Here is a 43,094-nt window from a genome sequence, read left to right as displayed (position 1 = left end):
CCCGCCCTACCGACGGACCGAAGGGGAGACGGTCATGCTCAGCTACATTCTGCGCCGCATCGGGCTGGCGCTTGTGATCACCGTTCTGGCGGTGACGACCCTGTTCGTCATCATCCACGCCATTCCGGGCGATCCGGTCTCGACCATGCTGGGGCCGCGCGCCTCCGAGGACATGCGCGCCGCGCTGGAACAGCGGATGGGGCTGGACCGGCCGCTGCCGGTGCAGATCGCGCTGTTTTTCGGCAACATGCTACGCGGCGACCTTGGCACCGACGTCTTTTCCAACCGCGCCGTGACCGAGATCGTTCTGGGTCAGATCCCCTATACGCTGGTCCTGATCCTCGCCTCCATCGCCTGGTCGGCGGTTCTGGGCATCGCGCTCGGCTGCTATTCGGCGGTGCGGCGCAATTCGCTAGGCGACCGGCTGACCGGCATCCTGTCGGTCTCGGTCATCGCGGTGCCGGCCTTCGTCGTTTCGCTCTATTCGCTGCTGATCTTCGCGGTGCGCCTGCAATGGTTCCCCGCCATCGGCGCAGGCGATTCCGGCGACATCCTCGATCAGCTGCACCACCTTGTCCTGCCGAGCCTCGCCATCGGGCTGAGCTGGGTGGGCTATATCGCGAGGCTTGTGCGCGCCTCGATGCTGGAGGTTCTGGGGGAAGGCCATATCCGCACCGCCCGCGCCTTCGGCCTGCCGGAACGGCGGGTGATCTTCGGCTACGCCCTCAGGCTCGCCATCCTGCCCACGGTCACGGTGATCGGCGTCGGCATGGGCTTCCTGCTGTCGGCGGCTGTCTTCATCGAGATCGTCTTCTCGCGGCCGGGCCTCGGGTCGCTGGTGATCGACAGCATCATGCAACGCAACTACCCGGTGGTGATGGGGTCTGTCCTGTTCTCCACCCTCATCTTCGTGGCCTCCACCACGCTGGCCGACATCGTCAACGCCATCCTTGACCCGCGCATCCGGTCCGGAAAGTAGGAGCCCGCCCATGTCCGATACATCGCTGCCGAAACCCCGCTCCGAGATGGGAGAGATCCTGCACCACCTGCTGCGCGACCCGCTTGGGCTGGTCGGGCTGGTCATCGTGACGCTGATCGTGGGCTCGGCCCTGCTGGCCCCGTGGATCGCGCCCTACGATCCCATTGCCATGAACATCCCCGACCGGCTGCAAGGGCCAAGTGCCGCGCACCTTCTGGGCACCGACCAGATCGGGCGCGACACGTTTTCGCGCGTGATCTGGGGCGGGCGCGTGGCGTTGCAGGTGGCGCTGCCCACCATCGGCGGGGCGGTGGCCATCGGGCTGATCCTGGGCATGGCGGCGGGCTATGGGCCGAAATGGCTCGACACGCTGATCGTGCTCTTCTTTGACACGCTGCGATCCTTCCCCACGGTGATGTTCGCGCTGGCGGTGGTGGCGCTGGTGGGGCCGAGCCTGAACACGGTGATCTTCGTCATCATGGCGACCTCGATCCCTACCTATGGCCGGGTCGTGCGCACCTTGACGCTGAGCTTGAAGGAGGCGGAGTTCATCACCGCCGAACGCGCGCTTGGTGCCTCGACCCTGCGCATCATGGGCGTGCACCTGCTGCCCAATGTGCTGGGGCCACTGGCGGTTCTGGCAGCGATGGATATTCCGACCGTTGTGGGGCTGGAGGCGGGGCTGAGCTTCCTCGGAATGGGGGTGCGCCCGCCGACGCCCTCCTGGGGATCGCTTCTGAACGACGGCTACAGCCTGATCCGCAACACGCCCTGGCTTATCATCGCGGGGGGCATCCCGCTGATCCTGACGACGATCGGCTTCACTTTCCTGGGCGAGGCATTGCGCGACGTGGTCGACCCGAAACTGCGCGGCAAGGGGGGCAAGTGATGACCGTTCTCGACATTCAGGGCCTGTCGGTCAGCTATGGGACTCCGCGTGGCGAATTGCGGGCGCTGCGCGATGTGTCCCTGTCCGTGCCGGAGCGCAAGATCGTCGGCATCGTGGGCGAATCCGGCTGTGGCAAGTCCACGCTGATTTCCGCGATCATCCGGCTGATGGCGCCCAATGCGCGGGTGCGGTCGGGTACGGTGCGCTTCAACGGGGAGGACCTGCTGGCGCTGCCCGAGGCGCGGATGCGCGGCTTGCGGGGGACAGAGATCTCGATGGTCTTTCAGGACCCGATGCAGACCCACAACCCCGTTTTGACCGTCGGGCGGCAAATGATCGACATCCAGTATCGTGACAAGCGGTCAAAGGCGGACAAGCTGAAGCGCGCGGCCGAGATGCTGGCGCTGGTCGGCATCCCCGACGCCAGTGCGCGGCTGAACCAGTACCCGTTCGAATTTTCCGGCGGCATGCGTCAGCGGATCGCTATTGCCATGGCGCTGATGGCCAGACCGTCGCTGCTGATCGCGGACGAGCCGACAACAGCGCTCGATGCAACGCTTGAGGTGCAGATTATCAAGCGCCTGCGCGAATTGCAGGACGAGATCGGCTGTTCGATCCTGTTCATCTCGCATCACCTCGGGGTCATTGCCGAACTGTGTGACGAGGTCGTGGTGATGTATGCGGGCGAGGTTGTCGAGGCCGGATCGGTGCGCGACGTCTTTCACAACCCGGCCCATCCCTATACCCGCGCGCTGCTGGAATGCGATCCGGGGCACATCAAGGAAAAGACCCGAAACCTGCCGACCATTCCGGGCAATATCCCCGATCTGGTCAGCCTGCCGGGTGGCTGCATCTTTGCCGACCGCTGCCCGCAGCGCCATGACGCGTGCACCGAACACCCCGTCCTGTCCGAGGCATCCGCCGGACACAGGGCGGCCTGTCATCTGATCAAGGCGGGGGCCCCGGCATGAGCGCGCTTCTGGATATCAAGGACGTCGTAGTCCGCTTTGCAGTCCGCGGCGGGGTCTTCAGCAGCGCCGGCAGCATCGACGCGGTCTCGGGCGTCAGCCTGTCCATCGAGGAGGGCAAGACCTACGGCATTGTCGGGGAAAGCGGGTCGGGCAAGACCACGCTGGCGCGCGCGGTAGCGGGGCTGCATCATGCTTCCGAAGGGTCGATCCTCTATCGGGGACAGGAACTGCGCGACCTGCCCGAGGCACAGTTCCGCAAGCTGCGCCGCGAAATCGTGATGATGTTTCAGGATCCGATCGGGTCGCTGTCGCCGCGCTTGTCAGTCAAGTCGCTGATCACCGAACCGTTCCGCATTCAGGGCATGAAGGGCCGCGACCTCGACGCCGAGGCAAGGCGGCTTCTGGCCATGGTCGGCCTGCCGCCGGAATTCGCCGCCCGCTACCCCTACCAGATCTCCGGCGGTCAGGCGCGGCGGGTGGGGGTCGCGCGGGCGCTGGCGCTCGATCCGAAGCTTCTGATCGCGGATGAACCGACGGCGGGGCTCGACGTGTCCATTCAGGGCGAGATGCTGAACCTTCTGGCGCGGCTTCAGGACGAGCTTGGGCTCGCGATCATGATCATCACCCATAACCTGAACGTGGTGCGCCACATCACCGACCGGGTGGGCATCATGTATCTGGGCAAATTGGTCGAGGAGGGCGAGACCGACACGGTTTTCTCTGCGCCCCGGCATCCCTATACGCTGGCCCTGCTGGCTGCGAACCCGGAACCGGACCCGGACGCGCAGCTGATGCGGATCGAATTGCAGGGGGAACCCCCTAGTATTCTGAACCGCCCCACGGGCTGCGAGTTTCACACCCGCTGTCCCTTCGCGCAGGCGCGCTGTTCAACGGATGTGCCAAGCTGGCAGGTTGCAGGTCCCGCAGCGCATCGGTGCCATCTCCCGGCGTCGTGGGAGCAGGACAAGGTTTGTCCCGCATGACCGGTCTCATCTTTTCCGGCGGGCCGATCCTGAGCATGGATGCGGATGACAGCCGCCCCGAGGCCATCGGCATCGAGGGGGATCGGATCGTGGCGGTCGGCGCGCTGTCGGATGTCAGACGCGCTGTGCCCGATGCTCCGCTGCACGATCTTGACGGGCGCACGCTGATCCCGGCCTTCATCGACCCGCATGGGCATTTTCCCGACAGCGCGATTGTCTCGCTGCTGCGGGCAGATTTGTCGGCCCGGTCCGGCTGTCGCAATCTGGCGGATGTGTTTGCAAGGCTGGCCGCGAAAGCCGCCGAAACCCCGCAGGGCAACTGGGTGATGGGGGCAGCGCTCGACGAGTGCCAGTTGGCCGAACGGCGCCTTCCAACGCGCGACGAACTGGACGCGGTGTCCACCGATCACCCGATCTGGGTCATTCACTCCTCGGGTCATTGCGGGGTTGCCAATTCGCGGGCCTTGGCGCGGCAGGGCATCGCCGAGGACAGTGCCGATCCCGAGGGGGGGCGCTATCTGCGCGACGGCGCCGGGCGTCTGACTGGCGGGATCGAGGGGCTGTCCGCCATGGGTGAGATGGGCGATACCCATTTCCTGCTGGATGATGCCTCTTTCGCGCGCTGCTTTGCGGCGGCGCGCAGCGAATATCTTGCCCAAGGGGTGACGCTGGCGCAGAACTCCTGGACGGCGCAACCGCTGCTCGACCTGTTTCAGGGGATCGCGGCGCAGGGCGATCCGGGCATTGACCTGATCCTGTTGCCCGTGGCCGAAATCGAGCCTGCGTTTTCGCAAACCGGGTCGGGGCGCGACTGGCCGAACGGCGCGATTGCCCTGGGGCCGCGCAAACTGCTGACCGATGGCTCTTTCCTGATGCGCACCGCCTTTCTGACCGCGCCTTATCTTGGCTCGGACGATCTGGGGCTGGCTTATTTGGCGCGCGACACCTTGTTTTCTGAGGTCAGGAAACTGCATCGCCTCGGGTTCCAGATCCATTGTCATTGCAACGGCGACGCGGCGTCGGACATGTTCCTCGATGCCGTGGCAGGCGCGCAGAAGCACCACCCGCGCGACGACCATCGGCACACGATCATTCATGGGCAGGTCATGCGCCGCGACCAGGTGAGGCGCTGTGCCGATCTGGGGGTGACCATCAGCTTCTTTCCGGCCCATATCTGGTATTGGGGCGATCTGCATCATGACGAGATCCTCGGTCCCGACCGCGCGCAAGATATCTCGCCCACGGGATGGGCCGAGGCTGAGGGATTGCGCTTCACCATCCATAACGACGCTTCGGTCACGCCGACGCGGCCCTTGCAGCTGATCCAGACAACCGTCACACGCCGCACCCAAAGCGGGCGGGTGCTTGGCCCGGATCAGTGCCTTTCGCCGCTATCGGCCTTGCGGGCGCATACGATCGACGCCGCATGGCAGGTCTTCCGAGAGGCGGAACGCGGATCGCTGGAACCCGGCAAGCTTGCGGATCTGGCGATCCTCGACGACAATCCGCTGACGCGGCCTGAAACCATCGACACGATCAAGGTCAGCGAAACCTGGCGGCATGGTCGACAGGTCTACGCTCGAAACACAAAAAGGGTCGGTGAACCGGCATGAGCTACGCAATCTATGTCGGCAGGAACCACAGCCGCACCGGTCATGCCTGGCTGGCCGGATATGGCGATGAGCCGTCCTCGCACTGGCTGGAAATCCTGCCCGCTGCGGACCACCCGGAGGGGGCGGTGATCGACGTGGGCGTCGGCCCCGAGGCGGACATGCCCGGACAGCGGATCACCGTGCCGCAGGTCGCGCATGCGCTGCGCCACATGCGGGTCAGCTATTCCTATTACCTTGGGGTTCCCGCGCCGATCACCAATGGCGGCGTGAACGAGGCCGGCGTTGCCGTGCGCGACGTCTGGTCGACTTCGCGGCCCGAGTTGCGAGAGATGACGCCGAAGGACCAGCGGGGATTCAACTACAGCGATCTGGCCCGCGCTGTGTTGGAGCGGGCCACGAGTGCCCGAGGCGCGGTAGAGCTGTGCGCCCGACTGATCGCGGACCATGGCGAGGCGAGCTATGGCGGCAACTCCCATCTCTTTGCCGATGCGGACGAAGCCTGGGTGATGATCCAGTTCGCGGGCGGGCAGGGGCTTTGGGTGGCTGAACGGCTTGGCCCCGACAGCATCCGCGCCTCGCGTCCCGGCTATGTGCTGGAGGTGCCAGTGCATGACCCGGATCACCCCGATTTCCTGTGGTCCCCGAATTTCGTCAGCTTCGCGCGAGATCAGGGCTGGTACGAGTCAGGGCCCTTCGATGCCAATGCCATCTATGGTGACGGCAAGGGCCGTTGGGACGGCATCCAGTGGATCGAGGCCGAGATGCAGGCGCGCGCGGCGCGGCCGGAAAAGATCGGGCTGGACGACATGATCTGGGCGGTGCGCACCGAGAAACTGACCGGAGATACGGCAGGTTACGGACAGGTCGTTCCACTGGTTCGCAGCCCTGATCCGGCCCTTCAGATGATGTGGCATGCGGCCTGCGGCGCGCTGGCCGCGCCCTTTTCGCCGGTGTTTCTGGGGCAAGATTCGGTGTCGCCGGAATATGGTCTGCATCGCTACCTGACCTCCGGGGAATCCCACAGGTTTCAGGACATGCGCAAGGCGGTCAGCGGGGGCAGCGATACGGTGTCGCTCGTGCCGCAGGTCAATGAAACCACGGTTGGGGCCTTTCAGGAATGCAAACGCCTGATGTACCTGATGCAGTTGCTGGGAGAGCAGACCCTCGCCCCGGTGCACGCGGCGTTTTCCGCACGCGAAGCGCGGCTGTCGGATCTGACCGATGCCCATCTTCGCGTGGCAGAGTCGGCCATTCGCTCGGGACACAAGGCCGAAGCGGTCGCGGTTCTGTCGGCGTTCTCGAATGCCGAGCTGACCTCCGCGCTCGCCCTTGTGCGCGACCTCGCCAGCGGGCTTTCCGCTCAGGCATCCGCGATCTCGGTCCCGGACCCGTCGGACCTGCCGAAAGGGTTTCGGCAGCTTTGGTAGGCTTGTTTCGGCCCCTGATGATTGCGCCCTAAAGCCGAGAGAGTTCAGAACCGCCGCTATCGCCCAGAAAGCTGCGAAGACGACGCCCACATGTCGCCCGGACGCCGACGAACGCCCTGCTGTCCGGTGGTTGCCTCTGACCACGTACCCGCCGCGCCGGGGCCAGAGGTCGGCCCCGGTCACAGCGAAAACACAGGCCGCTAAGTGCCGATCTGGTTGACCGCCACCGCGACAGAGCTGCCATAGCCGACCTCGATAAGAAGCACCTCGACCAGAATTGGGATGCCGTAGAGCGGCTCTTGCATATCGGGCGTGGCAAGGAAGCGGCAAAGCTGGCCCGGAACGATGTTGAACAGCGACCGCATCAGGTTTTCGGGGTTCCTGTCCGCGGAATCCGTCGCAACGTAGTTCCAGATGACCATTGTCGCGTTTACGGCCCCCCAGACAGAAACCGTGACCTCTGCCGTGTAGACCTTGGCCTTTCCGGCGCTGGCGGGCATGGCATAGGCAATCAACAGACCGCGGGTTGGTCCGAAGACCAGCTGAGAGAACCAGATATTGGCGGAAAACCCCTTGGTGCCCGCGCCACAGGTCGGGGGGCCCATATTGACATTGAGCAGCCATGGCGTGGTTGCCGCCGTGGTGATGTAGCGCAAGACGATGCTGGCATAGCTGAGCTGCTTGATGGGCGTGTTAAGCGCGCTGGCCGTGGCGGTGATCGGGTCGACAATCATGCGTCCGTACATGCCCGCAGAATAGATGCTGAGCGAGATCCCCCTGATCCAGACCTCGGCCGATGCGTCGATCCTGACCTCGGTGGATGGTGTCCCGATGCCGGACTGGGCCTTGAGCCAGTCGACCGTGTAATAGGCCCTGTAATCGTCCAGCGCGGCTTGATCCGGGAACGGGGCCTTGCCGGTCGCCAGCTTGTAGATCAGCGTTGTCGGCACCGCGATGATGTAGGCCGGGATGTCGATCAGCCGAATACCCAGCTTCTTGCCGGTAAAGAACTTGTAAAGCTGCGAGAAGATCGGGATTTCCCACTCGTTGAACAGGAAGTCGCGGAAGGACTGGATGACCTCGGCAATCAGGTCCATCAGCGTCGCAATGACCCCGCGGGCGAAGTCGAGCGCGAAGAGGGCCACACTCTCCATCACCTTCACCACACCCGAGAGCAGCAGGTTCATCGCGTTGGCCGGGTCGTCTCCGATTGCGGTGAAGTAGTTCACCGCCTCGTCGAAGGCTTCCTTTCCATCACCGAACTGGAAGTTGTCCGCAAGGTTCGACAGCATTTCGACCAGGCTGTCGAGCGAGCTGGACAATGCCGTGGACGAGGCCATGCTGACAACACTCTGGCCTTGCTCCTGCGCGTTTTCATAGTTTTCGGTATAGGTGTTGATGAAGGGGTTGTGCTCCATCTGGTGGCTGTCTTCGTCGCTCAGTTCATTCTCGTCCGCCGCCGTTCGATAGCTGGGATCTCCCTTTTCATTGAGGTCGTCAACGAAACTGTCGATCGTGTCCTTCAGACTGTCCTTCATCGTGTCGATGCCCGCCAGAATGGTCTGTTTGACGGACTCCACCCCGTCGACGGTAAAGGCCAGTGTCACGTCGATGGAATGGCGAATGGCCTCTGCCGTGCGCACGATATCGGGAAGGTTGAACAGGAAGGCGAGCCATTGGTAGAGCTCATCGAGCTTGACCTTCAGCCAGTTCCATATGCCCTGCACGAAATCGAACGCCTGTTGGGCGAACTCGATCACCGCTTCGAACACCTTCTCACCGATGTGGAACAGGACCCGTCCGATGCCGTCGACCACCTCCACGACGATCTTCTTGATGCCTTCGACGATCCATTCCGCCCCTTCCTTGATGCCGTTCCAGAACGTGCCCCAGGCAGATTTGAGCCACCCGTCACCAAGCCCGGCAGCGGCCATGTCTGCCCGCCGGCCGGATTTCCATTCGGCAAGGCTGTCGGCTGTCATAACCTCGTAGGTCGGGAATCCGCTGGTGAAGTCGATTGCCCATGTCTGTCCCTCCATCGCGGCAAGGTTCAGCGCCGGACGGAAGCCCCGGCCCGCTGCCCGGAGGGATGCAAAATGGTAATTGACCTTGCCGCTGCCGTTTTCATCCGCATCGGCAATACTCATCGAGGCCCGGGTTATGGCCTGAAGATTGGCGGCATATTCATCCGTGCGGTATTCTGCGGGCAGCAGGAAATTACCCTCCGCATCCTTCGCATCCTTGATTTCGTCGACGGTCAGCCCGGTCAATTTTTCCTGAAGTTGCAGGTTTGGCTGCACCACGATCGGAGAGCCCGGCGTTGTCTGCGGGGTCTCGATATACAGCGTCGCCGCCGCAAGCGCGTTGGCCTGCTGCTGAATGATCACCTTGCCATCGGGACCGGCCTTTATGCTGACCCAATCCGCCTGGCTGGCCCGGTAGGACAGACCGTTCACGAACAGCGTCACAAGCGACGATGCCTTGATCCCGATCTGTGCGTTTGGCAGGGGCAGGCCCGATCCGTCCAGCACGGTCAGTTCCAGCGAATGGGTCGGGACCTGGGTCATGTCATCATCGGTGCGTTCCAGCTCGATATGCTGCTGGAACCATTGTTGCGTCGTGGGTGACTGCCAGAACCGCGTGACATTGCCTGCGGCCGATACCGTGAAGGCCTCGCTATAACGGTTGCTGTCGCGGCCAACGGCGAAGATCGAGGCGGAATCCGCCGGATTAGACGGAATCTCGTTTCCGAGCGCCAGGATCGGTTGCCATTCAGCTGTGGCGCTGCGGCCTTCACCAGGCAGTTGGCCGGTCCAGTACAGGCGGCCATCATCACCGATCCCGAATACCTGAAGCAGGTTGTCATATTGCTGCGCGGCAAAGATGCTGGTCAGACGCACGTCCTGGCCGGGATCGACAACAATCCAATCGTCCCATTGGGTTGTCGATCCGGTCTGGTACTTCTTTTCTTTCTTGAACAGCAATCTGCCTGTGTCACGCTCGATGGCGAAGACGTTCAGCCGGTCGGAATTGTTCTGACCCGACGCATCAGTGACCACCGACAAATGCGAAACCTTGTAGGTTCCGAGCGAGACAAGCTTGGCCGTCCGGTCGCTGCTTTTCGCGTAGAGCGGGTCATCATCCTCGCCGATGGCAAACAGGGCCGACTGGATAGGGTTGTTCGCGGTGCTGACGACCGATTTTGCACGGACAGGATCCCCGTTCGCATCCTCATGCGCCACCCAGACAGGCCCGGCCCAACTGTCTTCGCCCGGCAGGTAAAAGTTGTTTGCCAGAATGCCGGGACGGGTGCTGTTGTCTTCGAGGATGACATTGAAATAGATATTTCCCGTCAAGCCTCTGGCCCCGGTGAACTGCCGAATTGTTTCGGTCGCGTCGGCTGGCTTGGTCTCTCTCTGGAAATAGGTATCGGTCTGGGATCGGAAGGTTGCAAGATGCAGCTGCCCATTGGCACCGAGGGTCATCAGGTTGGGCGTATTCGATGAAACGCCGTCATTGGTATAGGCAAAGATCTGACGCCCGGTGATGGCCAAATTCTTCTGCTCGTAGGGGGCAAGGCTGCCTTCGCCCTGGCGCAGGCGGTAGATCTGGTTGTCGGTCCCGACCGTGTAGAGATCCAACGAACCAGCGGCATTCGGAAAGGTCTTGATATCCGTGCCGCCAAGCGCCGGGCGTGTCGGCTGGAACATTTCCATATACTTGGTGCTTGCGCGGGCGACCGGCGTGTCATCGGTGGCAGCGGCCTCAAGAACAGATTGCGGCATCCTGGGCATTGGCTATCTCCTTGGATTGAATGAGGGCACGCTGCAAGTGACGCGCGCGGTGCAGGGCCGGTGCTCTCCAGAGCGGGCGGCCATGGCTGTTGCAATAAAGGGGTTGGTCTTCGGATTGGGCTTGCGGCGGTGGCGACCAGGATGACCCGCCGATTGCACCGGCCCGCTCGGCCCGGGCCATGGCAAAGCCGATCTCATCGGGATGCGCGTAGTAGGGTGCAAGCCCCCGCACGCTTGCTGGCGAGACCTGCCACCGCTGCAGTGCGGATGACAGCGTTTCGGAAAGCTCCGGGTCAGCAGGCAGCCCCGCCATCGCGCGGCAGGCAAGGATGTTGGCGTTGACGCAGATATCTGCCGGGTTGATCGCAAGGGACGTATCAAGCCAGGTCCGATAGACCCCGGCGCGAACCCACGGCGCATCGCCCCTTGCCCGCGCCCTGACCCGGACCCCGTCGAACAGCGAAGCAAGAACCGCAGCGGCATGCGATTGCGGTCTGGCACCGGAGCGGATCAAAGCCATCCATGCCAATGCCGTATCGTCGGCATCGGGCGGCAGGTCTTTCCGAACCCGGTAGGTTTCGGCATCCCGCGGGTAGAAACGGAACGCTCCCGCAAGATCGGGGTCGGCACAGCGCTCGATAAAGGCCACGCCCCGTTCGATGGCCCGCACAAGGCAAGGGCTTGCGTCGCTCAGTTGGCACATTTCCGTCAAAAGCAGGACGACGCTTGCCGTGACAAAACAGGTTTCATCCACCTGCTGCCCGTCGCGCGTGTCCACGGTCGAGGGGAAGGCCCCCGAAGGGGTTTGCATCGAAACAAGCTGGTCCATCAGCTGCGAGACCTTCATTCGCGGCCTCCCGCATCAACCGACCAAAGCAGCAAAGCCTCTGGCGTGGTGGCGATCGTCGCGGTGATTGCGGGCGGTTGCTGGCCCGCCTGTGCAGCGCCGATCAACACATGGCGGGGCGGCTGGCCCGATGTCAGATCGCGGTAGACGGACATGTCCCATCCGCGCGTGGCACCGGCGGATAACAGCGCCGCGCGTACCCTGTCGTCGGGGCCAAGCAAACCGACCGTTGTCGAATACCAGGTGAAGGCCGTGCCAGCGCCGTCGTCAGCAAAGGCATTGCTGAAACCCATGTCAAAGGACGGCAGCGCAAAGCGCACACTGCGTCGGGTCAGATCCTGAACAAGCGCTGGCACAACCGCGTCAGACAGGTTGATGCCAATGCGGCGCGCCAGTGCGGGGAGGTCGGCAGGATGGAGCCTGCCCGCGCTGAAATAGACTTCTGTCCCGCCGGTCAACGGGTCCAGACCGACCATGGTCGCAACCGCCCCTCGCGACGACCTGATCTGCGCCGTTCCCGCAAGCTTTGCTTCCCATGCGGCCCATGGGGCGTGCTCGGGGATGTCGAGATAGAGCTTATGCGCCAAGCCCCCCCGGCGCAGGCGAAGACCCAACCACGCGCCAAAGCGCGCTCCATAGGTCTGCTGCCATTCGGATATCTTCGCCAAAGTGGCCAGTTGCGCCGAAGACAGGGCAGGGGCCACGACGCGCGCGCAAAGGGCCAAGCGCGTCTCTGGCGACGCACCCGGACACGGATCGAGCGAAATCCTGTAGTCCGCATCGGGCCACAGAAAGGCCAGCTCGGCCGGCTGTCCCGACGGGGTAAGCCGGCTTTGCGCGGCTGCGCCGACCTGCGACCGTGGACCGATCAGCGCCTGCGCTGCGCTGGCCAGTTGCCGGATTGCGGCGCGGTGATCGCAATCCGGTCTGTGGACCGTTTCTGGTGCGAGAGTGGACATGGCCGGAACCGCCCCTGTCAGGCCCTTCTCAGCCATCCTCTTTTTCGAGGGCCTTCAGCGTATCGGCGTCGACGGTGTGGCGCACGAAGCCCGGTTCGTTGCTGCCTGCCGGGGGCACATCGGGCAAGGTTACGGTCAGCACACCCTCGACATGTTGATCCTTGAGCCAGCGGCGTTCGGAATCTGCGGCCATGATGTATTCGGCGGTGTAGTAGAACTCCACATTGGGCTGATCATGGGGGCGCTTGAGCGCATAGAAACGGTCGAGATTGTCCACCGGCTGACCATCGGTCGCTTTCATCAGGGAGTAGGCATAGAGATCGGCCTGAGAGCCTTCTGCAATGGCCAGTTGTTCCGTGGTCATGCTTACCCGTGGCATCGCGAAAAAGGCGGGCGGCTTGCCGGCCAGTTTGTCCGCTCCGGTCCCTTCCAGACGGAAGAAGGTCAGATTGACACCGGCCACCTGATCCCAGTCGATTTCGCTGGTGATGATCCGAACGCCATAGGGCTGACTGTCGGTGCGGATGAGGAAGGTGCGATTGCCGCTTGGCTGCTGGTAACTGGTGCCGAGATTAACCTCCGTGCCATCGCTGAAATAGATATTTCCGGCCAGCTTGAAATACGCCGAATTGGTATTGTCCACCGCCGCGAATGTCCAGGGATCGGCAGAGACAATCGCAGGCGACGTGCCCGGTTCCCAGTTGGGCCAGGCATTATGGAACAGCGCGCGGCCAGGGCTGTTTTCCTGATCGAAATACTGGGCGGAAATGTCGGCCAGTAGAACGCTCGGGGCGTTGCTCACGTTGAAAACGCGAAGGTTGAACTGGGTGGTGAAATTGGCCGGGTCGATCACATAGACAATATCGGCATTTCCGGAATTGGTGTTTTCCGGTGCCGAACTGATTGTGATCGGCGTGCCCGAACTGATGACCGACCCGTCATTCATCATATAGCGAAGCGTGTAGTGATACGTACCGCCGATTGGCTGTTTGTAGTAGCTGTTGAATTGAACCGGATCGCCCTCGGCATCGCCATTCGCGGTCAGATCTTTTGTTTGCACAATGGCGGTCTTACCGAAGGGGGGCGTAAAGAAGAGGTCGATGACGACACGATCCACATCTTTCTGATCATCGCCGAACGGCACGCCCTGACCTACAAAGGTAACCTGCCGGGTTCCAAAGTCGCTCGGGGCAATATTCACCACCGTATCTCTGGTGCTGATCTTCGCCGAGGTGTATTCCGTGCCATCGGAATAACGGATCACGAAGCTGAACTTGAAGTCCGGCACGAACTCTCCGGTTGGCGTGAATTCGCCCGGCGCCTCATAGATTAATGTCGACTTGTCACCATCGGCGGGAATGAGTTCAAACGTATTGTCGGTCTGTCGGGTCGGGTAATCGACCGTGACAGTCACCCGTTCCGCAATCGCCAACCCGGTTTCCGATGACGTTAATTGGCCGACCAGCGAGAAGATGACCGACAATTTGCGATTGTCGACCTTTTGCAGAACCTTGTTTTCCCACGTTTCCGAGGTGAAGACCGGCACCGCGCTGGACACGGGTGTCGACCAGTCGACGACGGTGTCCTCTGTATAGCTTTTGGTAAACGAGGTCGTCGCCGACACCGGGTTGTTCCCCGGCGCTGTCGCCATGGTTGCGGCTGCGGCAACGGTGCTGGCGACCTGATCTTCCAGCGTGGTCCACGCCCAATCCCGGACGCGCTGTTCCAGTTCGGGGGTGCCGCCTGCGCCGATCTCGACACGCACATCGCCGGCGCCCGATTGTTGTAGCACCTGCTTGACCTCTTCCAGAACCCGCTTTTGCCGACCCCAGGTGTCTTTCTCCGTGCGATACCTTTCCTCGTAGGTGATTGCCGCCTGCGAATTATAGGAAACAGTCGCCTTCGCCCCGAGCAGCTTGGTCAGGACCTGCATGTCATATTCGATGCTGAACGGGGAATTGCCACCACCCTGAGAGAGCGCGGTCTTGAACTCGTTCAACTGCTCCGCCGTGTCCAGTTCGACCTGAAAAGACACCACGTTGGTTCCATAAAGCGAAGGTTCCGCAACCAGAATCTCCGGCGCGCCGTCCCGCAGAAAGTGAAAATAGGCATTCCCGCCAACCCAGGTGAACCCGCCCCAGGTGACGGTTTTTCCAAGCTCCGCCTCCAGCGCTGCCTTTGCCGTCTCCGGCTGCACAAGATCCGCCTCGAAGGTGCAGGCACCAGAAACGCCACCACCGTTTTCGGTATATTCGATGACGGAGAAAACCGGATCTCCGCCCATGGTCCGAATTCGAGGTGATGGCACGAGATACCAAGTGTCCGGATCATCATGGTCCTGGTAAGCGTAGGTGACTTGCCCATCCCCATACACAACTTCGCGCGCAGTAGTGATATCGAACATGATCGTGCCTTTCAAAAGACTGAATTTGGAATCATATGGCGTTTTCATTTGTATTACATAGTCCAGTGGGGTCGAAATATTGCAACAGATATGTTGCCTGACCTTTCATATATACTTCTTGATGAATGTGGGCTGATTTGGTAATTAGGGAAGAATCAATTATTAATAGATAGCGCCAACAGTTGCGGTCATTTTCGCCGGTATTTGATTGTCATTACTGACTGTTTTGATGTTTGATTTTTTAAGGGGGTGGGTGATTTTTGCATGGAGATATAGGGTTCTATTATGGAAAAATTCATCTTGGACCCGCAACTTCTTGTGTCACCAAGAATGCTTGTTTAAGCCAATTTTTGTGCGAAGGCCTCCGGGTCATTCGCTGAATGCTGAACAAGTGTCGATCTTTCGAAATGAATGTCGGATAAGCATTATCCGGCGATGGAAGGCGACCGAACCGGGCCTTGATCCGGAAGGCTGTCTGACCAAACACTTGCCGATTGCCTGACTTCGCCGGGGCAGGGTGGCGCAGCGCATGCCGTGTGCGTATGGTCCGCACAGTAAGGCCGTTCCGAAGCGGGATGGCTCCGAGGAGATCGCCGAATGCCCCCGAACGCAGCTACCAAGGCCGCACGCCTGTCCGTTGCCCCGATGATGGATTGGACGGATCGCCATTGCCGGTATGTCCACCGGCTGATGTCGTCTCATGCGTTGCTCTATACCGAGATGGTCACGGCCCCTGCGGTTATCCACGGGGACCGGGACCGGTTGCTGGGGTTCAGCACGCCGGAACATCCCGTTGCGCTTCAGCTTGGCGGCTCCGATCCCGCGCAACTGGCAGACGCTACGCGGATCGCAGGCGATTACGGCTATGACGAGGTCAACCTCAATGTCGGCTGTCCCTCGGATCGGGTGCAGTCCGGCAGTTTCGGGGCGATTCTCATGGAACAGCCCAGGCTGGTGGCCGATTGCGTGGCGGCGATGATCGCGGCCAGCCCGGTGGAGGTCACGGTGAAATGCCGGATCGGGGTGGATGAACAGGTGCCGGAGCAGGTGCTGCCGGACTTCCTGCGCATCGTGTCCGACGCCGGGGTCAACCGCTTCACGATCCACGCGCGAAAGGCCTGGTTGCAGGGGCTCAGCCCCAAGGAAAACCGCGATATCCCGCCGCTCGACTATCCGCTGGTGCACCGGATGAAGGCGGATTTTCCGCATCTGCACCTGTCTATCAATGGCGGCATCACCACGCTGGACGAGGCCGAAGAGCATCTGGCCACGGGCATGGATGGGGTCATGATCGGCCGCGCCGCCTATCACACCCCTGCCGACGTGCTGCTGGAGGCCGACCAGCGGATTTTCGGCGCCACGACCCCGCCCAAAACCGCCCATCAGGTGGCAGAGGAGATGCTGCCCTATATCGAGGCGCATCTGGCGGCGGGCGGGCGGCTCAACCAGATCACCCGGCATATGCTGGGGCTCTTTGCAGGCCGTCCCGGTGCGCGGCACTGGAAACGCATCCTGTCGGAACAGGCGCATCGCGACGGGGCGGGGCCGGAGGTTGTTCAGGCCGCGCTGGACGCCGTCAGCCAATTCGCCGCCTGAGCCCGCTTTCCATTCCCCGCCCGCTCTGCTTAAGTCGCGCCAAATCGCGAAAGGACACGCCATGGCCGAGTTCACCCAATACCTGCCGCTTTTGGGGCTGATCCTGCTGATCGGCGGCTTTGCGGGCATCGTGGCGGGGCTGTTGGGCGTGGGCGGCGGCATCGTTCTGGTCCCGGCCTTCTTCTTTGCCTTCTCCTCGCTCGGCTACACCACGCCAGAGCTCATGCAGATCTGTCTTGCGACCTCGCTGGCGACCATCGTCGTGACCTCTGTGCGCTCGGTCATGGCCCATAACCGCAAAGGCGCGGTCGATTGGGAGATCCTGAAAGCCTGGGGTCCGGGCATCGCCATCGGCGCGGCGCTTGGGGTTGCGGCGGCGTCCGGTCTCAGGAACGAAGTGCTGATGGGCATTTTCGGGGTGCTGGGGCTGTGCGTCGGGCTCTACCTGGCGTTTGGCAAGCCCGATTGGCGGCTTGGCGACGAGATGCCGGGCGGCGCGGCGCGGGCGGTGGTTTCGCCTGCGCTTGGCTTCCTGTCGGTCCTGATGGGGATCGGCGGCGGCAGCTTCGGGGTGCCGCTGATGACGCTCTACGGACGGCCGATTCACCGGGCGGTGGCAACGGCGGCAGGCTTTGGCGTGATTATCGCGGTGCCCTCGGTTCTGGGCTTTCTGTTCATCGGAGGCGGCACCGAAGGGCGCCCGCCCTACACGGTCGGTCAGGTCAACCTGATTGCCTTCGTCGTGATCGTGGCGATGACGATGATCACCACGCCCTGGGGTGTGAAGCTGGCCCACGCGATGGACCCCAAGCCGCTGAAGCGGGTCTTTGCGGTGTTCATCATGATCATGGCGGTGAACATGCTGCGAAAGGCGCTAGGGTTTTGAGCTGGCTGTCCGACGGGTATCAGGTCTTCGGGCCGGACCCGGAGGTTTTGCATTGGCTTCAAAGCGCTGGCCCTGCCGCGCTGGCGGCGGCACGCGACCCAGGGCATCGGGCTGACTGGCTGCGCCATGGTGGCACGTGGTTTGCCGGTGTGAATGTGCTGGACAATGATGGGGAAGGGCGGGTGGCCGATGGTGTGCCGCTACGCGGCGCGGCGCTCCGTGCGGCAGAGGCGGTGACCGGCGCGTTGCCGCTTGATCCGGGCCAGGTCTCGGTCACCTATCCCGGCTATCCTCGGCAGGACGAAAACGAGAGCGACGCCAATCACCGCTACCGCAGAACCCGCGCTGCGGCGCATCTGGATGGGCTGCTTCCGGTGGGGCCGGACCGTCGTCGGATGCTGAAGGAACCGCATGCCTGGATTCTCGGCCTGCCCGTGACCGATTGCGGGGCAGGGGCCGCGCCGCTGGTGGTCTGGAAGGGCAGCCACGAGGTAATGCGCACCCGATTGGAAGCGGTATTCGCGCAGCACCCTAAGGAGGAGTGGTCCGATTTGGACCTGACCGACGCCTATCACGCCGCGCGGCGTGAGGTGTTCGAGACCTGCCCGCGTGTCGAACTGCCCGCGAAACCGGGCGAGGCAACCTTGCTGCACCGGCTGGTCCTTCACGGGGTCGCCCCGTGGCACGAGGGGGCGGAGGCCCCGGCAGAGGGCCGCGCCATCGTCTATTTCCGTCCGCATCTGCCGGGTGGTATGCCCGATTGGCTGCACCTGCCCTGACCACCGGCGCGGGGAAGGCGCTTCGAAGCGCCTTGAAAGGGCCTTCGAAGGCCCTTCCACCGCCCGGCATCAGCGTTCGGGGATCAGCCCCCGCGGATTGAAGCGCAGCATCAGCAGCAGGAACAGCCCCATGGTCAGCAACCGCATATGCGCGGCGGAGTCGATCAGGTGCTGACGCAGCCCGCTATCTTCCGCCATGCCCATGGTGACCGTCTGCATCAGCCATAGGCCAATGGGTTCCACCATGATCCACAGCCACCAGATCAGGAAGCCGCCCAGAACCGCACCCCAGTTGTTCCCCGATCCGCCCACGATCACCATCACCCAGATCAGGAAGGTGAAGCGCAGCGGGTTATAGGTGCCGGGCACCAGCTGGCCATCCAGCGTGGTCATCATCGCGCCCGCAATGCCGCAGACGGCAGAGCCGATGATGAAGATCTGCAGATGCCGCTTGGTCACGTCCTTGCCCATGGCCTCGGACGACACTTCATTGTCACGGATCGCGCGCATCATCCGGCCCCAGGGCGATTTCAGCGCCATTTCAGACATCCAGATGAGCAGCAGCAGCACGGCGGCAAAGAGCCCCGCATAGCAGAGCTTCACCACCACGGAAGACGCGGTCACCGGGTCGGCCCCGAAGCGTTCCGTCAGCGACAGGAACCACTCGGCGGCCTGCAATTCGACCTCGTATGGCACGGGCCGGGGCAGGCCGGTCACATTCTTGACGCCACGCGCCAGCCAGTCCTCGTTTTTCAGCACCGCGAGGATGATCTCGGCAATCCCGAGCGTCGCAATCGCCAGGTAATCAGACCGCAGACCAAGCGCGGTCTTGCCGACGATCCAGGCCGCCCCCGCCGCGAACAGCCCGCCCACGGGCCAGGCAAGGATCACCGGCAGGCCAAGTCCGCCCAGATAGCCGGTCAGGGCCGGATCGACCGCCTCGATGGCGTCACGCGCCGGGTCGAAAATGGCGCGGTAGAGCATGAAGCCCGCGATCAGCACCGCCAGCATCACCACCACGCGCAACAGCCCCGCTGGCATCTTCTTGTAGATCATCACGGCGGCAAAGATCGACGCGGCTCCGGCGGCCAGTGCCAGCAGGATGCGCGGCCCGCCCGCCGCCCAGGCCTCGGGCACCGGGGGCATCGACACCAGCACGGCGGCCAGCCCGCCAAGCGCGGTGAAGCCCAGGATACCGACGTTGAACAGCCCGGCGTAGCCCCATTGCATATTCACCCCAAGCGCCATGATGGCCGAAATCAGCCCCATGTTGAGGATCGTCAGCGTGGTGTTCCACGACTGCATGAACCCGGTCAGGATGAACAGCAGCGCCACCAGACCGAACAGCAGGATATTCTTGGTGTTGATCTGCGTCATACCGATTTCCCCTTGAAGAGGCCCGTGGGCTTGAACAGCAGCACGATCAGCAGGATCGCGAAGCTGACAGCGAATTTATAGTCGGTGGACAGAAGCTGCAGCAGCCCCTCCGGCTCCCAGCCTTCCGGCACCAGATGGTTGACCACGCGGCGGAAGGCATAGGTCACGGTGATTTCCGAAAACGCGATCACGAAGCCGCCCGCGATGGCACCAAGCGGGTTGCCAAGCCCGCCGACGATGGCAGACGCAAAGATCGGCAGCAGCAGCTGGAAATAGGTAAAGGGCTTGAAGCTCTTGTCGAGCCCGTAAAGCACCCCGGCCGTGGTCGCCAGAGCGGCGACGATGATCCAGGTCACCAGCACCACCTTTTCGGGGTTGATGCCCGACAGCAGCGCCAGATCCTCATTGTCGGAAAAGGCGCGCATGGATTTGCCGGTACGGGTCTTGTTGAGGAACCAGAACAGCAGGATCACGCAGATCAGCGCCACCACGACCGTGATCCCCTGGCTGGTGCGGATGGCCAGACCCTCATCAAGACCCGTCAGGGTGCGGAAATTGCGGGCGGAGATGATGAAGCGTTCGCCATCGGCAAACCGCTGGTCATCCACCCCGATGATGAAGCGCACCAGCCCGTTCATGATGAACATGACCCCGAGCGAGGCGATCACGTAGATCACCGGCTTGGCTTTCTGCTGGCGATAGAACTTGTAGACCACCTTGTCGGTGCCAATCAGCAGCAGGGACGTGGCCGCGATGCCAATGGGCAGCGCCAGCAGCGCCGTGGGCAGCGGCCCGAGCGAGACGCCCGCGCCCTGCAAGGCCCAGGTCACAAGGATCGTCACCATGGCCCCGAAGGCCATCGTATCGCCATGGGCGAAGTTCGAGAACCGAAGGATCCCATAAATAAGCGTCACGCCAAGCGCGCCAAGCGCCAGCTGCGCGCCATAGGCGGTGGCTGGTACGATGACGAAATTGGCCAGGACGACAATGGCGTTCAGGAAGTCCAAGTCATGTCTCCTCGCAGATGCCGAAATAGGTGATGGCGGGGCTGCCGGGGTTGGCCGGGTGACGGCTGCGCAGGGCAGTGCCATCGGCATGGATGGTGATCAGGTCGCTTTCCGCGCCGGGCACGGCGGTGGCGATTGAAAACGGAGAGCTGTCCGCGTCCGACAGGCTCAGGGCGGGCAGGGCGTCGGCATCGGCCTCCAGAAAGGCCATCGCGCCCTCTTCGCCCATCCCGATCTCGATCTCTATCTCGGCTGGCACGCAGTCCCCCGCAGCCTCGCAGGCCACGGTGAACGTGCAGCTATAGCCGGTTTCGGCCATGGCAGGGGCCGCCAGAAGGCACAGGGATATGAGCGGCAGGTGCCTCACTCAGCCGCCTCCGCACGGTCCACGTCTTCGCAAAGGCCAAAGCCGGTGACCGAGCGGGGCCGCGCCTGCGGCTGGTGCAGGGTCACGACCACATGGCCGCTATCGGCGATGCTGACCATCTGCACCGCCTGCGTTTCGTGATTGGCGAAGATCAGACTGCGCAGGCGGGTGGGTTCCAGCGATCCTTCCGGCGCAAGAATATCGGCGGCCAGCTCGTAATCCGAGGGCAGGTCCTCTTCCCACAGAACCCGCCAACTGCCATCTTCCTGCTCGGTGATATGAATCTCCTGCCCCCAGTCCTGGCACGGGTTCGACTCGATGCAGATCACCGCCATGTTGCAGACACGCTCGATGGCGACATGCTGCGCCATGGCGGGCAGGGGGATCAGGAAAGGCAGGGCGGCTGCAAGGCCACGGCGGATCATCATCTATTGAACCTCACATTGTCCGTAGGCGGTCTGCTGACGCGGGCCTTGGCCGGGCTGATAGTCCTGGTAGACATGCAGCGCCTCGCCGGTGGGAAAGATCGTCAGCGTCAGGTTGTCCTCATAGCCGGGCGAGATGAACATCGCCATCGGCGTGTCAGAGGGCGTGGCATCGTCGACCGCACGGTGCCGCCCTTCATAGATCAGCCACAGCCCGTTGCCATGATCGGCCATGCCAATCTCGACCGTGAAGGTGTCGGGGGTGCAATCCTCGGTGTCACAGCGCGTGCTGAACAGGCAGTAATAACTGCCCGTCTGCGCCGCTGCCGCGACGGGCAGCGCCGTTGCCAGCGCCAGCCCCCCGATGATCCCCCGGACCCGTGTCACTTGCCGTCGCCACCCGCGCTGCCGGTGGTCTCGGTGCAGGTGCCGTTCAGCCGGTAGTGGATCAGGTTATCGCCAAGCGCCATGTTGCCGGTGTAGATGATCCGGCCCGCATCGGTGATGGTGCCCAGTTCGACACCGGCCGAATTGGAAAAGAAGAAATGCATGGCGCCATCGCTTTCATAGACGGTGCCGTCGAAGAAATTGCCTTCGCGCTGCTCCATCTCGCCCACGCCGGTGGTGGCGTTGAGGGTGAAGTTGTAGGGGATGTCCTCCGCCACGCAGCCGCCGCCATTTTGCCGGCAGGCCTCGTTCATCGTGCATTGAAAGGTGCGGTCCTGCGCCAGCGCGGGGGTCGCGAGAAGAGTGGCCAGAGTGGCCGTTGTCAGAATGTGTTTCATAATCAACCTCCTAGGAAAGACTTGCGAACCTCCGGGTCGGCCAAAAGTGCCTTGCCGGTATCAGTATAGGCGTTTCGGCCCTGAACGAGCACATAGCCTTTATCTGCAATTTCAAGCGCTTGCCGGGCGTTCTGTTCCACCATCAGAATGGAAATCCCGGTGCGCGCGACCTCGATAATGCGGTCGAAAAGTTCGTCCATCACGATAGGCGAAACGCCCGCAGTCGGTTCATCCAGCATCAGAAGCTTGGGCTTCGTCATCAGCGCCCGGCCCACGGCCACCTGCTGACGCTGACCGCCGGAAAGCTCGCCCGCCGGTTGCAGGCGTTTTTCCTTCAGGATCGGGAAGAGGTCATAGACCTGCTCCATCGTGCCCCGGAAATCGTCGGTGCGGATGAAGGCGCCCATTTCAAGGTTTTCCTCGACCGTCATCGAGGTGAAGATGTTCGAGGTCTGGGGGACAAACCCCATCCCCTTGGCCACGCGCGCCTGTGGCGTCAGCTTGGTGATATCCTCGCCATCCAGCACCACCCGGCCCTGACGCAGGTTCAGCATGCCGAAGACGGCCTTCATCCCGGTCGATTTGCCCGCCCCGTTTGGGCCGACAATGACGGCAATCTCACCCTTTTCCACGGCAATCGTGCAGTCGTGTAGGATGTCCGCGCCCTTGCCATAGCCGCCGGTCATGTTCTCGCCAATGAGGAAGGGCTGTCCCGCCGCCGGGCTGGTTTTCGAGCCAAGCCCCTCTGCCGGGGTCAGCGTGCCGATCCCGTCCGGGTTGCCAATCGAGCGGTCCTTGTTGCCGCGATCGTCCTGATAGGGGTTGCCGCTCATGCCTCTACCTTGTCCTTGTTCTTCAGGCCGGTGCCCAAGTAAGCCTCGATCACCTGCTCATTGGCCTTGATCTCATCCAGCGTGCCTTCCGCCAGAACCTTGCCCTCGGCCATGCAGATGACCGGGTTGCAGATCTTGCCGATGAAATCCATGTCGTGCTCGATGACGACGAAGGTATAGCCGCGTTCCTCGTTCAGCCGTTTGATGGCGTCGGCGATGGTATAAAGCAGCGTCCGGTTCACGCCCGCGCCGACCTCGTCCAGAAAGACGATCTTGGCATCGACCATCATCGTGCGGCCAAGTTCCAGCAGCTTTTTCTGCCCGCCGGACACCTCGCCCGCTTTCAGGTCGGCGATATGGGAAATCGTCAGGAATTCAAGCACTTCGTCGGCCTTGGCTCGCAGCGCGCGTTCCTCATCCGCGATCCTTTTGCGCCCGAACCACGTGTTCCACAGGCTTTCGCCCGACTGCCCGCCCGGCACCATCATCAGGTTTTCCCGGCAGGTCATCGAGCTGAATTCATGCGCGATCTGGAAGGTGCGCAGGAGCCCCTTGTGAAACAGCTCATGCGGGGCGAGGCCGGTGATATCCTCACCATCCATTTCCACCCGGCCCGATGTGGGCTCCAGTACCCCCGCGATCACGTTAAACAGCGTGGTCTTGCCCGCACCGTTGGGGCCGATCAGCCCGGTGATGGAGCCCGGCGCGATGGACAGACTGGCCCCGTCCACGGCGTGAAAGCCGCCGAAATGCTTGTGCAGGTCATGAACGGTGATCATGCGTGAAGGCTCACTTTCCCCAATGTCTTAAACGAACAGCCCGGCGATGACCGGGCTGTCCTGTGTCATGCAATCGCGATCGGATCAGCGATACTGCGCGGTGACGATCTCACCGCCCTGGATCTCGATTTCACGGTAGTTGCCTGCCGATTCACCGGGTCCGATCAGCTCCACTGCGGTGGCACCTTCATAGTCCACGTCACCGCCAGCGGCGATGATTTCCAGCGCGCGGCCCAGTTCACCCGGCTGGATGACTTCACCGGGGGCGTTGGCGATGTCCATGATGTGACCGGCATAATCGCCCGGCGCAGAAGAGCCCGCCGCCGCCATCGCCATCATCATCAGCGCGGCTGCGTCATAGGATTCCGCCGCGAAGGGCGAGGTGCCGTCAAAGCCCGCTTCCGAGGCCATGCCCTGGAAGATCGCCGCACCATCGGAATCGGTGCCCGGATGCTGGCCGAAGGACCCGTCGATGTCGGACCCGAAATTGTCGACCAGCGCCTGGCTGACCATCCCGTCGGGGAACACGAAGGTGTCGAACGCACCGGAATCGAGCGCCGCCTGAATGATGCCGGACCCACCTTGGTCCACATAACCCGCCACGACCAGCGCAGCGCCACCGGCAGATGCCAGTGCGCCGACTTCAGCGGCATAGTCCGCGCGGCCATCTTCATGGGCGGCCACCAGCGTCACGGTGCCACCGGCTTCGGCAAAGGCAGCGGCAAAGCTGTCCGCCAGGCCCAGGCCGTAGTCGTTGTTGGTATAGGTCACGGCAACCTCGTCGATGCCGCGATCCATCAGCACTTCGGCCATCACCACACCCTGACGCGCATCAGAGGGGGCGGTGCGGAAGAACAGCCCGTTATCTTCCACGGCAGACAGTGCCGGGGAGGTGGCCGAGGGCGAGATCATCACCATGCCATTGGCCAGGGCCACGTTCGACAGGATCGAGGTGGTCACACCGGAACAGTCCGCGCCGACGATGCCCGACACGCCATCGGCGGTGATCAGACGTTCGGCAGCGGCCTGCGCGGCGGCGGAGTCGATACAGGTGGAATCCGCGCGCACCGACACGAAGGTGCTGCCATCCATGATACCGCCCGCGGCGTTCACTTCGGCCATCGCCAGTTCCGCGCCGGCCGCCATGTTGGGGGTCAGCGATTCGATGGGGCCGGTGAAGCCCAGAATGACGCCGATGCTGATTTCGTCGGCAGCGGCCGCACCAGCAAGAACTGCGGTGGCCGCAGAGGCCAGCAGAAGCTTCTTCATGATTGTCTCCCTATTGGACAAATTATTCTTGTGAGGGCAGGTTATGACGGGTTCCGCAAATTGAAAAGGGCCGAAATGGACCCTTTCAGCCTGCCAACCGATATTTTCTGTCAGAAAAGGCAATGGGTCTGAAACCGGCTTTCATATCGGGTGTTTTTCCTACAGGTTCGCCGCATACAGCCTTTCAGACCAAGGACCATGCCCATGCCCGCCCCCAGGAACAGGTTGAAATCGGATCTCGCCGCCGGGCGGCTTTGCAAGGGAATCTGGCTGAACTTCGGGTCACCGCTGGTGGCGGAACTTGCGGGCAATAGCGGTTTCGACTGGTGCCTCATAGACGGAGAGCATGGTCCATGGGACCCGACCGCGATCCGCGCGCAGCTCATGTCGCTGGCGGCGACGCCCGCGCAGGCCGTCGTCCGGGTGCCGGTGGCCGAGGACTGGGTGATCAAACAAGCGCTCGATCTGGGGGTGCAGACGCTGCTGGTGCCCATGATCGACAGCGCCGAGGAGGCCGCCGCCGTGGTCCGCGCCTGCCGCTACCCGCCTCAGGGCGTGCGCGGGCAGGGGGCCCTCGTGGCCCGTGCCAGCGGCTTCAACGCGATTGCCGATTACACCACCAATGCCAATGACGAAATCTGCATTCTGGTGCAGGCCGAAAGCCGCGCCGCGCTGGCTGATCTTACCCAGATCGCGGGTGTGGAGGGCGTTGACGGCGTCTTCATCGGCCCCGCCGATCTCGCCGCCGATATGGGGCATCGCGACGATCCCGGCCATCCAGATGTGCAGGCCGCCATTGCCGACGCCATCCCGCGCATCCGTGCCGCGGGCAAGGCCGCAGGCATCATCCTCGGCACATCCGAGGCGCGTGCGACGGCGGTGGCGCAAGGTATCAATTTCCTCGGAATGGGCAGCGAGGCGACACTGCTCGCCGATGCGCTCCGCGCGCTGGCCGCGGAATGATTCTCGTCGATGCCGATGCCTGCCCGGTCAAGCAGGAGGCCATTCGCGTGGCGCTGCGCCATGGCGAGGTGATCGTATTCATCGCCAATCAGGGCCTGCGCCTGCCGGACCATCCGCTGATCAAACAGTTCACCGTGTCCGACGGGTTCGATGCCGCCGATGATGCGATTGCTGAAACGGCTGGCCCCGGCCACCTGGTGATCACCGCCGATATCCTGCTGGCCGAACGCTGCCTGAAAGCCGGGGCCGAGGTGATGGACCCAAAGGGCCGCGCCTTCACCATGGACAGCATCGGCAGCCAGATCGCCACACGCGCCATCATGGCCGACCTGCGCGCCGGGCTGGAGGGCCAGGGGATCGGCGGTCAGAAACCCTTCTCGAAGACCGACCGCAGCCGCTTCCTCGACGCGATGGAAACCACGCTGAGACGGCTCAAAGCCTGACCTCTTTCATCTTGGCAAAAATACCTCCGCCGGAGGCATCCTGTCCCCGCCACACGGACAGTCGTCCTATCTGCAAATTCCCCTTCCCACAGGTCCGTGGCAACGCGGGCCGACGAGGCCTCCCGCGCAAGCGGGAGGTTGAGGAGGGCCGCTCCCGGGTCGACGCCGTCAGGCGGCGAAATCGCCGTTTCGTATGCACGGGGGGTGTACAGGGGGTGTACGGGGGGTGCACGCATGGCGACGGGCCGAAATCGGGGTCAAAGCCCCGCCGCCTTCGCCGCGTCCCACAGCCCGTCCATCTCCTCCAGATCACTTTCGTGGGGGCGTTTCCCCCGCGCCTCCAGCTCCCGTTCGATGAAGTGAAAGCGGCGCACGAATTTCGCATTCGCATTGCGCAGGGCGGTTTCGGGATCGACCTTCAGATGCCGCGCCAGATTGGCCATGACGAACAGAAGATCGCCCATCTCCTCGGCGATCTTTTCCTGCGGCAACGCCTCCCGCGCTTCTGCCAGTTCGCGGGCTTCTTCTGCAATCTTGTCAACCACATGCGCGATATGCGGCCAGTCGAACCCGACCCGCGCGGCGCGTTTTTGCAGCTTCTCGGCGCGCATCAGCGCGGGCAGCCCGATGGCCACGTCATCCAGCACACCGCCCCGCGCCTTGGCTGCCCGTTCGGCGGCCTTGATCGTTTCCCAATCCTGCGTCTGCTGTTCCGCCGATTTCTCCCGCGACTGGTCGCCAAACACATGCGGATGGCGGGCAACCATCTTGTCCGACATCGTGTCGGCCACCTCCTGAAATGAAAATAACCCTTTCTCTTCCGCCATTTGCGCGTGAAAGACCGATTGGAACAACAGGTCGCCCAACTCGCCTTTCAACTCGTCCCAGGCCTCGCGCTCGATGGCGTCGGCGACCTCATAGGCCTCCTCGATCGTGTAGGGCGCGATGCTGGCGAAATCCTGCTCGATATCCCAGGGACAGCCGCTATCGGGGTCGCGCAACCGGCGCATGATTTCCAGCAGGCGGGGCATGCCGCCCTTGGGGTCGTTGATCAGCGCGTCATCCATTGCCGGGCCTCCGGTTTTCGGTCAGGGTGCCCCCGACTAACACCCATGAGCCCCGGAGAGTCCACCCATGCCCGTCCTCAACCGCATCGCCGGATTCGCCGACGAGATGACCGGCTGGCGCCGCCACCTGCATGCCCACCCCGAGCTTGGCTTCGCCTGCCATGAGACCGCCGCCTTCGTGGTCGAGCGGCTGAGGGACTTCGGGATCACCGAGATTCACACCGGCATCGCCGAATCGGGGGTCGTGGCGATCATCGAGGGGCAGGGAGAGGGGCCGACCATCGGGCTGCGCGCCGACATGGACGCGCTGCCGATCGAGGAGGAGACGGGGCTCGATTATGCCTCTGAAAACAAGGGCGTGATGCATGCCTGCGGCCATGACGGGCATACCACGATGTTGCTGGGGGCCGCGAAATATCTAAGCGAGACCAGGAACTTCCGGGGGCGCGTGGCGCTGATCTTCCAGCCTGCCGAGGAGGATGGCGGCGGGGCGGGCATCATGTGCCGCGAGGGCATTATGGACCGGTTCGGCATCAATGAGGTCTACGCGATCCACACCACGCCGGCGCTGCCCGTGGGCCATTTTCAGACGACGCCGGGGCCGATAATGGCCGCCGTCGACAGTTTCGACGTGCATATCAAGGGCAAGGGCGGGCACGGGGCCTATCCGCATGAATGCGTCGATCCCGTGATCGCGGCGGTGCATATCGCGCAGGCGCTGCAAAGCATCGTCGCGCGCAACCATTACGCGCTGCAGGATCTGGTGGTGTCGGTCACCATGATCCACACCGGCACGGCGGAAAACATCATCCCTGACACCGCTTATCTGGGCGGCACGGTGCGCAGCTTCGACCCCGATGTGCGCGATATGGTCGAGGCGCGCATGGGCGAGATCGTGGCCGGGCAGGGGGCAAGCTTCGGGGTGGAGGCGGTGCTCGACTACAAGCGCAGTTATCCGGCGACGGTGAACGATCCGGCGAAGACTGAATTTGCCGTAGGCGTGGCTGAGGAGATCGCGGGAAAGGACGCCGTGGACGGGGCCCAGTGGCGCGAGATGGGGGCAGAGGATTTCAGCTACATGCTGGAGGAGCGGCCCGGTGCTTACCTGTTCCTCGGCCAGGGGGAGGCAGCGGGGCTGCATCATCCGCGGTTCAATTTCAACGATGAGGCTGCGCCTTATGGCGCGAGTTTCTTCGCAAGGCTGGTGGAACAAGCGCAGCCGCTCGGCTAACAGGTCTCAGTGCTTTTCAGCCCTCAGATAGCTGCGCATTCCATAGAGAAGGGGTGAGCCATCGGGGGCGACGCGCACCTCTCGCACGGCGCCGATGCAGATATGGTGGGTGCCGATCTTGTCGGCCGAAACCAGTTCGCAATCGAAGCTGACAAGGGCGCTGTCCATCATCGGCGCACCTGTGGGGCCGGGGGTGAAGGGCGCGGCGTTGAAGCGGTCGCCATCGGGTGCGGGCAGCCGGCCCGAGAACGTATCGGAAATCGCCTGCTGGTCGATCCGAAGCACATTGATGCAGAAGCAGCCGTTCGCCAGCAGCGGCGGCAGCGCGGATGACGCCGCATTCAGGCAGACCAGCATGGTGGGGGCCTCGCCATCGGCGCTGACCGAGGTCATGGCGCTGACAGTGATCCCGTGACGACCCGCAGGCCCGTCGGTGGTAACCACGCTGACCGAGGCGGCGGCGCGGCTCATGCCTTCGAGAAACTGCTGTCGAAGCGGGCTGTCGGGCATGTCTGGGCTCCTGTCGGCGGGACTGATCCCTTGATGTAGCGCAGGCAGACGGGATGCAAGGTGGCATTGCCTTTTTCCGCCGGAGAGGATTTGCATGGGGCTGGATGCAAAACGGGAAAGGGCCGGCTATGGCGCTGGAAGACGCGAAGAAGGATATCGACGGGGCATTCACGCGGGCCGAGTTGAAGGGCCGCGCCTTCGAGAACACGTTTGGCGGTGCGGTCAGTTTCCTCAGGCGGCGTTATACCAAGGACCTGGCGGGCGTCGATATTGCGGTGACGGGTGTGCCTTTCGATCAGGCGGTGACGAACCGGCCCGGCACCCGGCTTGGGCCCCGTGCCATCCGCGAGGCGAGCGCGTTGCAGGTCTATGACCCGCCCTATGGCTGGGGCGGCTATGACCCGATGAGCGATCTGGCGATTGCCGATTATGGCGATCTGGCCTTCGACTATGCCAATCCGGGCGAATTCCCCAAGGTGCTGGAGGCCCATGCCGACGGCATTCTGTCCCAGGGCGCGGCGATGGTGACGCTCGGGGGCGATCATTCGATCACCCTGCCGCTGTTGCGGGCGCATGTGAAGAAGCATGGGGCCGTGGCGCTGCTGCAGTTCGACGCCCATACCGACACCTGGCCCGATGACGACCCGGCCCGTGTCGATCACGGCACCTTTGCCTATAAGGCGGTGAAGGAGGGGCTGATCGACGTGGCCCGCTCTGTCCACGTGGGTATCCGCACGGTGGTGGAGGACAATCTTGGCATCAAGATCCTCGACGCGCGTGCCGTGCATGAGCAGGGGCCGCAAGCCATCGCCGCGCGAATCAAGGAGATCGTGGGCGATGCGCCCGCCTATCTCAGCTTCGATATCGACTGCCTCGATCCGGCCTATGCGCCGGGCACCGGTACCCCGGTCTGGGGCGGGCTGACCTCTGCTCAGGCGGCGATCATTCTGCGCGATATTGCCGGGATCAACCTGGTCGGGGGCGATGTGGTCGAGGTGTCCCCGCCCTTCGACACGGCCCAGATCACCGCCGTGGCGGGGGCGCATGTGGCGATGGAGCTTTTGTGCCTCCGGGGATGGGCGCGGCGCGGGATGTCATGAAACTGTGACGTGCTTTCGCTAGCGGGAATCGCCCAAGGGGCGTATCCAGCATCAACGGCAGCGGTGTGTATCAGGACCATGGCACGCAAGCGACATTCCAAAGAAGACAGGCAGATCGCGCGCGAGATCTCTTACGCGCATTCCGCCCGGACCAAGGGCGGGCGGGCGATGATCCGCGCGATGGAGAATACCACCGGGCGGCTGAAGCTGATCAAGCAGGCACAGGGCTACGAGACCGAGGTCGCGGCGGGCCGGGATTTCTGGCAAGTGATGGTGGACCGCTACGGGCTGACGCTGGAGATCATGGGCGGAAGCCTGGACAATATCCCGCGCGAAGGGCCGGTCATCGCCATCGCCAACCACCCTTATGGCATTCTCGACGGGCTGATGCTGGGGCATATCCTGTCGGTTGCGCGCGGGGATTTCCGCATTCTGGCGCATCGGATTTTCCGCAAGGCCGAGGATCTGGACAAGGTCATCCTGCCTATCTCTTTCGATGAGACGAAAGAGGCGGTGGCGCTGAATATCCAGACCCGCAAGACGGCGCTGCGCTACCTGTCCGAAGGCGGGGCGATCGGGATTTTTCCGGGCGGTACGGTGTCGACGGCGCAAAAACCCTTCGGGCGGCCCATGGACCCTTACTGGCGCGGCTTCACCGCGCGGATGATCACCAAGTCAGCAGCCACCGTTGTGCCGATCTACTTCGACGGGCACACCAGCCGACTCTTTCAACTCGCCAGCCATCTGCACAACACGCTGCGCATGGGGCTCTTGATCAAGGAGTTCAAGAAACGGGTGAACACACCTGTGCGCGTGGTCATCGGCGACCCGATCCCACGGGCCGAGCTTGACCGTTTCGCCGGTGATACACGGGCGATGATGGACTTCCTGCGGCAATCGACCTACGAATTGTCGCCAACACCCATAAACCCGGCTGAAATCGGGTTCGAATTCGAGGAAAAGCACAAGCGAAATGGCGGTCGGGATCTTTGACAGTGGCTTGGGCGGGTTGACGGTGCTGGATGCCGTCAGCAAGCGCCTGCCGGACGTGCCCTTTGTCTATTACGGCGACAATGCCCATGCGCCCTATGGCGTGCGCGATGCCGATGACGTCTATGAGCTGACGACGGCGGGGGTTCAGCGTCTGTTCGATGCGGGCTGCGATCTGGTGATCCTTGCCTGCAACACCGCAAGCGCCGCGGCCCTGCGCCGGATGCAGGAGGCGTGGGTTCCGGCGGACAAACGGGTTCTGGGCGTGTTCGTGCCGCTCATTGAGGCGCTGACCGAACGGCAATGGGGCGACAATTCCCCGCCGCGCGAGGTGGCGGTGAAACATGTGGCCTTGTTCGCGACGCCAGCGACGGTCAGCAGCCGGGCGTTCCAACGCGAACTGGCCTTCCGCGCCATCGGTGTCGACGTGGAGGCGCAGCCCTGTGGCGGCGTGGTCGATGCCATCGAGGATGGCGACATGATTCTTGCGGAAGCCCTTGTGCGCAGCCATGTAGAGGCGCTGCAACGACGGATGCCGAAGCCCGAGGCAGCGATCCTGGGCTGCACCCACTACCCGCTGATGGAAGACGTCTTTCAGGACGCGCTTGGGGAGGGGGTTGCGGTCTATAGCCAGGCCAATCTCGTGGCAGAGAGCCTTGCCGACTATCTGACCCGTCATCCCGACAAGCTGGGGGAGGGGACGGAATCCGCTTTCCTGACGACCGGCGATCCGGCGCGGGTATCGAACAAGGCCACCCAGTTCCTGCGGCGCAAGATCGCTTTCGTCAAAGCCTGAGGCAACCTGTCAAGGTGGCGCCTCTCGACGCGGGGCTGGTCGTTGCCTATCTGTGGGTCTGGTGGACGTGGAGGACAACCATGCGCGGATTGAAGAAACAACGCCGGATCCAGGTGATCATCGTCGCGATGGTAGCGCTGGCGGTGTCTGCGGGGCTGATCGGCTACGGGTTGCGTGACGGCATCAATTTCTTCCGCACCCCGACTGAAGTGGCGGAAACCCCGCCACCGCCCGATGAGGTCTTCCGTATCGGCGGGTTGGTTTTGGAGGGCACGCTGGTTCAGGATGAGGGGCTGGATTTCACCTTCACCGTGACCGATGGCGGTGCCGATATTCCGGTGCGCTATATAGGGACCGACGCGCCGCCAGATCTGTTTGGGGAAGGCCAGGGGACTGTGGCCACCGGCACCTATGAGGACGGGGTGTTTCTGGCGACAGAACTGCTGGCCCGCCATGACGAGACCTACATGCCCGCCGAGGTGATAGACGCGCTGGAAGCGCAAGGGGTCTACCGACACGCGGAAGATGAGGACCCGGCGCCGAGCTATTGACGGCGGGCGCTTCTCCTCAAGCCCCCTTCGGGAGCCTTCGTCGAAGCGCACTGCCGCGGATGCTTGGCCGGGTTGAGTGAAGATTGATCCGTAAGCGCCTGTTTTTTATGTCAGGATCGAGGGCTCTGCCCTCGAGCTCCCGAGGTATTTTTGCCAAGATGAAGGGGCTTTAGCGAAATCTTAATCCTCGTGTGATTGGCTTATGCGCATCTTGAACCTTGAGCATGGGAGGGCTGAACCATGCTGTCGGTTCGCCAGATTGCGTCTGAAATCGTCGATCGAGAGGGAGGCTATGTAAACGACCCCAATGACCCCGGGGGCGCGACGAGTTACGGGGTGACAATCCATACGATGCGGCGTCTCGGGCTGGACCTGGATGGCGATGGCGATGTGGACGAGGCTGATGTGCGCGCCCTGCCGCGGGAACGGGCGGTCGAGATCTTCATCGAGCATTATTACCATGCCCCCCGGATAGGCCAGTTGCCGGAACCATTGCAGCCCACGGTCTTCGACATGCAGGTCAATGCCGGGTCGAACGCGGTGCGCATTCTGCAGCGGCTGATCCGCGATATGGGGCTGGAGATTGCCGTCGACGGGGTGATCGGGCCGCAGACCGTTGCCGCCGCAACTGCGGCCCATGACAGTGCAGGGCAGAGCATGGTGGATGCCTACGGCATTGCCCGGCGCAATTTCTACTACCGGATCGGGGACCGACGCCCGGCCTCTCGCCGCTATGCCACGCGGCGCGACGGGGGCAAGGGGGGCTGGATCCTCCGGGCGGAGGAGTTCATTTCGCCTGAGTTTCATCTTACGGACGCGGAACACCGCGCGCGGGTGGCGGCATGGGGTTGATGCAGCGCATTCTGGGCGGTCCGCAGACCATTGCCGTCGCCGGTGAGGCCGTCAGCGATGTGGCCGAGATCTTTCACGCCAATGAAACAAGGGCGATGGAGCTGTCGGCTGAGGCGCATCGGGCGGCGCTTGATGCCCATGGTGATGAGTTTCAATACGCCAGACGGGGGTTGTTCGACCGCGTGATCAACGGCATCAACCGGATGCCACGCCCGATGCTGGCGCTTGGCACCATCGGGCTATTCATCTTCGCCATGGTCGATCCGGAGGCCTTTGCCTCGCGGATGGTGGGGCTGAACGAGGTGCCGGAACCGCTTTGGTGGCTATTGGGCGCCATCGTCAGCTTCTATTTCGGGGCGCGGGAGATGCACTATTTCCGCACGCCCAATGGCGGCAGGCTGCCCCGGATGCGACCCCGAGACCTGACGGAGGACGCAACCGAAACGGCAGAAGATCCCAACCCGGCGCTGGAACGGTGGTTCCGCGAGCAGCGGGACAGCGAAGAGGGCGGGGCTTGACCCCGCCCTGATCGTGTCAGCCGCGCATACGCTCGAAATTGGCGTCGAAGAGCGGTGTGTGCTGGGGCTTTGCATCCAGCATCTGGCCGAGCAACTCAATGGCCCAGGGGCCCTCGCTGTCGGCGACCTCTTTCGCGACATAGCCCATAGCCACGGATTGGCCCGCGTTATGGGCATAGCCGCCGGAGGTGACCCAGCCCACGACTTCGCCATCGTGCCAGATCGGTTCATCCCCGATCACATCGGCATCAATCGCGGCAACGGTGAAGGCGCGCAGGCGCAGTTTGCCGCCGCTGTCCCGTTCCGCCACGGCTGCGGATTTCCCTATGAAATCAGCATCTTTTCCATAAGCGATGAAGCGGTCGAGACCAGCCTCCAAAGGCCCGTAGACGGGACGGAATTCGCGCGCCCATCCGCCGAAGTTCTTTTCGAGCCGCATCGCGTTCAGTGCGCGCAGGCCGAAGGGTTTGAGGCCGAGCTCCGCGCCCTCTGCCAGAAGCCGGTCGAAGACATGGCGTTGGTATTCGGGCTTCATCCAGATCTCGTAGCCCAGATCGCCGGTAAAGCTCACGCGGCCCACGAGACAGGGGGCAAAGCCCACATCCATGCGCTGGATGTCCATAAAGCGGAACCCGGCGTTGGACACATCCGCAGGGGTCAGGCGCTGCAATAGGTCACGAGATTTGGGGCCTGCGATGGACAGGCCGACCATGCCAAGGCCCACGACCTCCAGCGATACCGACCCGTCCTGCGGCATATGGCTTTCCAGCCAGCGGGCATAAAAGACTTCCGCCATGCCGGAGCCTGCTAGGAAATACTCGGTCTCGGACAGGCAGGCGACGGTCAGATCGCCTTGAAGCTTACCGTTTTCCTTCAGCATCGGGGCAAGCGTCATGCGGCCTGGCTTGGGCAGTTTGCAGGCCAGCACCTTGTCGAGGAAGGCCGTGGCCCCTGCGCCCCGGACGTAGAACTTGGAGAAGCCGGAGATTTCCATCACCCCAACGTCTTCGCGGCAGGCGCGGACCTCTTCCTTCACATGCTCGAAATCGGTGGAGCGGCGCCAGCTGAATTCATCCTTTGTGCCATCGGGTGAGAACCAGAGCGGTGCCTCAAGACCCCAGCTATCCCCCATCTGCGCGCCGAGCGACAGCATGCGGTCATAGATCGGCGTGGTCTTGTAGGGGCGGGCGGCCTGCAATTCCTCGTTCGGGAACTTGATCGAGAAGCGGCGGGAATAGTTTTCCTGCACCTTGGGGTTGGTGTAGCTCATCGTCGCCCAATCGCCGTAGCGCGCGATATCCATGGCCCAGACATCGAAACCGGGATCGCCTTGGGTGATCCAGTTGGCCAGCGCCAGACCCACGCCGCCACCCTGAGAAAAGCCCGCCATGACGCCGCAGGCCGACCACATGCCCGGCATGCCACGGATGGGGCCGATCAGCGGGTTGCCGTCGGGGGCGAAGGTGAAGGGGCCGTTGATGATCTGCTTGATGCCGGCATTGGCGAAGGCGGGGAAATGCTCGAAGCCCACTTCCAGCGACGGCGCGATGCGGTCGATATCGGGTTGCAGCAGCTCGTGGCCGAATTCCCACGGGGTCGTGCGTTCGGACCAGGGCACGCAGGCTTTCTCATAGGTGCCCATGAGCATGCCGCCGCGTTCCTGACGCAGGTAGAGCTCGCCATCGAAATCGACCGCGTGGATCACTTCCTTGCCGGTTGTCTTATTGATTTCAGCGACTTCCGGCATGTCCTCGGTGATGAGGTACATATGTTCCATCGCCAGAACCGGCAGTTCCAGCCCCACCATGCGGCCCACTTCACGCGCCCAGAGGCCACCGGCATTGACCACATGGTCACAGGCGACATCGCCCTTGTTGGTCTTGACGATCCAGCCGCCATCACGGGCGCGCAGGATCTCTTCGACCTTGCAATGCTGTTCATAGCTCGCGCCCAGTTTCTTCGCCGATTTCGCATAGGCCCAGGTCACGCCGGAGGGATCGAGATGGCCATCGACCACGGTTTCCAGCCCGCCCACGAATTGCGCGGGGTCGATCAGCGGCATCAGCTCATGCGCCTCTTCGGGCGTGATCACGCGCGATTGGATGTCCTGATAGCGGCCCTTGGCCATGGTGGATTTCAGCCAGTCGAACCGTTCAGGGGTCGAGGCCAGCATGACACCGCCGGTCATGTGAAAGCCGGTGGACTGGCCCGACAGTTCCTCGATCTCCCGATAGAGCTCGATCGTGTATTTCTGCAACTTGGCGACATTGGGATCGCCGTTGATCGTGTGGCAGCCCCCCGCCGCGTGCCATGTGGAGCCCGAGGTCAGTTCGGACCGCTCCAACAGCAGGCTGTCGGTCCAGCCCGCCTTGGCCAGATGATAGAGCACCGAGCAACCGACGACGCCGCCGCCGATCACCACAACACGTGCCTGGGTCTGCATGAAAATCTCCTGTTTCGCAGTCCTGATTTCCGGAAAGGGTAGCGTGGCGGTCGGGTTTCGGATCGCACGTTTTCGACAAAGACAGGGGGCGATTTGGCGGGAACGGGCGTTGTCATGGGCAATCGTGAACAGCGCCAGCGGACGAACTGTGATAGGGTGCCCCACATTAGAGGCCCCTCGGGGCCAGCAATCATTCAACGGGAGGATCTCATGTTTGTACGGATCGTGGCCTTTGCGGCCTTCTTGTTCGGGGTGATACCTGCAGGACCGGCAGCAGCGCTCAATTGCGACAATCGCGGCGTGAACTGGCAAGGCCGCATCGACCTGCCAAGCGGGATCTACGGGTTTGAACTCAGGCGCCTGACCTGTGCGGCCGACAGTCTGTGGAACTACTATATCTGGAACACCACCAGCCGTTGGGAAGGTACGGCCACGGTCGGACTCGTGGGGACGTCCCTGACCGTCAATACCGTGTCGGGCAGCCTTGCGGGCTGTTCCCTGAGCGGTACGTGGTATCCGCGCGACACCACCAACGGCATCCCCTATAGCGGGCGCGGTGCGGCCAGTTGTTCCGGGACCGGCAGCTGGAGCGCGACGATCCAGTAGGGATCACGCCAGCCCCAGGCCGGACCGCCCGGCAGCGCCGATATCATGATAAAGCCCCGCCATCAGGGCAATCGCACCGGGGATCATCGCCTTGGGCAGATGTTCATCGGGGGCATGCTGGCTGCATCCGGGGTAGCTGTGCGGCACCCAGACTGCGGGAAGGCCAAGCGTTTCGGTGAAGACGTGGTTGGGAAGAGATCCGCCAAGCGAGGGCAGAAGGACCGGATCTGCCCCGGTGGTGCGGGCAATGGACTGGACTGCGAAACGGGCGAAAGGATGATCTGGCGGCGTGGCCGAGGCGGGGAAGCGGGCGTCGGGTTCCTCGATGTCAACAAAGTCGAAGCCTTCAGCATCCAGATGCGCGCGCAGGGCGGGCATGATCGCCGTGGGGTCCAGCCCGGTTACATAGCGCAGCTGGATATGGGCCTGCGCCTCTGGCGGGATGGCATTGACGGGCCGTTCCGGGGTGCCGCAGGTGAAGGCCAGCACCTCGACCGCAGACCACGCAAAGACCCGTTCGGCGGGCGTCAGGCCGGGAGTGCCCCAACCGGGGTCAATCTCTCCGCCTGCGGGGGTGATGCCCGACAGGATCGCGCGGGTGTCGTCCGGCACCCTCTCCGGTGTCCAGCCGGGGACGAGGCATTCGCCGCGCGGGCCGATGATGCAGGCAAGGGCGTGGGCCATCTCGGTGCCGGGATTGCGCAGAAGCCCCCCGAAATTGCCGGAATGGCGCCCGGCCTCGCGGTGACGGATCGACAGCTTCACGGTGACGGAGCCACGCGCGCCAAGAAACACGGTCGGTCGATCCCGAGACAGGCGCGGCCCGTCAGAGGCCAGCACAAGATCGGCGTTCAGGTCGTCCTTCAGCCCCGCGCAGATCGCATCCAGCCCCGGTGAGCCGACCTCCTCGCCCATTTCCACCAGCATGTGGCAGTTGAAGCCAAGCGCGCCTTGTTGCTCCAGCACCAATCGTAGCGCCGTCAGGTTCACCAACAGTTGTCCCTTGTTGTCGGCCACGCCGCGCCCGTAGAGCTTGCCATCGCGTTCGGTCAGCGTCCATGGCGCCAGACCCTGTTGCCAGCGCCCCTTCATCCCCGGAACGGTATCGGCATGGCCATAGGCGAGGATCGTCGGCAGCCCGTCGCCCTCGTGACGCGACAGGACCAGCGCGGGCGGATGGTCGCCCTCGATCCAGCGGGCCACGAAGCCGTGCCCCGCCATCAGCCCGGCGATATGCTTCAGGCAGGCGGCATGGGCATCAATTGCACCGGGTTCCGTCGGGAAGGCCACCAGCGCGGTCAGGTCCTCGACAAAACGGTGAAGCGTCTCGGGCGTGGCGGCGCGGGCTGTGATCTGGTCGCGGGTTGTCATGGGGCATCCTTTTTCGGGCTTGGCCCGCAGCCTGCCGGTTTTGCCCGGTTTTGCAAGCTTCTAGCCGCCGACCAATACGCCGACCAGGAAGGCCACCAATGCGCAGACACCGCCGACAATCACCGTTTCACCGATGCAGCGCAATGCCGCTTCGCCTGTCACACGCCAGCGCAGAACCCCGAGGCCGAACAGGGCAAGGAATGTCGCCGCGACGGATATGGGGAAGGCGCGGGCCGGGTCCAGACCCGCGATATAGGGCAGCAACGGGATAGAGCCGAGCGTGATGAACGCCATGAAGGTGGAGACCCCGTCTCCTGCGGGATTGGTGCTGCGCGGGTCGGTCATCTCGAATTCATAGGCCATCATCAGGTCGGCGGCGAAATCATGGTTGCGCATCAGGATATCCGCCACCTGATCGGCATCTGTCCCCGGCAGCCCTCGTTCGCGCAGCATCTGTTGCAGCTCCAGCCGTTCACGATCGGGATCGGTGGACAGTTCCTGCAATTCCATTGCCCGCCGCGCATGGTAGAGATCGCGTTGCGACCGGCCTGACAGGAATTCCCCAAGCCCCATCGACACCCCGTCGGCAAAGAGGTTGGCCAAACCGAAAACCAGCACCGCGAGTGCCCCGATCTGCGCAGTGTTTTCGGCAGAGGCCCCGGCGAAGCCCGCCACGATGGCGAAGGTTGTGACGATGCCGTCATTGCCACCATAGACGATTTGCTTGAGAAACTCCTGCGCGCGGGTGATATGATGATCCTGCGTGCGGTGCTGCGCCCAGTTGATGGCCATGCCGTTTGTCTCCTGTCCGGTCGGGTCAGTCTGGACCTGCGCACAGGGCCTGACAACCGGCAGGGCTGCGCCAAGGAATCGCAGGGTTGCATAGCCGCTTCCCGCGCGAGACGGGGTTACTTTTGGATCGTTTAGCGTTAAACAGTCGCCAGTTGGAGGAACCCCATGCGCGATCTCAAGATTCCCGAACAGCGCCACCCCGAAAAGGCGCGCCGACCGGACAACCCGCAACCCAAGAAACCGTCCTGGATCCGGGTCAAGGCGCCCGTGGGCGAGGGTTACAAGAAGACCCACAAGATCATGCGAGAGCACAAGCTGGTAACGGTCTGTGAAGAGGCGGGCTGCCCCAATGCCGGCGAATGCTGGAGCCAGGGACACGCCACCATGATGATCATGGGCGAGGTCTGCACCCGCGCCTGCACCTTCTGCAACATCGCCACCGGCAAGCCGCCAGAGGATCTCGACGTGTTCGAACCGGGCCGCGTCGCGGATGCGGTGCAGAAACTGGGGCTGAACCACGTTGTTATCACCTCGGTGGACCGCGACGATATCGAAGACGGCGGGGCGGAACATTTCGCCCAGACCATCCGCGCAATCCGCCATCGCAGCCCAGACACGACGATTGAAATCCTGACGCCCGACTTTATCCGTTGCGCGCCCGAGGCGCTGGAGGTCGTGGTCGCGGCGAAACCGGATGTGTTCAACCACAATCTCGAAACCGTGCCGGGGCTCTACCCCGAGGTGCGCCCCGGTGCCCGTTATTTCCATTCCCTGCGGCTGTTGCAGCGGGTGAAGGAACTGGACCCGACCATGTTCACCAAGTCAGGTATAATGGTGGGGCTTGGCGAGGACAGACAGGCGGTCATCCAGGTGATGGAAGACATGCGCGCCGCCGATATCGATTTCCTGACCATCGGCCAATATCTGCAACCCACGCCCAAGCATCACGCGGTCGACCGGTTCGTGACGCCAGAGGAATTCAAGGCCTATGAGAAGGCCGCCTATAACAAGGGCTTCCTGATGGTCTCGGCCACCCCGCTGACGCGGTCAAGCTATCACGCAGGCGACGATTTCGCCCGGCTGCGCGCGGCGCGGCTGAAGAAACTGGGACAGGCCTGATACGAAAAACCCCGGCGTAAGGCCGGGGTTTTCTGTTCATACGGTCAGCCGGATCAGGCGCCCCAATAGACCGGCGTTCCGGGATATTCGTCGATTGCCCAGGTTTCACCACCCGAGGCATAAGTTGTGCCATCATTGCTGGTATAGACGACGTTGCCGGTGGCGGGATCGACCAGCGGGCTGTCGAAGTTGTAGCCTTCCGGCATATCGGCAATCGCTTCCTGCTGCGCCCAGTAATAGGTGGCACCATTGTTGCCGGGGGCGAGGGCTGCGCCGATGTTGTAGTAGTCCTGCGATGTGCGGCCCGACCAGGACCAGCCGCTGTCACCGCCAGCCGCGCTGGCGAAGCTGGTCGAGATCGTCTGGCTTTCCATCTGGCCGCGCATGTCGCCGCTGAGATCCTCGACGCCCGCGCTGACAACGGCCATGGTGGCCAGCCCAAGGCCAACCAGCCCGGCGGTCAGGACGACCCAATCGACGGTCACGGCGCCGGATTCGTCTGAAAGAAAGTTCTGTTTCTGTTGCATTTCTGGATACTCCAAAGTGCCGTCTTCCGCGGCTGTACTGCTTGTGTTGCTCCGAGATACACTCCAAAGTTGCAGAAATGGTGGCGCTGATGGGGCGCTGTCATGGGATGATCAGGGCCGATGCCGATCACGGCGCTGACGGCCAGACAGGGGGACGCGGATGCGCCAGGACAGGATGACGGATCGCTACGGGCTGGACATTTCGACAGGGTCCGATCTGGCCGCCGAGGCCTATCAGCGCGGGATGGACCTCTATCTCGCTGGAATGGCCGGTGTGGAAGAGGCGCTTCAGGCAGCCATCGCGGCCGACCCGGAATTTACCCCCGCCCATGTGGCGCTGGCCCGGAATTTTCAAACCTTTGGCCATATGCCCCAGGCAAAGGCAGCTCTGGCGGCGGCGCGGGGTTGCGACCGGGTACTGACCCCGAGAGAGGCGGCGCAACTGGAGATTTTCGGCCATCTGATCGAGGGGCGCGCGGGGCAGGGCTATGCACTGATCCGGTCCCATATTCGCGAATACCCCCGTGATGCGCTGGTGGCGCAGACGGTTCTGGGCGTCTTCAGCCTGATCGGCTTTTCCGGCCGCGTGGGCCGCGAGGCGGAGCATCTGGCGGTGGCCGATTTCCTTGCCCCCCATTACGAGGGCGACTGGTGGTTTCCCGCCCAGATGGCTTTTGCGTATCTGGAAATCGGGCAGTTCCAACAGGCCGAGGGGCAGATCGACCTGGCGCTTGCGCGCAATCCCCACAGCGCCCATGCCGCCCATATCCGCGCGCATCTCTATTACGAGGTCGGGGAAACGGCGGACGGGCTCGCGTTTCTGGGCGACTGGATGCAGAGCTATGACCGCACCGGCCTGATGCATTGCCACAATACCTGGCATGTGGCGCTGTGGGCGATGGCGACGGGCGACGAGGCGCGCATGTGGCGGGCGGTGGACGAAGACCTTGCCCCCGGCGTCAGCCTAAGCCCCGCGATCAATATCGTGACGGATCTGGCGGCGCTTTATTATCGGGCGTCTTTGGCCGGGCTGGAGATCGGGCAGAACCGCTGGCAGGCGCTTGGGGACTATGCACTAACGGCCTTCCCGAATCCCGGAATGGGCTTTGTCGATGTGCATGCGGCAGTGATCCATGCCATGAGCGGCAATGCAGAGGCGCTCGACCGGCTGATATCGGACGCCAAAGGGCCGATTGGTGACATGGTGCCCGCCTGCGCCGAGGCGTTCCGGGCGATTGCCGCCGAGGATTGGGCCGGGGCCGAGGCGCGGCTGATCCCCGTCGTGGCGCAGTCGGAACGGGTCGGCGGCAGCCGGGCGCAGCGCGATATCCTCGAATTTGCCCTGATGAATGCGCAGATCCAACAGGGTCGGGCGGACGAGGCGTTGCGGCTGCTCGCCCTGCGCCGCCCCCATATCGACGCGCCGGCGCATCTGACCCACTGACCGCAAAGCATTTTGCGATTTTGCCATGTTGCGCTAGCATTCCCGCATTTAAGGGAGGTTTTTTGCCATGGTTCGCCTTCGCGCCGGTTTGTCTGCTGTTGCTGTTTGCCTGTTCCTCGCTCCGCTTGCGGCCCATGCCGACTGGCTGGACGATGCCCGTGCAGCGTTTGATAGCGGCGACTTTGACATCGCACGCCAATTGTCGGAACCGATGGCCGCAGCGGGCGATCCCGCGGCCCTGAACATCCTTGGGGTGCTTTATTTTCACGGCCAAGGGGTGGAACAGGACCTGCAACGCGGGCTTGATTACTACGAGGCCGCTGCCGCACAGGGCTATGCGGTTGCGCAGGCAAACCTGGCCTGGATCTTGTATAAGGGCGTATACGGTGCCCCGCGCGACCTGACCCGCGCATGGGAGCTGGCAGACGCCGCCGCAGAGGCGGGCAATGCCGAGGCGCTGAACACCCTTGGCGCCATGTCCGAGGAAGGCGCCCTTGGAAGCCCGGACTATGCTGCCGCAGCGGCCTATTACCGGCAGGCCATGGATGGCGGGTCGGCGGGGGCACATAGCAATATGGGGGCGCTCTATGCGCAGGGGTTCGGGGTGGCGCAGGACGACGCGCAGGCGCGGCTGCTCTTCGAACAGTCGGCAGCGCTTGGTCACGGGCAGGGCACCCGCAACCTCGCCTATATGATGGAGCTTGGTCGGGGCGGCCCGCAGGACATCCCCGGTGCGATTGAAACTTACCGGCAGGCCATCGCGCTTGGCTATGGCGGGGCGGGGAACGATCTGGGCATCCTG

At 63.1% G+C, this 43,094-nt stretch carries 41 protein-coding genes; 22 read left to right on the top strand and 19 right to left on the bottom strand.

Annotated elements, in window-relative coordinates:
- The 6 genes from BKY26_RS08935 to BKY26_RS08910 all read left to right on the top strand — a co-directional run.
- Positions 1-979, top strand: a 979-nt coding sequence (locus BKY26_RS08935; protein ID WP_425434476.1) for an ABC transporter permease, incomplete at its 5' end; no start/stop codon positions are given.
- Between the two features lie 10 nt (positions 980-989).
- Positions 990-1,868, top strand: coding sequence for an ABC transporter permease (locus BKY26_RS08930; protein ID WP_193600178.1), 879 nt, complete (start codon positions 990-992; stop codon positions 1,866-1,868).
- Positions 1,868-2,839, top strand: a complete 972-nt coding sequence (locus tag BKY26_RS08925) for an ABC transporter ATP-binding protein (protein WP_071690049.1) — start codon at positions 1,868-1,870, stop codon at positions 2,837-2,839. The genes BKY26_RS08930 and BKY26_RS08925 overlap by 1 nt, the downstream gene beginning before the upstream one ends.
- Complete coding sequence (locus tag BKY26_RS08920; RefSeq protein ID WP_071690048.1) at positions 2,836-3,822, top strand: ABC transporter ATP-binding protein; 987 nt, start codon at positions 2,836-2,838, stop codon at positions 3,820-3,822. Before BKY26_RS08925 ends, BKY26_RS08920 begins: the two co-directional genes overlap by 4 nt.
- Positions 3,819-5,435, top strand: a complete 1,617-nt coding sequence (locus BKY26_RS08915; protein WP_071690047.1) for an amidohydrolase — start codon at positions 3,819-3,821, stop codon at positions 5,433-5,435. The genes BKY26_RS08920 and BKY26_RS08915 overlap by 4 nt, the downstream gene beginning before the upstream one ends.
- On the top strand, positions 5,432-6,862 hold the full coding sequence (locus BKY26_RS08910) for a C69 family dipeptidase (RefSeq protein WP_071690046.1): 1,431 nt from the start codon (positions 5,432-5,434) through the stop codon (positions 6,860-6,862). Before BKY26_RS08915 ends, BKY26_RS08910 begins: the two co-directional genes overlap by 4 nt.
- A 200-nt stretch (positions 6,863-7,062) precedes the next feature.
- Here the strand turns inward: BKY26_RS08910 and BKY26_RS08905 are convergent, their stop codons facing one another.
- Genes BKY26_RS08905 through BKY26_RS08890 form a run of 4 tightly spaced genes read right to left on the bottom strand, consistent with a single transcriptional unit; the run spans position 7,063 to position 14,866 of the window.
- Positions 7,063-10,656, bottom strand: a complete 3,594-nt coding sequence (locus BKY26_RS08905) for a PLL family lectin (protein ID WP_071690045.1) — start codon at positions 10,654-10,656, stop codon at positions 7,063-7,065.
- Positions 10,628-11,503, bottom strand: a complete 876-nt coding sequence (locus tag BKY26_RS08900) for a prenyltransferase/squalene oxidase repeat-containing protein (RefSeq protein ID WP_071690044.1) — start codon at positions 11,501-11,503, stop codon at positions 10,628-10,630. The genes BKY26_RS08905 and BKY26_RS08900 overlap by 29 nt, the downstream gene beginning before the upstream one ends.
- Positions 11,500-12,462, bottom strand: a complete 963-nt coding sequence (locus BKY26_RS08895) for a hypothetical protein (protein WP_131541818.1) — start codon at positions 12,460-12,462, stop codon at positions 11,500-11,502. The genes BKY26_RS08900 and BKY26_RS08895 overlap by 4 nt, the downstream gene beginning before the upstream one ends.
- Positions 12,463-12,490: 28 nt before the next feature.
- Positions 12,491-14,866: a hypothetical protein gene (locus tag BKY26_RS08890; protein ID WP_131541817.1), complete on the bottom strand. Its 2,376-nt coding sequence runs from the start codon at positions 14,864-14,866 to the stop codon at positions 12,491-12,493.
- A gap of 597 nt (positions 14,867-15,463) precedes the next feature.
- Between BKY26_RS08890 and dusA the strand changes: the two genes are divergently transcribed.
- The 3 genes from dusA to BKY26_RS08875 all read left to right on the top strand — a co-directional run bounded on the left by dusA (position 15,464) and on the right by BKY26_RS08875 (position 18,127).
- On the top strand, positions 15,464-16,462 hold the full coding sequence (dusA, locus tag BKY26_RS08885) for a tRNA dihydrouridine(20/20a) synthase DusA (RefSeq protein ID WP_071690041.1): 999 nt from the start codon (positions 15,464-15,466) through the stop codon (positions 16,460-16,462).
- A gap of 61 nt (positions 16,463-16,523) precedes the next feature.
- Entirely contained in the window at positions 16,524-17,348 is an 825-nt protein-coding gene (locus BKY26_RS08880; protein ID WP_071690040.1) for a sulfite exporter TauE/SafE family protein, read from the top strand.
- Entirely contained in the window at positions 17,345-18,127 is a 783-nt protein-coding gene (locus tag BKY26_RS08875) for a phytanoyl-CoA dioxygenase family protein (RefSeq protein WP_131541816.1), read from the top strand. The genes BKY26_RS08880 and BKY26_RS08875 overlap by 4 nt, the downstream gene beginning before the upstream one ends.
- A 69-nt stretch (positions 18,128-18,196) precedes the next feature.
- On the opposite strand, the gene BKY26_RS08870 is transcribed toward BKY26_RS08875, so the two are convergent.
- The 9 genes from BKY26_RS08870 to BKY26_RS08830 form a co-directional block, all read right to left on the bottom strand.
- Positions 18,197-19,504: a branched-chain amino acid ABC transporter permease gene (locus BKY26_RS08870; RefSeq protein WP_071690039.1), complete on the bottom strand. Its 1,308-nt coding sequence runs from the start codon at positions 19,502-19,504 to the stop codon at positions 18,197-18,199.
- Positions 19,501-20,511, bottom strand: coding sequence for a branched-chain amino acid ABC transporter permease (locus BKY26_RS08865; protein WP_071690038.1), 1,011 nt, complete (start codon positions 20,509-20,511; stop codon positions 19,501-19,503). Before BKY26_RS08865 ends, BKY26_RS08870 begins: the two co-directional genes overlap by 4 nt.
- Position 20,512: 1 nt before the next feature.
- Positions 20,513-20,878, bottom strand: coding sequence for a hypothetical protein (locus BKY26_RS08860; protein WP_131541815.1), 366 nt, complete (start codon positions 20,876-20,878; stop codon positions 20,513-20,515).
- On the bottom strand, positions 20,875-21,306 hold the full coding sequence (locus tag BKY26_RS08855) for a hypothetical protein (protein WP_071690036.1): 432 nt from the start codon (positions 21,304-21,306) through the stop codon (positions 20,875-20,877). Before BKY26_RS08855 ends, BKY26_RS08860 begins: the two co-directional genes overlap by 4 nt.
- Complete coding sequence (locus BKY26_RS08850; protein ID WP_071690035.1) at positions 21,307-21,690, bottom strand: hypothetical protein; 384 nt, start codon at positions 21,688-21,690, stop codon at positions 21,307-21,309.
- On the bottom strand, positions 21,687-22,088 hold the full coding sequence (locus BKY26_RS08845) for a hypothetical protein (protein ID WP_071690034.1): 402 nt from the start codon (positions 22,086-22,088) through the stop codon (positions 21,687-21,689). Before BKY26_RS08845 ends, BKY26_RS08850 begins: the two co-directional genes overlap by 4 nt.
- A gap of 2 nt (positions 22,089-22,090) precedes the next feature.
- Positions 22,091-22,921 (bottom strand): ABC transporter ATP-binding protein, encoded by an 831-nt coding sequence (locus tag BKY26_RS08840; protein ID WP_083431377.1) that lies wholly within the window; start codon positions 22,919-22,921, stop codon positions 22,091-22,093.
- Positions 22,918-23,700, bottom strand: a complete 783-nt coding sequence (locus tag BKY26_RS08835) for an ABC transporter ATP-binding protein (protein ID WP_071690033.1) — start codon at positions 23,698-23,700, stop codon at positions 22,918-22,920. Before BKY26_RS08835 ends, BKY26_RS08840 begins: the two co-directional genes overlap by 4 nt.
- An 84-nt stretch (positions 23,701-23,784) precedes the next feature.
- Positions 23,785-24,969, bottom strand: a complete 1,185-nt coding sequence (locus BKY26_RS08830; protein ID WP_071690032.1) for an ABC transporter substrate-binding protein — start codon at positions 24,967-24,969, stop codon at positions 23,785-23,787.
- A gap of 204 nt (positions 24,970-25,173) precedes the next feature.
- Between BKY26_RS08830 and BKY26_RS08825 the strand changes: the two genes are divergently transcribed.
- Positions 25,174-25,932: an HpcH/HpaI aldolase family protein gene (locus BKY26_RS08825; protein ID WP_071690031.1), complete on the top strand. Its 759-nt coding sequence runs from the start codon at positions 25,174-25,176 to the stop codon at positions 25,930-25,932.
- Entirely contained in the window at positions 25,929-26,375 is a 447-nt protein-coding gene (locus BKY26_RS08820) for a YaiI/YqxD family protein (protein ID WP_071690030.1), read from the top strand. The genes BKY26_RS08825 and BKY26_RS08820 overlap by 4 nt, the downstream gene beginning before the upstream one ends.
- Positions 26,376-26,632: 257 nt before the next feature.
- On the opposite strand, the gene mazG is transcribed toward BKY26_RS08820, so the two are convergent.
- Positions 26,633-27,442 (bottom strand): nucleoside triphosphate pyrophosphohydrolase, encoded by an 810-nt coding sequence (gene mazG, locus BKY26_RS08815; RefSeq protein ID WP_071690029.1) that lies wholly within the window; start codon positions 27,440-27,442, stop codon positions 26,633-26,635.
- A 67-nt stretch (positions 27,443-27,509) separates the two neighbouring features.
- Between mazG and BKY26_RS08810 the strand changes: the two genes are divergently transcribed.
- Positions 27,510-28,673 carry a M20 aminoacylase family protein gene (locus BKY26_RS08810; protein WP_071690028.1) on the top strand — a complete coding sequence of 388 codons (1,164 nt, stop codon included), beginning with the start codon at positions 27,510-27,512 and terminating at the stop codon, positions 28,671-28,673.
- Positions 28,674-28,679: 6 nt separating this feature from the next.
- On the opposite strand, the gene BKY26_RS08805 is transcribed toward BKY26_RS08810, so the two are convergent.
- Positions 28,680-29,183 (bottom strand): flavin reductase family protein, encoded by a 504-nt coding sequence (locus BKY26_RS08805; RefSeq protein WP_071690027.1) that lies wholly within the window; start codon positions 29,181-29,183, stop codon positions 28,680-28,682.
- Between the two features lie 128 nt (positions 29,184-29,311).
- Here BKY26_RS08805 and speB point away from each other — a divergent pair, with 128 nt between their 5' ends.
- The 6 genes from speB (at position 29,312) to BKY26_RS08775 (ending at position 33,990) form a co-directional block, all read left to right on the top strand.
- Complete coding sequence (gene speB / locus BKY26_RS08800; RefSeq protein ID WP_071690026.1) at positions 29,312-30,283, top strand: agmatinase; 972 nt, start codon at positions 29,312-29,314, stop codon at positions 30,281-30,283.
- A 78-nt stretch (positions 30,284-30,361) separates the two neighbouring features.
- A complete protein-coding gene (locus BKY26_RS08795; protein ID WP_071690025.1) occupies positions 30,362-31,276 on the top strand; it encodes a lysophospholipid acyltransferase family protein in 915 nt (304 codons plus the stop codon).
- Positions 31,257-32,069 (top strand): glutamate racemase, encoded by an 813-nt coding sequence (locus tag BKY26_RS08790; RefSeq protein ID WP_071690024.1) that lies wholly within the window; start codon positions 31,257-31,259, stop codon positions 32,067-32,069. The genes BKY26_RS08795 and BKY26_RS08790 overlap by 20 nt, the downstream gene beginning before the upstream one ends.
- Before the next feature lie 80 nt (positions 32,070-32,149).
- Complete coding sequence (gene ccmE / locus BKY26_RS08785) at positions 32,150-32,620, top strand: cytochrome c maturation protein CcmE (protein ID WP_071690023.1); 471 nt, start codon at positions 32,150-32,152, stop codon at positions 32,618-32,620.
- A gap of 240 nt (positions 32,621-32,860) precedes the next feature.
- Entirely contained in the window at positions 32,861-33,472 is a 612-nt protein-coding gene (locus tag BKY26_RS08780; protein ID WP_071690022.1) for a holin-associated N-acetylmuramidase, read from the top strand.
- A complete protein-coding gene (locus BKY26_RS08775; RefSeq protein ID WP_071690021.1) occupies positions 33,463-33,990 on the top strand; it encodes a holin family protein in 528 nt (175 codons plus the stop codon). The genes BKY26_RS08780 and BKY26_RS08775 overlap by 10 nt, the downstream gene beginning before the upstream one ends.
- A gap of 16 nt (positions 33,991-34,006) precedes the next feature.
- Here the strand turns inward: BKY26_RS08775 and BKY26_RS08770 are convergent, their stop codons facing one another.
- Entirely contained in the window at positions 34,007-36,433 is a 2,427-nt protein-coding gene (locus BKY26_RS08770) for a GcvT family protein (protein WP_071690020.1), read from the bottom strand.
- A 210-nt stretch (positions 36,434-36,643) separates the two neighbouring features.
- On the opposite strand from BKY26_RS08770, the gene BKY26_RS08765 reads away from it, so the two are divergent.
- Complete coding sequence (locus tag BKY26_RS08765; protein ID WP_071690019.1) at positions 36,644-37,039, top strand: hypothetical protein; 396 nt, start codon at positions 36,644-36,646, stop codon at positions 37,037-37,039.
- Between the two features lie 3 nt (positions 37,040-37,042).
- On the opposite strand, the gene BKY26_RS08760 is transcribed toward BKY26_RS08765, so the two are convergent.
- Both BKY26_RS08760 and BKY26_RS08755 read right to left on the bottom strand, forming a co-directional pair.
- Positions 37,043-38,410, bottom strand: a complete 1,368-nt coding sequence (locus BKY26_RS08760; protein ID WP_071690018.1) for a M20/M25/M40 family metallo-hydrolase — start codon at positions 38,408-38,410, stop codon at positions 37,043-37,045.
- A 60-nt stretch (positions 38,411-38,470) separates the two neighbouring features.
- Positions 38,471-39,202 (bottom strand): VIT1/CCC1 transporter family protein, encoded by a 732-nt coding sequence (locus BKY26_RS08755; protein WP_071690017.1) that lies wholly within the window; start codon positions 39,200-39,202, stop codon positions 38,471-38,473.
- A 165-nt stretch (positions 39,203-39,367) separates the two neighbouring features.
- On the opposite strand from BKY26_RS08755, the gene lipA reads away from it, so the two are divergent.
- The gene (gene lipA / locus BKY26_RS08750; protein WP_071690016.1) at positions 39,368-40,321 is read left to right on the top strand and encodes a lipoyl synthase; all 954 of its coding nucleotides are present in this window, start codon (positions 39,368-39,370) and stop codon (positions 40,319-40,321) included.
- 53 nt (positions 40,322-40,374) lie between these two features.
- Here lipA and BKY26_RS08745 read toward each other — a convergent pair whose 3' ends face one another.
- Positions 40,375-40,848 (bottom strand): hypothetical protein, encoded by a 474-nt coding sequence (locus tag BKY26_RS08745; RefSeq protein ID WP_071690015.1) that lies wholly within the window; start codon positions 40,846-40,848, stop codon positions 40,375-40,377.
- Positions 40,849-41,008: 160 nt separating this feature from the next.
- On the opposite strand from BKY26_RS08745, the gene BKY26_RS08740 reads away from it, so the two are divergent.
- Positions 41,009-42,292, top strand: coding sequence for a tetratricopeptide repeat protein (locus tag BKY26_RS08740; RefSeq protein WP_227434971.1), 1,284 nt, complete (start codon positions 41,009-41,011; stop codon positions 42,290-42,292).
- 67 nt (positions 42,293-42,359) lie between these two features.
- Positions 42,360-43,094, top strand: a 735-nt coding sequence (locus BKY26_RS08735) for a tetratricopeptide repeat protein (RefSeq protein ID WP_131541814.1), incomplete at its 3' end; no start/stop codon positions are given.

This window comes from Nioella sediminis (assembly GCF_001879695.1).
In the GTDB taxonomy this organism is placed as follows: Bacteria; Pseudomonadota; Alphaproteobacteria; order Rhodobacterales; family Rhodobacteraceae; genus Nioella; species Nioella sediminis.
The sequence above is the reverse complement of the archived record's forward strand: the minus strand, read 5'-3'. Positions and strand labels throughout refer to the sequence as shown.

Excerpts from the sequence above, each read along its gene's own strand:
- BKY26_RS08870 (WP_071690039.1), bottom strand. The coding sequence starts at position 19,504 with ATGACGCAGATCAACACCAAGAATATCCTGCTGTTCGGTCTGGTGGCG.
- BKY26_RS08740 (WP_227434971.1), top strand. The coding sequence starts at position 41,009 with ATGCGCCAGGACAGGATGACGGATCGCTACGGGCTGGACATTTCGACA.
- BKY26_RS08760 (WP_071690018.1), bottom strand. The coding sequence starts at position 38,410 with ATGACAACCCGCGACCAGATCACAGCCCGCGCCGCCACGCCCGAGACG.
- BKY26_RS08830 (WP_071690032.1), bottom strand. The coding sequence starts at position 24,969 with ATGAAGAAGCTTCTGCTGGCCTCTGCGGCCACCGCAGTTCTTGCTGGT.
- speB (WP_071690026.1), top strand. The coding sequence starts at position 29,312 with ATGGCGCTGGAAGACGCGAAGAAGGATATCGACGGGGCATTCACGCGG.
- BKY26_RS08895 (WP_131541818.1), bottom strand. The coding sequence starts at position 12,462 with ATGTCCACTCTCGCACCAGAAACGGTCCACAGACCGGATTGCGATCAC.
- BKY26_RS08780 (WP_071690022.1), top strand. The coding sequence starts at position 32,861 with ATGCTGTCGGTTCGCCAGATTGCGTCTGAAATCGTCGATCGAGAGGGA.
- BKY26_RS08880 (WP_071690040.1), top strand. The coding sequence starts at position 16,524 with ATGGCCGAGTTCACCCAATACCTGCCGCTTTTGGGGCTGATCCTGCTG.
- BKY26_RS08845 (WP_071690034.1), bottom strand. The coding sequence starts at position 22,088 with ATGAAACACATTCTGACAACGGCCACTCTGGCCACTCTTCTCGCGACC.
- BKY26_RS08805 (WP_071690027.1), bottom strand. The coding sequence starts at position 29,183 with ATGCCCGACAGCCCGCTTCGACAGCAGTTTCTCGAAGGCATGAGCCGC.
- BKY26_RS08835 (WP_071690033.1), bottom strand. The coding sequence starts at position 23,700 with ATGATCACCGTTCATGACCTGCACAAGCATTTCGGCGGCTTTCACGCC.
- BKY26_RS08905 (WP_071690045.1), bottom strand. The coding sequence starts at position 10,656 with ATGCCCAGGATGCCGCAATCTGTTCTTGAGGCCGCTGCCACCGATGAC.
- BKY26_RS08915 (WP_071690047.1), top strand. The coding sequence starts at position 3,819 with ATGACCGGTCTCATCTTTTCCGGCGGGCCGATCCTGAGCATGGATGCG.
- BKY26_RS08855 (WP_071690036.1), bottom strand. The coding sequence starts at position 21,306 with ATGATGATCCGCCGTGGCCTTGCAGCCGCCCTGCCTTTCCTGATCCCC.
- BKY26_RS08920 (WP_071690048.1), top strand. The coding sequence starts at position 2,836 with ATGAGCGCGCTTCTGGATATCAAGGACGTCGTAGTCCGCTTTGCAGTC.
- BKY26_RS08825 (WP_071690031.1), top strand. The coding sequence starts at position 25,174 with ATGCCCGCCCCCAGGAACAGGTTGAAATCGGATCTCGCCGCCGGGCGG.
- dusA (WP_071690041.1), top strand. The coding sequence starts at position 15,464 with ATGCCCCCGAACGCAGCTACCAAGGCCGCACGCCTGTCCGTTGCCCCG.
- BKY26_RS08900 (WP_071690044.1), bottom strand. The coding sequence starts at position 11,503 with ATGAAGGTCTCGCAGCTGATGGACCAGCTTGTTTCGATGCAAACCCCT.
- BKY26_RS08820 (WP_071690030.1), top strand. The coding sequence starts at position 25,929 with ATGATTCTCGTCGATGCCGATGCCTGCCCGGTCAAGCAGGAGGCCATT.
- BKY26_RS08930 (WP_193600178.1), top strand. The coding sequence starts at position 990 with ATGTCCGATACATCGCTGCCGAAACCCCGCTCCGAGATGGGAGAGATC.
- BKY26_RS08795 (WP_071690025.1), top strand. The coding sequence starts at position 30,362 with ATGGCACGCAAGCGACATTCCAAAGAAGACAGGCAGATCGCGCGCGAG.
- BKY26_RS08810 (WP_071690028.1), top strand. The coding sequence starts at position 27,510 with ATGCCCGTCCTCAACCGCATCGCCGGATTCGCCGACGAGATGACCGGC.
- mazG (WP_071690029.1), bottom strand. The coding sequence starts at position 27,442 with ATGGATGACGCGCTGATCAACGACCCCAAGGGCGGCATGCCCCGCCTG.
- ccmE (WP_071690023.1), top strand. The coding sequence starts at position 32,150 with ATGCGCGGATTGAAGAAACAACGCCGGATCCAGGTGATCATCGTCGCG.
- BKY26_RS08745 (WP_071690015.1), bottom strand. The coding sequence starts at position 40,848 with ATGCAACAGAAACAGAACTTTCTTTCAGACGAATCCGGCGCCGTGACC.
- BKY26_RS08840 (WP_083431377.1), bottom strand. The coding sequence starts at position 22,921 with ATGAGCGGCAACCCCTATCAGGACGATCGCGGCAACAAGGACCGCTCG.
- BKY26_RS08755 (WP_071690017.1), bottom strand. The coding sequence starts at position 39,202 with ATGGCCATCAACTGGGCGCAGCACCGCACGCAGGATCATCATATCACC.
- BKY26_RS08765 (WP_071690019.1), top strand. The coding sequence starts at position 36,644 with ATGTTTGTACGGATCGTGGCCTTTGCGGCCTTCTTGTTCGGGGTGATA.
- BKY26_RS08925 (WP_071690049.1), top strand. The coding sequence starts at position 1,868 with ATGACCGTTCTCGACATTCAGGGCCTGTCGGTCAGCTATGGGACTCCG.
- BKY26_RS08775 (WP_071690021.1), top strand. The coding sequence starts at position 33,463 with ATGGGGTTGATGCAGCGCATTCTGGGCGGTCCGCAGACCATTGCCGTC.
- BKY26_RS08910 (WP_071690046.1), top strand. The coding sequence starts at position 5,432 with ATGAGCTACGCAATCTATGTCGGCAGGAACCACAGCCGCACCGGTCAT.
- BKY26_RS08790 (WP_071690024.1), top strand. The coding sequence starts at position 31,257 with ATGGCGGTCGGGATCTTTGACAGTGGCTTGGGCGGGTTGACGGTGCTG.
- BKY26_RS08890 (WP_131541817.1), bottom strand. The coding sequence starts at position 14,866 with ATGTTCGATATCACTACTGCGCGCGAAGTTGTGTATGGGGATGGGCAA.
- lipA (WP_071690016.1), top strand. The coding sequence starts at position 39,368 with ATGCGCGATCTCAAGATTCCCGAACAGCGCCACCCCGAAAAGGCGCGC.
- BKY26_RS08770 (WP_071690020.1), bottom strand. The coding sequence starts at position 36,433 with ATGCAGACCCAGGCACGTGTTGTGGTGATCGGCGGCGGCGTCGTCGGT.